This window comes from Desulfuromonadales bacterium, from assembly GCA_035620395.1.
In the GTDB taxonomy this organism is placed as follows: Bacteria; Desulfobacterota; Desulfuromonadia; order Desulfuromonadales; family DASPGW01; genus DASPGW01.
Genome location: DASPGW010000182.1, coordinates 1 through 40,791, shown reverse-complemented (window position 1 = coordinate 40,791; position 40,791 = coordinate 1). Strand labels below are relative to the sequence as shown.

40 protein-coding genes are annotated in these 40,791 nt (G+C 57.7%); 18 read left to right on the top strand and 22 right to left on the bottom strand.

The window, feature by feature from the left end; all coding sequences use genetic code 11:
* Positions 1–652: quinolinate synthase NadA (nadA, locus tag VD811_09830; GenBank protein HXV21269.1), on the bottom strand; the 652-nt coding region annotated here is incomplete at its 3' end.
* 163 nt (positions 653–815) lie between these two features.
* Between nadA and VD811_09825 the strand changes: the two genes are divergently transcribed.
* Positions 816–1,151, top strand: coding sequence for a twin-arginine translocase TatA/TatE family subunit (locus tag VD811_09825; GenBank protein ID HXV21268.1), 336 nt, complete (start codon positions 816–818; stop codon positions 1,149–1,151).
* Complete coding sequence (gene tatC, locus VD811_09820; GenBank protein HXV21267.1) at positions 1,141–1,911, top strand: twin-arginine translocase subunit TatC; 771 nt, start codon at positions 1,141–1,143, stop codon at positions 1,909–1,911. Before VD811_09825 ends, tatC begins: the two co-directional genes overlap by 11 nt.
* A gap of 74 nt (positions 1,912–1,985) precedes the next feature.
* On the opposite strand, the gene VD811_09815 is transcribed toward tatC, so the two are convergent.
* A complete protein-coding gene (locus VD811_09815; protein HXV21266.1) occupies positions 1,986–2,579 on the bottom strand; it encodes a cob(I)yrinic acid a,c-diamide adenosyltransferase in 594 nt (197 codons plus the stop codon).
* A gap of 201 nt (positions 2,580–2,780) precedes the next feature.
* Between VD811_09815 and VD811_09810 the strand changes: the two genes are divergently transcribed.
* The gene (locus VD811_09810; GenBank protein ID HXV21265.1) at positions 2,781–3,716 is read left to right on the top strand and encodes an ABC transporter ATP-binding protein; all 936 of its coding nucleotides are present in this window, start codon (positions 2,781–2,783) and stop codon (positions 3,714–3,716) included.
* Positions 3,713–4,495, top strand: coding sequence for an ABC transporter permease (locus VD811_09805; protein ID HXV21264.1), 783 nt, complete (start codon positions 3,713–3,715; stop codon positions 4,493–4,495). Before VD811_09810 ends, VD811_09805 begins: the two co-directional genes overlap by 4 nt.
* 79 nt (positions 4,496–4,574) lie before the next feature.
* Here VD811_09805 and VD811_09800 read toward each other — a convergent pair whose 3' ends face one another.
* The 3 genes from VD811_09800 to VD811_09790 all read right to left on the bottom strand — a co-directional run bounded on the left by VD811_09800 (position 4,575) and on the right by VD811_09790 (position 6,949).
* Positions 4,575–5,141, bottom strand: a complete 567-nt coding sequence (locus VD811_09800) for a YfaZ family outer membrane protein (protein HXV21263.1) — start codon at positions 5,139–5,141, stop codon at positions 4,575–4,577.
* A 104-nt stretch (positions 5,142–5,245) separates the two neighbouring features.
* Positions 5,246–6,106, bottom strand: a complete 861-nt coding sequence (locus VD811_09795) for an EamA family transporter (GenBank protein ID HXV21262.1) — start codon at positions 6,104–6,106, stop codon at positions 5,246–5,248.
* A 132-nt stretch (positions 6,107–6,238) separates the two neighbouring features.
* Complete coding sequence (locus VD811_09790) at positions 6,239–6,949, bottom strand: GntR family transcriptional regulator (protein HXV21261.1); 711 nt, start codon at positions 6,947–6,949, stop codon at positions 6,239–6,241.
* A 310-nt stretch (positions 6,950–7,259) separates the two neighbouring features.
* Here VD811_09790 and VD811_09785 point away from each other — a divergent pair, with 310 nt between their 5' ends.
* Positions 7,260–8,087, top strand: a complete 828-nt coding sequence (locus tag VD811_09785; protein HXV21260.1) for a sugar phosphate isomerase/epimerase family protein — start codon at positions 7,260–7,262, stop codon at positions 8,085–8,087.
* A gap of 59 nt (positions 8,088–8,146) precedes the next feature.
* On the top strand, positions 8,147–8,899 hold the full coding sequence (locus VD811_09780; protein HXV21259.1) for a FadR/GntR family transcriptional regulator: 753 nt from the start codon (positions 8,147–8,149) through the stop codon (positions 8,897–8,899).
* A gap of 56 nt (positions 8,900–8,955) precedes the next feature.
* Here the strand turns inward: VD811_09780 and VD811_09775 are convergent, their stop codons facing one another.
* From VD811_09775 to rpmH, 16 genes are all read right to left on the bottom strand, one after another.
* Positions 8,956–9,378, bottom strand: a complete 423-nt coding sequence (locus VD811_09775; GenBank protein ID HXV21258.1) for a F0F1 ATP synthase subunit epsilon — start codon at positions 9,376–9,378, stop codon at positions 8,956–8,958.
* 87 nt (positions 9,379–9,465) lie between these two features.
* A complete protein-coding gene (atpD, locus tag VD811_09770) occupies positions 9,466–10,872 on the bottom strand; it encodes a F0F1 ATP synthase subunit beta (protein HXV21257.1) in 1,407 nt (468 codons plus the stop codon).
* 56 nt (positions 10,873–10,928) lie between these two features.
* Positions 10,929–11,795 (bottom strand): ATP synthase F1 subunit gamma, encoded by an 867-nt coding sequence (gene atpG / locus VD811_09765; GenBank protein ID HXV21256.1) that lies wholly within the window; start codon positions 11,793–11,795, stop codon positions 10,929–10,931.
* A 27-nt stretch (positions 11,796–11,822) separates the two neighbouring features.
* Positions 11,823–13,331 (bottom strand): F0F1 ATP synthase subunit alpha, encoded by a 1,509-nt coding sequence (gene atpA / locus VD811_09760; GenBank protein HXV21255.1) that lies wholly within the window; start codon positions 13,329–13,331, stop codon positions 11,823–11,825.
* Positions 13,332–13,340: 9 nt separating this feature from the next.
* On the bottom strand, positions 13,341–13,883 hold the full coding sequence (atpH, locus tag VD811_09755) for an ATP synthase F1 subunit delta (protein HXV21254.1): 543 nt from the start codon (positions 13,881–13,883) through the stop codon (positions 13,341–13,343).
* Positions 13,880–14,464, bottom strand: a complete 585-nt coding sequence (locus VD811_09750; protein ID HXV21253.1) for an ATP synthase F0 subunit B — start codon at positions 14,462–14,464, stop codon at positions 13,880–13,882. The genes atpH and VD811_09750 overlap by 4 nt, the downstream gene beginning before the upstream one ends.
* Positions 14,465–14,487: 23 nt before the next feature.
* Positions 14,488–14,913 carry an ATP synthase F0 subunit B gene (locus tag VD811_09745; protein ID HXV21252.1) on the bottom strand — a complete coding sequence of 142 codons (426 nt, stop codon included), beginning with the start codon at positions 14,911–14,913 and terminating at the stop codon, positions 14,488–14,490.
* A gap of 196 nt (positions 14,914–15,109) precedes the next feature.
* A complete protein-coding gene (locus VD811_09740) occupies positions 15,110–15,508 on the bottom strand; it encodes a polymer-forming cytoskeletal protein (GenBank protein HXV21251.1) in 399 nt (132 codons plus the stop codon).
* A gap of 60 nt (positions 15,509–15,568) precedes the next feature.
* On the bottom strand, positions 15,569–16,423 hold the full coding sequence (locus VD811_09735) for a ParB/RepB/Spo0J family partition protein (GenBank protein HXV21250.1): 855 nt from the start codon (positions 16,421–16,423) through the stop codon (positions 15,569–15,571).
* A 6-nt stretch (positions 16,424–16,429) separates the two neighbouring features.
* The gene (locus VD811_09730) at positions 16,430–17,191 is read right to left on the bottom strand and encodes an AAA family ATPase (GenBank protein HXV21249.1); all 762 of its coding nucleotides are present in this window, start codon (positions 17,189–17,191) and stop codon (positions 16,430–16,432) included.
* A 154-nt stretch (positions 17,192–17,345) separates the two neighbouring features.
* Complete coding sequence (gene rsmG / locus VD811_09725) at positions 17,346–17,999, bottom strand: 16S rRNA (guanine(527)-N(7))-methyltransferase RsmG (GenBank protein ID HXV21248.1); 654 nt, start codon at positions 17,997–17,999, stop codon at positions 17,346–17,348.
* Positions 17,986–19,863 (bottom strand): tRNA uridine-5-carboxymethylaminomethyl(34) synthesis enzyme MnmG, encoded by a 1,878-nt coding sequence (gene mnmG, locus VD811_09720; GenBank protein ID HXV21247.1) that lies wholly within the window; start codon positions 19,861–19,863, stop codon positions 17,986–17,988. The genes rsmG and mnmG overlap by 14 nt, the downstream gene beginning before the upstream one ends.
* 98 nt (positions 19,864–19,961) lie before the next feature.
* Complete coding sequence (gene mnmE / locus VD811_09715) at positions 19,962–21,338, bottom strand: tRNA uridine-5-carboxymethylaminomethyl(34) synthesis GTPase MnmE (GenBank protein ID HXV21246.1); 1,377 nt, start codon at positions 21,336–21,338, stop codon at positions 19,962–19,964.
* A gap of 96 nt (positions 21,339–21,434) precedes the next feature.
* The gene (gene yidC, locus VD811_09710; GenBank protein ID HXV21245.1) at positions 21,435–23,042 is read right to left on the bottom strand and encodes a membrane protein insertase YidC; all 1,608 of its coding nucleotides are present in this window, start codon (positions 23,040–23,042) and stop codon (positions 21,435–21,437) included.
* A 38-nt stretch (positions 23,043–23,080) separates the two neighbouring features.
* Positions 23,081–23,293 carry a membrane protein insertion efficiency factor YidD gene (gene yidD / locus VD811_09705; protein ID HXV21244.1) on the bottom strand — a complete coding sequence of 71 codons (213 nt, stop codon included), beginning with the start codon at positions 23,291–23,293 and terminating at the stop codon, positions 23,081–23,083.
* A gap of 374 nt (positions 23,294–23,667) precedes the next feature.
* A complete protein-coding gene (gene rpmH, locus VD811_09700; protein HXV21243.1) occupies positions 23,668–23,820 on the bottom strand; it encodes a 50S ribosomal protein L34 in 153 nt (50 codons plus the stop codon).
* A gap of 352 nt (positions 23,821–24,172) precedes the next feature.
* On the opposite strand from rpmH, the gene dnaA reads away from it, so the two are divergent.
* From dnaA to nth, 10 genes are all read left to right on the top strand, one after another.
* Positions 24,173–25,531: a chromosomal replication initiator protein DnaA gene (gene dnaA / locus VD811_09695; protein ID HXV21242.1), complete on the top strand. Its 1,359-nt coding sequence runs from the start codon at positions 24,173–24,175 to the stop codon at positions 25,529–25,531.
* 251 nt (positions 25,532–25,782) lie between these two features.
* Entirely contained in the window at positions 25,783–26,901 is a 1,119-nt protein-coding gene (gene dnaN, locus VD811_09690; protein ID HXV21241.1) for a DNA polymerase III subunit beta, read from the top strand.
* Positions 26,902–26,970: 69 nt separating this feature from the next.
* Positions 26,971–28,068, top strand: coding sequence for a DNA replication/repair protein RecF (recF, locus tag VD811_09685; GenBank protein HXV21240.1), 1,098 nt, complete (start codon positions 26,971–26,973; stop codon positions 28,066–28,068).
* A 7-nt stretch (positions 28,069–28,075) separates the two neighbouring features.
* Positions 28,076–30,472 (top strand): DNA topoisomerase (ATP-hydrolyzing) subunit B, encoded by a 2,397-nt coding sequence (gyrB, locus tag VD811_09680; GenBank protein ID HXV21239.1) that lies wholly within the window; start codon positions 28,076–28,078, stop codon positions 30,470–30,472.
* A gap of 98 nt (positions 30,473–30,570) precedes the next feature.
* Complete coding sequence (gyrA, locus tag VD811_09675; GenBank protein ID HXV21238.1) at positions 30,571–33,075, top strand: DNA gyrase subunit A; 2,505 nt, start codon at positions 30,571–30,573, stop codon at positions 33,073–33,075.
* Positions 33,008–33,889 (top strand): tetratricopeptide repeat protein, encoded by an 882-nt coding sequence (locus tag VD811_09670; GenBank protein HXV21237.1) that lies wholly within the window; start codon positions 33,008–33,010, stop codon positions 33,887–33,889. Before gyrA ends, VD811_09670 begins: the two co-directional genes overlap by 68 nt.
* A gap of 14 nt (positions 33,890–33,903) precedes the next feature.
* Complete coding sequence (locus VD811_09665) at positions 33,904–34,905, top strand: NAD(P)H-dependent glycerol-3-phosphate dehydrogenase (protein HXV21236.1); 1,002 nt, start codon at positions 33,904–33,906, stop codon at positions 34,903–34,905.
* Positions 34,906–34,926: 21 nt separating this feature from the next.
* A complete protein-coding gene (locus tag VD811_09660) occupies positions 34,927–35,493 on the top strand; it encodes a peptidylprolyl isomerase (protein ID HXV21235.1) in 567 nt (188 codons plus the stop codon).
* A 73-nt stretch (positions 35,494–35,566) separates the two neighbouring features.
* Positions 35,567–36,289 (top strand): endonuclease/exonuclease/phosphatase family protein, encoded by a 723-nt coding sequence (locus VD811_09655; protein HXV21234.1) that lies wholly within the window; start codon positions 35,567–35,569, stop codon positions 36,287–36,289.
* Positions 36,290–36,410: 121 nt separating this feature from the next.
* Positions 36,411–37,061: an endonuclease III gene (nth, locus tag VD811_09650; GenBank protein ID HXV21233.1), complete on the top strand. Its 651-nt coding sequence runs from the start codon at positions 36,411–36,413 to the stop codon at positions 37,059–37,061.
* Between the two features lie 390 nt (positions 37,062–37,451).
* On the opposite strand, the gene VD811_09645 is transcribed toward nth, so the two are convergent.
* A complete protein-coding gene (locus tag VD811_09645) occupies positions 37,452–39,851 on the bottom strand; it encodes a PBP1A family penicillin-binding protein (protein ID HXV21232.1) in 2,400 nt (799 codons plus the stop codon).
* Positions 39,852–40,012: 161 nt separating this feature from the next.
* Here VD811_09645 and VD811_09640 point away from each other — a divergent pair, with 161 nt between their 5' ends.
* Together VD811_09640 and VD811_09635 are read left to right on the top strand one after the other, a co-directional pair.
* Positions 40,013–40,333 carry a cytochrome C gene (locus VD811_09640; protein ID HXV21231.1) on the top strand — a complete coding sequence of 107 codons (321 nt, stop codon included), beginning with the start codon at positions 40,013–40,015 and terminating at the stop codon, positions 40,331–40,333.
* A 105-nt stretch (positions 40,334–40,438) separates the two neighbouring features.
* Positions 40,439–40,791 (top strand): pyruvate kinase (locus tag VD811_09635; protein HXV21230.1); only part of this gene is annotated, 353 nt, incomplete at its 3' end.

Genomic DNA, 40,791 nt, shown 5'->3' with positions numbered 1-40,791 from the left:
TGGTGGAGCAGATGTGGTGCGCCAGGGCGAGAATCTCCGGCGGACACTCGGGATGGGCCATGAAGAGGGCGTCAGGGTGCTCGGCCAGTGCCCGCTCCACATCGGCGACCAGCAGACGGTCGTGCGTCGGGCAGTATCCTTCCCAGAGATGGCAGGTCTTGTCGGTATGACTGGCGATGTAGCGACCGAGGTTGCGGTCCGGAACCAGGATGACTTCGTCGGCCTCGAGAGAGTTGACCACCCGTACGGCGTTGGCGCTGGTGCAGCAAATGTCGCTCTCAGCCTTGACATCAGCGCTCGAATTGACGTAGGTGACGACCGGTGCCCCGGGATGCTGCGCCTTCATCTGCCGCAGTCCCTCGGGGGTGACCATGTCGGCCATGGGGCAGCCGGCATCGAGGCGCGGCAGCAGAACAAGCTTCTCCGGAGCGAGAATAGCCGCGCTTTCGGCCATGAAATGCACGCCGCAGAAGACGATGACCTCACACGCGGTGCGCGCTGCTTCCTGGGAGAGGCCGAGGGAGTCGCCGGTGATATCGGCAATTTCCTGTATCTCATCGCGCTGGTAGTTGTGAGCCAGCAGCAGGGCGTTGCGCTCCCGGGCCAAGCGGCGGATTTCCTGCTTGATTTCTTCCTCTCTTGCCGTATACATCAGTCCACCCTTTCCAGCTGCGGTTTGCGCTGCATGCTAGTTTAAAACCCCTTACATGTCAAACCTTTATCAGCTCAAGCTGGCCCCTTGACAGGGCGCAGGGAAGAGGGCTATGCTCAGCGCACTTTCAATTTACCCTTTTTCCCGGCAGAGGACAATTTTTATGTTCGGAATCGGAATGCCCGAGCTGCTGCTAATCCTGGCCCTGGCCCTAATCGTCATTGGCCCGAAAAAACTCCCCGATATCGCCAAGGCTCTCGGCCGGGGGCTGGCCGAATTCAAGCGCGCCACCGACGAGATGAAGAGCTCTTTCAACGAGGAAGTGCGCACAACCGAAGCGCGTGACAAGCTGCTCAAGGAAGGGAAGATCCGCGCTCCAGGGGTAGCACCGGTTGCCAACCCCTACGTTGAGGGCACCACCGGCAAGGCGGAGCCAGCCGCGCAGGAGCCGCCAGCCAAGGCCGAAGCTGAGGAGAAGGACCCGTCCCATGCCGGATGAGCAACTTCCCTTCACCACCCATCTCGAAGAACTGCGCAAGCGCCTGATGATCGCCGGCGGCGCGTGGCTGGTTGCTTTTTTTGCCTGCTACGCCTTCGCCGAGCCCCTTTTCCGCTACATTTCCGAGCCGGTACGTGCTGCGCTGCCCGCGGGGAGTTCTCTGGTTTTCATCACCGCTACCGAGCCTTTCTTTACCTACATGAAGATCGCCGCGCTGGCAGCGCTGATCGTTTCGCTACCCGTGATCCTCTGGCAGTTCTGGGCCTTTGTCGCTCCCGGCCTCTACACCCACGAAAAGCGCTTCGCTATCTCCTTTGTGAGTGCCAGTTGCCTCTGTTTCGGCGCCGGATCCTACTTCGGCTTCACTTACATCTTCCCGACCATCTTCGCCATGTTGATCAAATTCGGCATTGGCGCCTCCGACGTCAACGCCATGCTCTCGATGGGCAGCTATCTTTCCCTGGCGGCCCTTATGCTCCTCGCCTTCGGCCTGATCGCCGAGGTCCCCATTGTTATCCTCATCCTCGCCCGCATGGGGGTGATCGACCACCTGTGGCTGAAGCGAAACCGCAAGTACATGGTCATCGTCGCCTTCATCTTCGCCGCCATCGTCACCCCCGGCCCCGACGTCATCTCCCAGGTTTCCCTGGCCATACCCTTTATCCTTCTCTACGAGGTCGGCATCGTCCTGGCACGATTCTTCGGCAAGAAGAAGGCGGAGGAGGAAACAGCCGGGGAAGAGTCTCCAGCTTCCGAGTAACTTCGCTTGCAGTGGACCTCAGAGGCCCGGACGGCGTTACCGTCCGGGCCTCTGTTGCCTTATGCAGAAAAATCCTATCGCTCTGGGTACGGTTGCCAGAGGACGTCGGCGCGGCCGTCGTCGTTGCAGCGGCGCGCCCAGACGAAGAGAAGGTCGGAGAGGCGGTTGAGGTATTTGAGGCAGAGTGGATTGACCGGCGGCGTGCCCTCAGGGCGCCCCGCGGAGTCCGCATCGAGCAGAACCGCCACCTCGCGCTCGGCGCGGCGGGCGACAGTGCGGGCGAGGTGCAGGAAGGCGGCCGCGCGGCTACCTCCAGGCAGGACGAAGCTCGCGGCCGGGGCGAGGCGAGCGGTGCCGGCCTCGATCAGCTCCTCGATACAACGCACCTGCTCATTGCGCAGTCGGGGGGTCTGCTCCTTTCCGGCTCCTCCGAACGGGGTGGAGAGGTCGGCGCCGAGGACGAAGAGGTCGTTCTGGATGCGCGCGAGTTCGGTGTCGATGTCGGCGGACGCTCCCTCGACGCGCACCACCCCGAGCAGGCTGTTAAGTTCGTCGACAGTGCCGCTGGCGGCGACCCGCGGGCTGGTTTTAGGCACCCGCGAGCCATCGGCAAGGCTCGTTATCCCGCTGTCGCCGGTGCCGGTGGTGATGCGGTCGGGTTTGGCCATCTCCTCGACTCCTTCTGCGGACGGCGATCTGTCTATCCGCCGGCTTGTTGACGAAAATATCCCATCCTGCTTGAAGGCAAAAAGTTCGCTTCACCGTCTCCGCTGACGTTCGGACCGTCATCGGGTATGCTTTTAAAAAAGCTCCAGCCCGTCCGTCCGACACCTGAAAACGCTTAGCCGTCCCGGAGTATGGTGCAGCCGATGATTCCGGCCCTTAGCCTGCAGAACCTGTCGAAAGCCTACGATGGCATCCCCGCTGTCCGGAACATCTCCTTCGCCATCGAGCCTGGGGAGATTTTCGGCCTGCTCGGGCCCAATGGGGCCGGCAAGAGCACGACCATCAACATGGTGGCAGGTGTGACCCGCATCGACTGCGGCAGCATCGAGGTCTTCGGCCACGACAACCGGCGCGATTACCGCCTCACCCGCCGTCTCATCGGAGTCATGCACCAGGAGTTGGTCATCGACAATTTCTTCACCATCGATCAGACTCTGCGCTTCCACAGCGGTTACTACGGAGTACCCGACGACCCTGCCTGGCGCCGGCAACTGATCGAACGCCTCGGTCTGGGTCCGCATCTGCACAAGATCATGATCAAGCTCTCGGGCGGCCTGAAACGGCGCTTCATGATTGCCAAGGCGTTGATTCACAGGCCGCCGCTGCTCATCCTCGACGAACCGACCGCCGGGGTCGATGTCGAACTGCGCCACACGCTATGGGACTTTGTGCGTGAAATCAATATACAAGGGACGACCATTCTGCTGACCACCCATTACCTGGAGGAGGCCGAGCAGATGTGCGGGCGCATCGCCATCATGAATCACGGCGACCTGGTCGCCCTGGAGCCGACAGTTGCCCTGCTCGAACGCCTCGGCGGCCGCACCCTGCTGGTCGAGCTGCGCCAGCCCCTGGCGTCGTTGCCGCCAGGGCTGGAGCGCTGCGGAGCCCGCCTTGCCGGCAGCGGCAGCCGCCTGGAGGTCCCGATGAACGGCGGACCGGATGCCGGTGAAGTGCTCGGCCTGCTCTGCAGCCAGGGTATAGCGGTGGCCGATATCGAAACCCGGCGCGCCGGGCTCGAAGAGGTCTTTCTCAAGCTCACCGGCATCGGCCGGCGGGAGAGGGAAGGGGAGCGATGAGCGAGCAGCGCCATTTCACCCCTTGGCTTCCCTTCGTCACCCTGCTGCAGAAGGAGGTGCGCCGCTTCTGGCGGGTTGCCTCACAGACGCTGCTGACGCCGATCATTACCGCCTCGCTCTACCTGTTCGTCTTCGGTGCAACCCTGGGCGAGCGCATCAGCGTCCTGCCCGGCTTCAGCTACGCCCAGTTCGTCATCCCCGGGCTGATCCTGATGGGGGTGATCAACAATGCCTTCGCCAACACCTCCTCATCGCTCTTCATGTCCCGCTACATGGGGAACATTGTCGACCTGTTGGTGACGCCGGTCACTCCGGCCCAGTTCATCCTCGCCTACACCCTCGCGGCGATGACGCGGGGTCTGTTGGTCGGCGTGGCGGTCTGGGTAATCTCGCTCTTTTTCGCCGAACTGCCATGGGTACACCCGCCTGCGGCCATCGGCATGGCCGCCCTGGCGAGCTTCCTCTTCGCTCAGTTCGGCCTGATCGCCGCCATATATGCCAGCAACTTCGATTCCCTCTCGATGTACTCCAACTTCATTCTGCTGCCGCTCATATACCTGGGCGGGGTCTTTTATCCGATTTCCATTCTGCCGCCACTTTGGGCTGGCCTCTCTCACCTTAACCCGCTCTTCTATCTGATCGATGGCTTTCGGCACGCCATTCTCGGCGTCGGCGACCTCCCTCTCACCACCGCCTTCGGCATCGGCGCCCTGCTGGCGCTGGGACTTTTTGGCTGGGCGGCACTGCTGATCGGCAAGGGCTACCGACTTCGCTCCTGAAGGTTCAGCCCGGCGGCAACAAAAAAGGGCGCATTCTTTAACGATTGCGCCCCTTTTCCTTCGTGCCGCCGCAGGCCGATCAGAAGCTGGCTTCGAAACCGATCCGCACCCCCTCGTCGATGGTCCAGTTGCCCCGGTCCTCGAAATCGCTGCGCAGGTTCTGATATTCACCATAGACCCGGACCATGGGCGTGACGGCGTAGCTGAGCCGGACCCCGGTCTCCAGCAGCCGATCGGCATCGAGGCCGGCGAGAATCTGCGGCGCGTAGAAGAGTTTGCCGCTGACTCCGACCCCGCCCAGCACTGGCGGCGCGTAGGCCAGCCGGCCGCCGACCCCCAGGGCCAGCAGATCTTGTCTTTCGTCGGTGCGGCCGCCGTAAAGCTGTCCGCCGATGCCAAGATTGAGGCCCGGAACGTTTCCCGGTTCACCGATGAACATCAGGCCGGCAGAGGCGACCCTGGTCTCCTCGCGGTCATTATAGAGCAGCCGCCCTTCGGCCTGGACCGTGCCGTAGTCGTCCGCGTGCAGCGGATGTGCGAATTGCAACTGGACACTGAAGTCGTTGAGGCCCAGGTCGAGGGATGTCGCCGCGGCCGGGGCAACGAGCAGGCAGGAAAGCAAGAACAGAAAAAGCAACTTTTTCATGGGGACCTCCGGGAATCTGGATAAAGCGCAACATCGGGAACAATCTGCTTGCAACGCCGCACTATGGCACATCCGGGTTCTCGAATCAAGAACTGGCGCCTCACCTAACCGATCGTCAGCAGAGCGACCCCTGCCACCATTAAAAGGGCCGCCGGCGCTCTCTCCCGAAGACCGGTCTCACCCAGACGCAGGTGCCCCCACAGGCCGCTCATGAGTATGCTCGTCCGCTTGACGGCAATTACGTAGGAAACCTGAGTGAGGATAATTGCGTTCATCTGGCAGATCGAACCCAGACCTCCGGCCGTGCCAATGAGGATCAGCCCTTTGAGGCCGTCCGGCAGCAACTTTTTCCCTCGCCGGCGATGGAGCACCAACGGCAGAAGGGCAGCGGCGATGAACAGATTGAGCGCCGCCGCCCACAGCAGAGGTGAGGAATTACGAACGCCAATCTTGTCGAAGTTGGCCGAAACACTCCAGATGAGGGCCACCAGAAGCATCAGGCGTGGTCCGCGCTCCGCCAGCAGAGCCCGCAACGGCGCCAGCAAACCCGCTTTGCTCTCGCCGGCCTTGAGTCGATAGGCGCCGGTGACAATGAGCAAAACCCCGGCAACCCCGCCAAGACCGGGCGCTTCGCCGAGCAGCAGGGGGGAGGTCAGCAACAGAAAAAGCGGAGAAAAGGCGACCATCGGCACAGTCAGCGAGAGGTCCGAGGCCTTGATTGCCTTCATGTAGAGGACGGTGGCCACGACATTCAGCCCGCCGCTGATCAGCAACGCCTGCCAGAATTCCCTGCCGAGTGGCGGTAGGGAGAGGATGAGAAACGGCGGCAGCAGGAAGGGGAGTGCGAAGCAGCGCCAGGACCAGGCGACCAGGTACTCGTCCGCCTGATGAAGATGCTGTTTGCTCAGAATGTCCTTGGCCGATTCAGAAACGGCGGTGAGCATTGCCAGCAGCATCCAGAGCATGACGTTCGGTCCTTTCACTACGAGTCTAGCGGAGGGTGCCGCCCCCGGCAATTGCCGTTCGCCATCCCCTTTTCCCCGAAAAAATAAAGCCCGTCCTTGCGGGACGGGCCAGGAGGACGCGGGGCGGCCTTTTCAGACATCAACCACCCTTTGCAGTATCGATTTTTCCACACGTCTGCCTTCTTCCTGGGCAATGCTCTGGATCAGGACCTGGCCACCGTAGGCGGCAGTCTTGCGCACCAGATTGTCGGCCTTCTCTCCGTCCTTGCCCTTGAAGGCCTCGATGATCTTGCGGTGTTCCTGTACGGAGATCTCCATCCTGCCCGGCAGGGAAAGAGAAGCCATCCGGGGCCTGTTGAACTTCATCATCAGATGGCTGATCAGTTCATAGAGCTTTTCGTTACCAGCGGCTTTTATGAAGAGCTCGTGAAACTCGTTGTGAACGCGAAAGAAGGTCTTGACGTCCCCTTCCCGGGCCAACTGCTCCAGCCTGTCGTTGATCGCCTCCAGGCGTTCGATCTCCTTGTCGCTCAGCCTCTCCGTAGCAATGCGCGCGGCATAACCCTCAAGGATGCTCTTGATGGAATAGAATTCCGCCACGTCACGTTCGGAGAGGGAAGTGACCACAGCACCCTTGCGCGGGATTACGGTCAAATACCCTTCCGATTCGAGCTGTCGGAAAGCTTCCCGGATCGGCGTCCGACTGATGCCGAAGCGTTCGGCAAGTTCCGGTTCCGCCACTTTCTCTCCGGGCTTGAGTGCCCCTTTGAGGATCGCCTCGCGAATCGTCTCCAGGATCTTTTCCCGCAGCGTTTGGTGTCTTTCGATCGGTTTTCTTCTCACTGGGGTCTCCATTGACATGTCTAATGTAGACTGTATACAGTATTTATTGTATACTGTATACATGCAATGTCAAGCCTTTTCTCCTTACGGAAAAGACCCCAACTCATTATATCTCCTTGTCTTTTCCTAGTTTCACCGATATCCTGAGCAGACTCGTGCGGCCGACTGTTTATGAGTCAAAACACATCCATCGTGCATTATTTGGGCGCCCTTTTTGCGGCACCCGCCATCGGCGGCACCTTGCCCGGTCTGCAAAAATCTTTCGCCCCTCCGGCGGAGGAATAGCCAATCCTGAATCCAGGAGATGCCTTTGGTAAACGAGCTCGCCAGTCGATGCAAGCTTCTGCATGTCCATGTGCCGTACCGACAACTCGAGGCCACTGTTCCCTTTTTGCTCGAGCATCGGCTGCAGCCTGAAATCGCCTTCAAGGGTTCAGACCTTGACCAACTGTCTTGGGATTCCTTGCGCCATACCGGCCGCCAGCTGGCGGCTGCCGGCCTCGCCTGCACTGTTCACGCACCGTTCATGGATCTCAACCCCGGAGCCCTGGAGCCTCTGGTTTTCGCGGCAACCCGACACCGTTTTGCACAGAGCATCAATGCGGCCCAGGCTCTTGGAGCCCGACTGCTAGTCTTCCATCCCGGCTATGATTCCTGGAAATATGGTGGCCAGGACCATCTCTGGCTGGAACAGAGTCAGCTTTTCTGGCCCCCCCTGCTTGAGCAGGCCGCGCAAGCCGGCTGCAGGATGGTCCTTGAGAATGTATTCGAGGCCAGAGCCGAAACCCTGGTCACCCTGCTCGACAGCCTAGACTCCCCGCTGTTGGGGCACTGCTTCGACATCGGCCATTGGCACCTTTTCGCCGAAGTTTCTCTGGCCGAGTGGTTTGCCGCTCTCGGCCCACGCCTCTCGCACCTGCATCTGCACGATAACTTTGGCAAGTACGATGAGCACCTTCCGGTGGGAGAAGGGAGGATAGATTTTGCCTCTCTGTTCTCCCTGGTTTCCACTCTGCCGCAGCAGCCGACGATGGCGCTTGAGGCACACAGTCAGGAAGCGCTGTTGCGCTCGATGAGTGGCCTCTGCCCCCATCTTATGCCCGCAGCTAGTGCGGATTTCCCTCCGTCCCCCTCTTGACCTTTACCGCCGTCCATGCTAGAAATTGGCCATACCAATAGCCCATTCGGAGAAATGGCATGACCATAGTATTCAAACCGATTCGCCCCAAGAAAATCTCCGAGGAGATTGTCGAGCAAATCAAGGTCCTCATTTCCAAGGGCCAACTCAAACCCGGTGAGCGTATCCCCTCGGAGCGCGATCTGGCTACGCTGCTTGGGGTCAGCCGTCCGTCCGTCCGTGAAGCAATTATGGTTCTTGAAGCCATGGGGCTGCTCGAATCACGGCAAGGGGGGGGCACCTACGTCCGCTCGCTGACCGAGACCGTTTTGGCCGACCCCCTGACGACCATGGTGGAGAAAGATCCCCTCCTCTTGCAGGCTTTGGTCGAAGTGCGCATGGGTATCGAGAGCTGGGCTGCTTTTCTGGCCGCAAGCCGTGCCACCCAAGAGGAAATTGACACCTTGGCCAAACTGCTCAAGGAAATGGAACGCCAGGCTGCCCGCGGCGGCTGGGATCCCAAGGTGGACGCCCAATTTCATTACACCATCACCACGGCGACCCATAACACTCTGCAACTGCATGTGCTCGACACCATCCGCGGCCTGTTTCACGCCACTATCGAACTGGCCCTGACCGAATTCTACCGGCGCGAAGGCTATCTGGAGGCTCTGCTTGCCCAACACAGGTCGATTTTCGAGGCAATCAGCGACCGCAACCCGGAGCAGGCCCGGCAGGCGATGATGGATCATCTGCAATTCGTGCAAGAGAAGATGCCGCAGATTCTTCAGGAGCGCGAAGCTGAGCGGACATCAGCTGTGCCATCCAAATAAAGAAAGGCGGCCCAGCAGGCCGCCTTTCTTTATTTCTTGAGTGAGCAGTGTATCTACTAGTGCCCGCGCTGCACACGCCGGCCCGCCACCTGGATGCGAATCATGGCACGCTCGACGGCTGCCTGCTGGGCCAGAAAATCCTTGTCCTCCGGCGACAGTTTTCTGAGGGCCTCTTCCGCCCTGCCGAGTGCCGCTTTGGCACGCTCCAGGTCGATCTCGTCAGCCGGCTCGGCGGTCTCTACCAGGACCGTCACCTTGTCCTCCTCCACTTCTACGTAGCCCCAGTTGACAGCCACGTGGAAGGTTTCAGAACCCTGACGATAGCTCAGTTCACCGATCTTCAGCGTGGTCAAGAGCGGCGTATGGCCCGGCAGGATTCCAAACTCCCCGACGGTACCGGGCGCAGTGACTTCATCTACATCCTGAGAAAGGACCTGCTTGTAGGGGGTGACCATGTCCAGTCTGAGTTTTTCTGCCATTTATAACACCTCTGGCTAAGGGCCAAGGGCAAAGGGCTAAAGGTTGTCCTTTTGCCATAGACCCTTTACCTTATGCCGGTTTTTTGATTAGGCCGCCAGCTTCTTGGCCTTCTCCAGTGCCTCGTCGATGGTCCCCACCATATAGAAAGCCTGCTCGGGGATGTCGTCGTACTTGCCTTCGACGATTTCCCGGAAACCGCGGATGGTGTCCTTGAGCTCGACATATTTGCCGGGAGAGCCAGTGAAAACTTCGGCCACGTGGAACGGCTGGGAGAGGAAGCGTTGAATCTTGCGAGCACGGGCGACGACCAGCTTGTCCTCTTCGGAGAGTTCGTCCATGCCGAGAATGGCGATGATGTCCTGCAGGTCTTTGTAACGCTGCAGGACGTACTGCACATCACGGGCGATCTTGTAGTGCTCCTCGCCAACCACCTGAGGATCGAGAATACGGCTGGTGGAGTCGAGGGGGTCGACGGCCGGGTAGATCCCGAGCTCGGCAATCTGCCGCGAAAGAACCGTGGTGGCGTCGAGATGGGCGAAGGCCGTCGCAGGCGCCGGGTCGGTCAGGTCGTCGGCCGGCACGTAGATCGCCTGCACCGAGGTGATCGAGCCCTTGTTGGTGGTAGTGATGCGCTCCTGCAACTCGCCCATTTCGGTAGAGAGGGTCGGCTGGTAACCGACGGCGGAGGGGATGCGGCCGAGTAGAGCCGATACCTCGGAACCTGCCTGGGTGAACCGGAAGATGTTGTCGACGAAGAGGAGCACGTCCTGGCCTTCCTCGTCGCGGAAATATTCCGCAACCGTTAGCGCGGAAAGGGCGACGCGGGCACGGGCGCCCGGCGGCTCATTCATCTGGCCGTAGATAAGAGCGGCCTTATCGAGAACTCCGGAGTCCTTCATCTCATGCCAGAGGTCGTTCCCCTCACGGGTCCGCTCGCCGACTCCGGCAAAGACCGAGAAGCCGCCGTGCTGCTTGGCAATGTTGTGGATCAGTTCCATGATCAGAACCGTCTTGCCGACGCCGGCGCCGCCGAAGAGGCCGATCTTGCCGCCACGGGCGTAGGGGGCGAGGAGGTCGACGACCTTAATGCCGGTTTCAAACGCCTCGACCTTGGTCGACTGCTCGACAAACTCGGGCGTGGGGCGGTGAATTTCCCACTCAAGCTCGGCACCGACCGGACCCATCTCGTCGACCGGCTGGCCGACTACATTGAGAATGCGTCCCAGGGTCTTGCGGCCGACCGGCATGACGATCTGCTTGCCGGTGTCGATGACTTCCTGACCGCGAACCAAGCCGTCGGTGGAGTCCATGGCGATGGCGCGGACCGTGTTCTCCCCAAGGTGCTGGGCAACTTCAACGACCAGGTTACCTTCACCCTCACCCAAGGCGGGATTGGTAATCTTGAGAGCGTGGTAAATCTCTGGGAGCTTACCGGCCTCGAACTCCACATCGACGACGGGCCCGATGACCTGCGTGATCTTTCCTTTATTCATGATGTACCGTTCCTCCTTTTTCCACCCGCTTCAGGTGTAAATCGCTATTTGCTGAATTACTTGATAGATTCGGCGCCGGAAATGATTTCCATCAGCTCTTTCGTGATGGCGGCCTGGCGGGCCCGGTTATACTGCAAGGTCAGCTTGCCGATCATCTCCGAGGCATTCTTGCTCGCGCTGTCCATGGAACTCATCCGCGCGCCGTGTTCCGAGGCCACCGACTCGAGCAGACCGCGGAAGATCTGCACTTCCACATGCTTGGGCAGGATCTGCGCAAGCACCTCACTGCGGCTCGGCTCGTACAGATATTCGGCCACGTGGGCTCCCTCTTCGACCTGTTTGGGGACGATCGGCAAGAGCTTGTCAATGGTCACATCCTGTGAGATGGCACTGCGAAAGGCATTATAGATGAAATAGACTGCATCGTATTTCTCGGCGATGTACCCGTCGACGATCTCCTGCCCAAGCAGCGCGGCCGTGCTGTAGGAAATGCCGCTGGTGATGTTTTCGTAAACCTTGGTGATATTCATGCCCGGACGCGTTCTGAGGTAGTCGCGCCCTTTGCGGCCAACGATCATCAAGTCGTAGCTCTCATAGCCCTCGGCGTTGGCACGGATGAAGCGCTCAGCGGCCTTGGAGACGTTGCCGTTGAAGCCACCACAGAGGCCACGATCGGCGGTCAGCAACAGGACCAACGCCCGCCCCTTGCCGCGCTGCGTGAGCAGCGCGTGCGCACCCGGCTCTTCGCGCAAAGCGAGGCTGGAGAGAACCTCCAGCATCTTGTTGGCGTACGGCCGCGCGGCCACCACGGCATCCTGGGCCCGCCGAAGCTTGGCGGCGGAAACCATTTTCATCGCCTTGGTGATCTGTCGGGTGTTTTTGACCGACCCGATCCGCTTTTTTATATCCTTCAGACTTGGCATCTGTCCAAACCCTCTGCTTGCGTTTGATTAAGCCACGAACTGGCCCTTGAACTCCTCCAGGGCGGACTTGATGCGCCCCTCGAGCTCGGCGTCAATGGCCTTCTTTGCTTTCAGGTCGCCGAGCAGCTGGCCATGCTTGCTCTCCATGAAAGAGAGAAGCTCGGTCTCGAAGCGCTTTACGGCGCTGACGGGATAGGCATCGACATAACCGTTGTTGGCGGCGTAGACGACCAGAACCTGCTTCTCGACCGGCATCGGCTTGTATTGCGGCTGCTTGAGGATCTCCACCAGTCTGGCACCGCGGTTGAGCTGGCGCTGAGTGGCGGCGTCGAGGTCGGAGCCGAACTGGGCGAAGGCAGCCATCTCGCGGTACTGGGCGAGGGCCAGGCGCAGGGTGCCGGCGACCTGCTTCATCGCCTTGATCTGGGCACTGCCGCCGACGCGGGAAACCGAGAGGCCGACGTTAATAGCCGGGCGCACCCCGGAGTAAAAGAGGTCGGTCTCGAGGAAGATCTGCCCGTCGGTGATGGAGATGACGTTGGTCGGGATGTAGGCCGAAACGTCGCCAGCCTGGGTCTCGATGATCGGCAGGGCTGTGAGGCTGCCGGCGCCCATCTCGTCGTTGAGCTTGGCGGCGCGTTCGAGCAGGCGGCTGTGCAGGTAGAAAACGTCGCCGGGGTAGGCCTCGCGTCCGGGCGGACGGCGCAGCAGCAGCGAAAGCTGCCGGTAGGCGACGGCCTGCTTGGAGAGGTCGTCGTAGATGATCAGGGCGTGCTTGCCGCTGTCGCGGAAAAACTCGCCCATGGTGACGCCGGTGTAGGGAGCGATGAACTGCAGCGGAGCGGGGTCCGAGGCGGTCGCAGCGACGACGATGGTGTAGTCCATGGCGCCGAACTGCTTGAGCTTGTCAACCACCTGCGCGACCGTGGAGCGCTTCTGGCCGATCGCGACGTAGATGCAGATGACATTCTGCCCCTTCTGGTTGATGATGGTATCGGTGGCGACGGCGGTTTTGCCGGTCTGGCGGTCGCCGATGATCAGCTCGCGCTGGCCGCGGCCGATGGGGACCATGGCGTCGATCGCTTTGAGGCCGGTCTGCATCGGCTCGTGCACCGACTTGCGGGCGACGATGCCCGGGGCCTTGATCTCGACCTGGCGAAATTCCTTGGAAGCGATCTCCCCCTGGCCGTCGATGGGAATGCCGATTCCGTCGACGACCCGGCCGATCAGCGCCTCACCGACAGGCACCTGGACGATGCGTTCGGTGCGTTTGACGGTGTCGCCTTCCTTGATGTGGTGGGCTTCGCCGAGAATGGCGGCACCAACGTTGTCCTCTTCAAGGTTGAGAACCATCCCCATGATACCGCCCGGGAATTCCAGCAGCTCACCGGCCATCGCCTTGTCCAGGCCATGGATGCGGGCAATGCCGTCGCCGACGGAGATGATGGTGCCCGTTTCGCTGACTTCAACTTCGCGACCGAAATTCTCGATCTGTTTCTTGATGATCGCGCTGATTTCTTCTGCTCTGATTTCCATGAGAACTTGTCACCCCTTCTTTAAGGTATCTTCAATCCGTTTCAGCTGGGTTTTCACACTGCCGTCAAAGACCTTCCCGCCGATCTCGACCTGAACGCCGCCGATCAGGGAAGGATCGAGATCCACCTTCAGCTCGACCTTCTTGCCGCTCTGTTTTTCCAGGCTGGCGCGGATGGTCGCGCACTGACCGGCATCCAATTCGGCCGCCGAGATGATCCGCGCCCGGAGAATGCCCGAAAGCTCATCGGCGAAATGGCGATAGTTTCCTTCGATTTGCGCCAGATACTGGATACGGTCCTTTGCCAGCAGGAGCTCGAGGAAACTTTTCATGCCGCCGGAGAGCTGCATCTTCTCAGTCAGGTCGGCCATAATGGCCGTTTTTTTCTCCGCCGGGAATGTGGGGCTCTCGAGAATGAGCCGCAAGGCGCTTTGTGCGGCAAAGGTGGAACTCACCTGGGCCAACTCATCGCCGTACTGCTCCACCATTTTCTGCTCGGCGCCCAGGTCGACCAGGGCCTTAGCGTACCTCCTGGATATCGCGCTGCTGCTCAATGTAGTTCTCCCACCTTCTGCAGGTATTCACTCACCAGACGTTTCTGGTCGTCACTGGTAAAATTATTCTTCAACAGATCCTCTGCCATGGCAATTGCCATCCGGGCCGCTTCCTGACGGAGCTCGGCGCGGGCCTTGGCGACCTCGTTGGCGGCGGATTTTTCGGCTTCCTTCTTGATCTTCTCGGCCATCTCCCGGGCGTTGGCGAGAGTTCGTTCTCGCTCCATTTCGCCCTCCCGACGAAGTGCGGCCTGAATCTCCTCGATCTCTGCCGCAGCCTTGCTCAACTTGCGGTCGTACTCGGCAAACTTGGCCTCGGCCTCGGCTTTGGCCGCTTCAGCTTCACGCAAAGCCTTCTCGATGGCGTCGCGGCGACCGGCCAGGCCTTGGCGGATCGGCTTTCTAACGAAATAGATCAGGAGGCCCAGGGTGACACCGAAACTCAGACAGCGCCAGATAAAGTCCTTCAACAGAACACCGCTGTCGACATGATGTCCATCGCCTCCGGATGCTGCCAGGGCGACAGTGGCCCAAGCGGCCAGCATCAGGGTCGCGACGGCGATGACGGTCCCTTTTTTCATGGTAATCCCCTTATCGAAACGCATTAAAGGGCCCTCCCCAGAACCTTGGTGGCAACGTGAGCGGCAAGAGCCTCGGTTTCGACCTTGAGCGACATCCGAGCCGCCGCCGCTTCCGCCTGCACCCTTTTTTTGATGGTCTGCAGCTGCTCGCTGCCACTGTGATGGGCTGTTGCCAGCAGTTCGGCCTCCTCCCGGGCGGCGGCGGCACGCAGGGCTGCCTTCTCCTCGTTTCCCTTGAGTTTGGCCTGCTGCAGTTGCTCCTGGTAACGGTTCATCTTCTCGGCAATCTGTGCCTCCAGCTCACGGGCCCGGCTGTGGGCACCGTTAACACTCTCGCGGCGCCGATTCAAAAGGTCGCGCAGAGGCCGGTAAAGGATGATGTTGAGGACCAGCATCAGCACCATGAAGTTGGCCGCTTGCAGTAGTATTGTCCAATCGATCTTAATCACTGCCACACCTCGTTGAAAGCGCTACAAACGTTCCGCAACCTGACTTCCGGATGCGTATACTGTATACATATTTTCCGAAGATTAAAATGTGCCCTTGGCGGCGGGCAAAACAGGGAATTGCTATCACACCCCCCGCCGAATGTCAAGATTCTTTTGTTTTTTTTGGACACACTTTGACCAAACCGTGCCGCCTGATTCACTTCTTGACGGAATGGACTTTCGCCTTCTCTTCCTCACCCGGAGCTGTTACTTCGAGCTTCATGCAGATATTGCTGTTGAGCAGGACCCCCTCTTCAACAACCAGCACGGGAGTTTCAATATTCCCTTCCAGTTGGGCCGGCGCTCGCAGCTCCACCTTTCGCGTCGCCTTGATATTACCTTTGAAGCGGCCACTCAGGATAAGGGTGCCAACGGTGACCTCGGCTTGAAGGTCAGCTGTTTCGCCGACGATTAGCGTATCACGTGAGGTCACCTCGCCACGAAAAGTGCCGTCCAACCGAACTATTTCATCGAACAGCAGTTTCCCCTCAAATTGGCTCCCTGGCCCGAGAAAGGCCTTGATGTCGCTCTTTTCTATCGGCGTTTCTTTACGCATGCCAACCTTGTCCTTCCTCTCAAACATGGAATCGATCACCTCTCAATTTGTCACCAAGTCTCAGGAAATGCCCAGAACGTCCAGGAGCCGATCAAGATCCTGGGGAGAGTAATAGGAAATCTCTATTTTTCCGCCTTTTCCGCGGGCGGAAATCTTGACCTGGGTACCCAGGGCTCTTTTAAGTTCCCCGGCCAGGTGCACCAGTTCGGGGTCGGCCTCGCTTTTACCCTTCATCTTCGGAGCGCTGCGGCCGAAGCTCTTGATCTTTTTAACCAGAGCCTCGGTCTCCCGTACGGACAAACGCTTCTGCACAACCTGCGTCCTGGCCTCGAGAATATCCTCGTCAGTTTCCAGAGCAAGCAGGGCACGGGCGTGGCCCATGGAGAGAAGGGCCGTAACGACATCGTCGCGAACTTTTCCCGGAAGCCGAAGAAGACGCAGGGCATTGGCGACGGTGGAACGGTCCTTGCCAACCCGCTTGGCCACCTCATCCTGGGAGAGGTCGAAGACGTCGATGAGATTGCGGTAAGCTTCGGCCTCCTCGATAGCGTTGAGATCTTCGCGTTGGATGTTTTCGATCAACGCCAGCTCAAGGGCCCAGTCTTCCGAAACATCCTGGATGACCACCGGAACCTCGCGCAGGCCCGCCTTCTGCGAGGCTCGCCAGCGCCGCTCGCCGGCGATGATCTGGTAGTGATCTCCGTGACGGCGGACCACCAAGGGCTGGATGATGCCCTTTTCGCGAATCGAAGCGACCAACTCTGCCATCTTCTCATCGTTGAAGGTCTTCCGCGGCTGGTTGCTGTGCGGCCGCAACTCCTCGATAGGACAGAGAAAATACTTCCGTCCCCCTTCCTGGGTTGCCGAGCTGAGGAGGGCACCGATCCCCTTTCCAAGGGAAGGTCGTTTGCTCATGGTTTGCTACCTTAGGTCGATGATTTCCTTCGCCAGTTCGAGATAGGCCGTTGCCCCGCGCGAACTGATGTCGTAGAGCAGGACGGGGAGTCCGTGACTCGGTGCCTCGGAGAGGCGAACATTACGGGGGATGACCGTGGTAAATACTTGGTCGGTGAAATGCCGGCGAATCTCCTCGCTGACCTGATGCGACAGATTATTGCGGGAATCGAACATGGTCAACAGGATGCCGTGGATCTTCAGTCGCGGGTTGAGCTCTTTCTGGATGAGGCGGATGGTGTTCATCAACTGGCTCAACCCCTCCATGGCGTAGAACTCGCACTGCAGGGGGACCAGCACCGAGTCGGCAGCGGTCAGCGCATTTACGGTAAGCAGGCCCAGGGATGGCGGGCAGTCGATGACAATGAAGTCGTAGTCGTCGCGCAGCGGCTCCAGAACCCCCAGCAGCTTTCGCTCCCGGGAGAAGGCTGTCACCAGTTCGATCTCGGCGCCGATCAGGTCGGTGTTGGAGGGAAGGACGTCCAGATGCTGCAGAGAGGTGTGAACCAGTACGTCCCGAGCCGACTCTTCCCCGAGCAACGCATTGTAGACCGTCCGCTCCTGGGTGCTCTTGTTGAGACCGATGCCGCTGCAGGCATTGGCCTGGGGATCCATGTCGACCAAAAGGGTTCGCTTCTCTGCAGCTGCCAGAGACGCCGCCAGGTTCACTGACGTGGTCGTCTTTCCCACTCCACCCTTTTGATTGGCAACGGCGATGATCTGCGCCATACCTTATCTCCTTGCGTGCTGCTCCGGGGCGAAAAGAGTACCACAAACCCCCTTGCCAGAAAAGGAAAAAGGCGCCGAAACCTCGCTGGTTGAGGGCTCTTGGACATCTGGTGTCGCCGTCTCCCACGCCCCCCAACATCTTGTGCTGGACTGGCTAGCGACGCCGTAAAACCAGCAGGCAGCGCAGCGCCCCCGAGGCTGGCAGTCGCAACTGTCGCAGTTCGGTGCATAACAGTCCGAGCTCCGCCAATTCGCTTTCCGCTTCGGCCAGCTCCCTCTCACCTTCCGCCCCCTTCATCGCCAGGATTCTCCCCCCCGGCTGCAGACAGGGAAGGGCCAGGGCGGCAAAGGCAGGGAGAGAAGCAAAGGCACGCGAAACGACCACATCGAAGCCGCCGGCGTACCCGGGGCGCTTCGGCAGGGATTCGGCCCGGGCATGCAGCGGCTCGAATCCCCGCAGACCGAGCAGGCGGGCGGCGTGGCGCTGGAAGTTGATTTTCTTGGCCACCGAGTCGACAGAGACGATGGATAAGCCGGGTCGGGCGATCTTCAGCGGTAGGCCGGGAAAACCGCCGCCCGAGCCGAGATCAAGCAATCGCTCGTTGCCGGCCAGCAACTGCAGCGGGGTGAGGGAATCGACCAGATGCTTTTCTATTCCCTCGACCGGATCGGTAATGGCGGTCAGATTGTGGGTACGGTTCCAGCGCAGCAACTCATCGAGCAGGCGCAGCAGCTTTTCGTGGGCGCCCAAAGGCACCTCAAGGGAGAGCGGCCGGAGCTGGCGGACGAGATGTTCAAGAGACTCCATCTCGCCTCCGGCGCAACTGGACGGCCAGAATGCCAATAGCGGCCGGCGTCACACCAGGAATCCGGGCGGCCTGGCCGAGGGTAAGAGGCCGCACCTTCTTCAGCTTATCACGCACCTCAATGGAGAAACCACTGACTGCATCGTAATCGAAGGCGGCCGGGATCGCCACCTCCTCGGTCCGGCGAGAGCGTTCTACCTGCTCCAATTGCCGCTCGATATAGCCGGCGTATTTGATGCCGATCTCCAACTGCTCGAGAGCCTCGGGAGGGAGTCCGGAAAGCTCCGGATCGAGAAAAAGGAGCGCATCGATCGTAATTTCCGGACGCCGCAGCAACTCTTCCAGGGATGCCCCATTTTTCAGTTCGTCCAGGCCGAGTTGCGACAACGCCGGCCGGTCCGAGGGCGCCAACCGAACATGGCTTAGGCGCTCTCGTCCCCTCTCCAACAGCTCCATCTTCCTTTCGTACTGCAACCAGCGCGCTTCCGTCGCCAAGCCCAGCCGATAGCCAATGCCGGTAAGTCGCTGATCGGCGTTATCTTCCCGCAGCAGCAGACGATACTCTGCCCTGGAGGTGAACATGCGATAGGGCTCGCTGGTCCCGAGATTGATCAGGTCATCAATCAACACGCCGATATATGCCTGGTCACGACGTAACACCAGAGGCTCATCGCCCCGCACCCGCAGGGCCGCATTGATCCCGGCCAACAGCCCCTGGGCGGCGGCCTCCTCGTAGCCCGAGGTGCCGTTGATCTGCCCGGCATGAAAAAGGCCTTCAACTTCCTTGGTTTCCAGGGTTGGGGTCAACTGGATTGGATCGACGTAGTCATACTCGATGGCGTAGCCGGGACGCATGACCTCCACCTGCTCCAACCCTTCGATCGTCCTCAGGAAAGCCAGTTGAACATCAGGCGGCAGAGAGGTGGAGACACCATTGGGGTAGACCTCCATGCTCGCCAGACCCTCGGGTTCGAGAAATATCTGGTGCTTTTCCTTCTCCGGAAAACGAACCACCTTGTCCTCTATGGAGGGGCAATATCGCGGTCCGACCCCTTCAATGACTCCACTGTAGAGAGGCGAGCGATCCAGGCCGCCACGAATAAATTCGTGTGTCCGACCATTTGTCCAGGTTATATGACAAGGGACCTGTCGCTCCACAATTTCGTCAGTGAGAAAAGAAAAGGGGCGGGGAGGGGTATCTCCGTACTGTGGCTCGAGGCGGCTGAAGTCGATACTGCGCGCATCAAGACGGGCAGGGGTTCCCGTTTTCAGCCTGCCCACCCTAAAACCGAGTGCCCGCAGGTGGTCGGAGAGACCCTCCGAAGGGGGCTCACCCGCCCTGCCGCCCGGATAGTGATGCAGCCCGATATGGATAAGACCGCGCATGAAGGTCCCGGTGGTCAGGACAACCGTCTGCCCGCGAAAAACAATTCCCTCTCTGGTTTCGACACCAGCGACACGGTTTCCCTGCAACAGCAGCCTGGCAACAGCTCCCTGCTTAAGGTCTAGCAGGGGTTGTCCCTCGACGACCCGCTTCATACGTTCCGCGTAGCGGCGGCGGTCAGCCTGGGCACGGGAGGCATGCACCGCTGGCCCCTTCTTTGTATTGAGCATGCGGAACTGGATTCCGGTGGCATCTATATTTCTCGCCATCTCACCACCCAGGGCGTCAATCTCTTTTACCAGGTGCCCCTTGGCCAAACCACCAATGGCCGGATTACACGACATCTGGGCCACCGCGTCGAGACTAAGATTCAACAGCAGCGTCCTGCAACCCATGCGTGCTGCAGCCAAAGCCGCCTCGCAGCCTGCATGCCCGGCTCCAACCACGATTACCTGATATTCTTTCCCATAGGTCGACATCATCTCTCCACGCCTGGCAATCTGCCACGGCCAAACCGCTCAAAACGTCCAAATACCAACAAAATCAGAACATTGACGATTTGTTTCACGTGAAACAGCCCTCACTTGCCTATACAGAAACGAGAGAATATCCGGTCGAGTATGTCGTCGGGGGTGGTTTCGCCGGTAATCTCCCCCAAAGCCTGCAATGCCTCATGCAGGTCGATCGCCAGAAACTCGAGAGAAGTGGTGGCTTGGGCTTCGGAACAAAAATGGCCAAGCGCTCGCCGAGCTCGCAACAGCGCATCTCGATGCCGACGGTCGGAGAGCAGAACGGACTCCTGCCCCTCGCGAGAAGTGGTGGTGGAAAACAAAGCGATGATGCGCTGAGTCAACTCCGACAGGCCCTCTCCCGTACGTGCTGACAGCCGAACTGAAGGGAGCGAAGCGAACGGCTCGGGCAGTGGAACCGCAGGCAGATCCCGCTTGCTGACGACCAGAATAAGACGGGATCCCTTGCACGCCTTTAGTGCCAAAAGATCCTCGTCCCGGATGTTCTCGCTGCCATCGACAACCAGCAGGATCAGGTCGGCCGAGGCGACCTTGCTCTGTGCCCGCCGAACCCCTTCAGCTTCAACCGGATCAACCGTGTCACGAATGCCTGCCGTATCGATCAACCGCAAGGGAAGTCCACCGAGCGACAGTGACTCCTCGATCGTGTCGCGAGTGGTGCCAGGGACATCGGTAACGATCGCACGCGCCTCGCCGAGAAGGGCATTCAACAAAGAACTTTTCCCGACATTCGGACGTCCAAGGATCAGCACCGAAAGGCCCTCCCGCAGGGCCCGCCCCTCATCGAAGGTGGCCAGCAGAAGATCCATCCGGTTCAGCACGTCGCGACCATCTGCCACCAGACGTCTCTGGCCGGGCAGATCTATGTCCTCTTCGGGGAAGTCAATGTGGGCTTCAAGGAAGGCGAGCAAATCGGCCAACTCGCTGCGAAACTGGTGAATTGCATGAGACAGACGCCCGTCCAGTTGGCGCATCGCTACGCTACAGGCAGCCTCCGAACGGGAACGAATAACATCGATGACGGCTTCCGCCTGAGTCAAATCGAGGCGACCATTAAGAAAGGCTCGCAGGGTGAATTCACCGGGTCGGGCTAGCCGCACATCGCCGTTTCCCAGAAAGAGGTCGAGAACGCGCTTCGTTACGACGGGTCCACCGTGGCAATGGATCTCTGCCACATCCTCTCGAGTGAACGAGTGGGGTGCGCGCATGACCACCGCCAGCACCTCATCGATCAATTCACCCGCAAGGCTACAGACATGGCCGTGATACAGGCGATGCGAAGCAAGGGTAGAGGGCCGTCTTGAAGGATGAAAAAAGCGAAGGAGGGCGGGTTCGGCCAGCCTTCCGGAAAGGCGTATGATACCCACCCCTCCCTCGCCGGGAGGGGTGGCCGGGGCAATAATGGTCTGGTGGCAATCGGCAATCATGCTGGATAAAAGTTAGTGTTTGTGCGGTGTTCGTGCACCTGACTCGCCGCAAATTGTCGTTTTGCGCAACAAAGGGCCGAAGCGGTGCTTTTGCGATCAGGCTTTCCGATTGATGAAAAATTGCTGGACAATGGTTAGCACGTTGTTGACCAACCAGTAGATGACCAGACCGGAAGGAAAATTCAAAAAGAGAAAAGTAAAGACGATCGGCATGATCATGAACATCTTTGCTTGCATTGGATCCATGTTCGTGGGGGTCATCTTCTGCTGGATGAACATGGTGGCGCCCATGACGATCGGAGTAATGTAATAGGGATCCTTGGCAGACAGATCGGTGAGCCAGAGCGCAAAAGGGGCGTGCCGTAACTCAATAGCATCCAGAAGAACTTTATATAAAGCGAAAAATACGGGAATCTGCACCAGCATCGGGAGACAGCCCCCCAAAGGGTTAACCCGATTCGTCTTGTAAAGCTCCATGGTCTCACGATTCAGCCGTTCGCGATCATTCTTGTATTTCTCCTTGATCCGCAGCATCTCCGGCTGCAGCTTCTGCATCGCCTTCATCGAGCTGTAGCTTTTCTGGGTCAGCGGCCAGAAGAGTGCCTTGATGATCGCTGTCAGTAAAATAATGGCAACACCATAGTTGCCGATGAAGGAATAGAAAAATTTAAGTACGTATAATAGCGGCCTGGCAATAGGAGCGAAAAAACCAAAATCGACAGCTCGAGCCAGTTGATGATCGACAACCTTGAGGATATCAAGATCCTTGGGCCCAAAATAGAGAAGATAGTCAAGCGAAAAGGTTTCACCGGTGTGCAGGGTGCGAGTTGGGGCGACGAAAACGTTCTCGACAATATCGGCATCTTTCTGCACCAGTACCTTTTGAACCGCCCCTTCCAAAGGAATGGCAGCTTTCAGGAAGTACTTATCCTCGAAAGCACTCCAGACGACGTCCTGCCCGTAGGAGCGGGGCTCTTTGACCAGATCGTCGACCTGATCGGTGTGCAGCTTATCGGCCGCCAGTGTTGCCGGACCGACAAACTCAAGCTGACCACCTTCCTGGGAATCGTCCCATTGATGCACCAGAGACAGGCTCAGGTTGCCGGAGACGGGTAGACTGCTGGCGTTGGTCACCTGCAGACGATAGTCGAAATCGTACTGATCACCCCGGAATGTAAAGATTTTTTCGATCTGCAACCCGCCAGGAGAAACGGAGCGGAACACCACCTGACGAGATTCACCAGCCGCAAGATGTAGAGTACCCTCGGCAACTGAAACGGTATAACGGGCATCAGCAGAAAGAGCGAAACCCTCACTTCCGGTGGTGCGCAAGGTTGCGAAGCGGTCCTGACTGGATGTGACAATCGAAACGAGAGGAGAATCAGGCTTGGGGGAAACCCTGTATTCCTTGAGTTCAAATACCTTGAGCCGTGCGCCGACGGAAGAAAAAACTGCCCTGTACTTTTCAGTCTCAATGATCAGGTCGCGGGCCTCAGCCTGTTCCGTCGATGCAACCGAAAACGACTCCTGATTTACACCCGTCGCAATATTGATCGATGGTGCTGGCAAGACCGGTGCCGGTTCGGTTTGCGCCGAGGAAGGAGGAGATGTAGGCGCGGGCTGCTGAGGAGGAAAAAGAAAGGAATATCCTAACCAAACAGCCAGCATGAGAATGAGAGCTACTACGACATTTTTATTTTCCACCGAAAAACTCCTGTTTGAATGCAATCTTGTAACTGCCCTCAGTGAATGGGATCATGGCCACCCGGGTGCCAGGGATGACAACGGCCAATTCGCCTGAGGCTCATCAATAACCCCCTCCCTATCCCATACTTATCAATAGCCTGGAGTGCATAGGTGGAACAGGAAGGATAAAAACGGCAAGAGGGTGCTTTAAGGGGAGAGAGGAAGTACTGATAAAAGTGAATCGTTATCAAAGCTGCTTTTTTGAACATGATGGACTCAGGGTCGCACGAACGACCTTCGAAATATCCAACTCATCTGCTAATTCCGCGTACGAAAGTTTTCCTGCCCCCTGCCTGGCGACAACTACCAGGTCAACCGGAAAAGGCCATAGGTCATATGAGAGGCGAAAAAATTCTCTCAGAATTCGTTTGACGCGATTACGCGCAACGGCCCCACCAATCTTACGGCTGACAGTCAACCCAAGTCTGGTGGGGCCAGAAGGCCTTTGCATAACAATGACTAGAAAATGAGCGGTGTGATATCTGCGCCCACCTTTCCAGACATGATCGAATTCCTTACGGCAATGGAGCCGGCAAGTGGGCGGAAAGGTCTTCCCGTCCCTGATAGTAACGAGAACGTCCAATTACTTTGTCGGGATGGAAACCGAAAGTTGCTTGCGGCCTTTAGCACGGCGCCGTTTAAGAACTATTTGACCGTTTTTGGTCTGCATACGTTTACGGAAACCATGCGTACGTTTTCTCTTAATTCGGCTCGGCTGGTATGTGCGTTTGCTCATAATAATGACTCCTTAATTATTTTTTAATCCAGCTTATTTTAACTTTCGGCAAAGGGTATCTTTAAACACATTTAGCCCTTCCTGTCAAGATGAAACGAACAACAGGGGTCATTCAGCCAACAAACACAGGGGAAGCAAAGGCTAGAAAATTCTTGCAAATGGTTAGGAGCTCTGTTAGCTTTAAGCGTCCATCAACCCGCTCGGATAGAGTGTCAAAAACGGCAAAACACGCCTTTTTGGATAAGAAAAAACCATTATCCACAACTGTTGGCAAATCTGTGGATAAGTGTTAATTATCCTCCGTTCCTAACCAAAAGAATAACACCTGACGGTACCGTCTATTGATCTATTCATGAATCGACTCTGGCAAGAAACACTTGCTCATCTCGAGCAATCCCTGAATCCCCAGCATTTTTCCACCTGGATCAAGGCTATTCGCTTTGTCAGCGTTGAAAAGGATGTAATACGGCTGGAGGTTCCCAACCGCTTCGTCCGTGACTGGATACGGGACCACTATATACCGATGATCCGGGAAACTGTTTCCCGAATTGGCGCTGTGGCCTATCGAATTCAACTGGAAATCAGGAACAATCTCCAGGAAAAGGAATCCAATATTTCCGAGATTGAAACGACTCGTCATATTCCCCCGGTTGATATTTCACGAGAAAACCAACAGCGTGAATGGAACGGAACGGGAAACATTAATAGCAAGTATGTTTTCGATGAATTTGTTGCTGGTTCATCCAATCAGTTCGCCTATGCAGCAGCAATGGCCGTAGCAAGCAACCCGGCGACAACCTACAATCCTTTATTTATTTACGGTGGGGTTGGACTTGGAAAAACGCATTTGGTGAATGCCATCGGCAATGCCATCATGAAAAAAAATCCCGGGATGCGGGTATGCTACTACACCTCGGAAAAATTCATGAATGAGCTCATCAATTCCTTAAGATATGCAAAGATGGATGAATTTCGCAACAAATTTCGTTCCATGGACGTCCTTCTAATAGATGATGTTCAGTTTATTGCAGGTAAAGAGCGAACCCAGGAAGAATTTTTTCACACGTTCAACGCTCTTTATGAATCGCACAAACAAATAGTTGTTACTTCAGATAAATTTCCAAAGGAAATTCCAGGGTTGGAAGAAAGACTGCGTTCACGTTTTGAATGGGGACTCATCGCCGACATCCAACCGCCAGACGTAGAAACGAAACAGGCTATATTGAAGATGAAAGCAGAACATAACGGAATTGAACTGCCAGAAGAGGTAACCCAGTTTCTGGCCACTTCGGTTAGCAGTAATGTGCGGGAATTGGAAGGTTTTCTCATCCGTATAGGTGCTTATGCCAGCCTGACTTCCACACCGGTAAGTCTGTCTATGGCACGAGAAATTCTCAAAGATATTTTGGTAGAAAAAAACCGGGAAATTACCGTAGAGGAAATCCAGAAAATTGTAGCGAACCACTTCAATATTAAAGTCGCCGACCTTAAATCACCCAAGCGCCTTAAAGCCCTTGTTTTACCACGACAAATTGCCATGTACTTGGCACGGCAACTTACATCATGTTCATATCCAGAGATTGGCGAACGTTTCGGCGGGAAAGACCATTCAACTATTATTCATGCCATAAAAAAAATAGAGAAGCAGTTGGACCAGGATTTTCAATTGAGATCCATTATTAATGGAATAAAAAACGGTTTTCTTCACTAAAAAAATTCAATATAAAACGATTCACCCCCTGTGTGAATAAAACGGTATATGCTGGGGAAAACTAAAAACATTAAAACCTTATCAACAGACATGCCAGTGAAAGCAAGTTTTTTCATACAGGTTTATAAACAGGATAAATAACTATTTTTACAGACAAATTTAAATTTATCCACTAATTCACAGCTATTATTACTATAGACTAAAAGAATTTATAAAATAATAGAAACAGTAGCCTGTTAAAGGAGGGCCTCATGCATTTTACGGTTGAAAAGGAGGTTTTTCTCAAAGGATTGAGTCGCGTCCAGGGGATTGTAGAAAAAAGGAATACCATTCCAATTCTTTCCAATGTCCTCATAGAGGCAAGTGATGGAGAAATTCATTTAACAGCCACAGACCTGGAAGTTGGAATGAAAGCAATTTATCCAGCTGCAGTAAAAACTCCAGGAAAAGTAACTGTATCAGCAAAGAAAATTCATGAAATAATTAAAGAGCTTCCTGAAAAGGAAATTTCATTTATTTCAAAAGAAAATTGCTGGATAGAAATACGTTGTGGAAAAGCTTTTTTTAACATAGTCGGATTGTCTGCTGAAGAATTTCCTTATTTTCCTAAACCTGAAGAAGATAATTTCATTATAATAAAAAGCTCTCTACTTAAAGAGATGATTGAAAAAACTTTTTTTTCCATTTCAACTGACGAAAGCAAATATAATTTAAATGGAATTTATTTTAAAACATTAGAAGAAAGCGGACGAAATTTACTCCGTATGGTGGCAACAGATGGACATCGCCTTGCTACTATTCAAAGAGAAATTAATAATACTCAAATAGAACAACTACAAAAAGGCGTAATATTTCCACGAAAAGGTATTTTCGAACTTAAAAAAATTGCAGATGAAGGGGATAGTGAAATATATCTCGGTTTCATGGATAATAATGCTGTTATTAAAAAAGATCAGACCATTGTCGTTATGCGCCTGGTTGACGGCGAATTTCCGGACTATAATCGAGTCATACCTAAAAGCAATAATTTAACTGTCCAAATAGGTCAAGATACCTTTTTACATGCGCTTCGTCGCATGTCTATACTTTCAAGTGAAAAGTCTCGTGGGGTAAAAATTATTTTAAAAAAAGATTTAATGGAATTATCCTCCTCGAACCCCGATTTGGGTGATGCTCGTGAAGACATGGAAGTTCTCTATGAGGGGGCAGAAATTTCCATCGGTTTCAATGCCCGATATCTTATTGATATTCTTCAAGCCCAGGGTGGTGATCAGGTTCTTCTACAAATAAAGGATAATCTGTCACCAGGACTCATTCGTTCTAAAGGCGATGATGATTTTCTCGCCGTCGTCATGCCCATGCGACTGTAGAAAAATGCCGGATTGGTGATGAAAAAAGCCTTTGTGAAAAGGCTTTTTTCATGATGAGTTCGAATTATCATGCATATTCATAAACTTTTTCTAAATGATTATCGCAACATCGAAAAAGTTGCTATTGATCCGGATCCTGAATTCAATATTTTATGGGGTAATAATGCCCAGGGGAAGACAAACCTCCTTGAAGGCATTTATCTATTGGGAAACCTCCGCAGTTTTCGCAGCAACAAGAGCGAAGAACTAATTCGCCATAACACACCAGGAAGTCGAATTGCGGGAGACTTAATCTGTCAGGGCGTTCGCCGCAGGATTGAACTGTCTATCAGCGTGGCCGGTAAATCAGCCAAAGTAGATGGCAAGGAGGTCAAAAAAGCAGGACTTTTTATGGGCTATTTGCGCCCGGTCCTTTTTTCCCCTGAAGAGGTCGGCCTGATCAAAGGGTACCCTGCCGGCCGTCGAGCTCTCCTTGACCGTGCTATTTATCAGGCAGAGCCGTCTTACCTCGAAAGAGCGCAGCAATACGAGCGCAGTTTGCTTCAACGAAACCGTCTTTTAAAGGAAGGAAGGAGCGAACCGGAAATAGTCCCCTGGACGGAGCAGTTGATTAACACTGGCGCTCGCATTCGGTTTGATCGTCAATGTTACCTTGAGCGTTTGCTGCCCCTACTGCGTGAGACCTACCGAAATATTACCGGCGGACATGAAGATGCCGATCTGCATTATCCGGCTTCCGCGCCTGACGAAGAGAACTTTCGTCAATCCCTGCGGCGTGAACTTGCAAAACAGCGTCAAAGGGAACGAGATATCGGACAAACGTTGGCCGGACCGCATCGGGACGACCCTCTTTTTCTGGTCGAAGGTCGCCCGCTGCGGATGTTTGGTTCACAGGGACAGCAGCGATCCTATATGCTGGCTTTTAAAACCGCCCAAATCATGGATCTGGAGAAACAAATAGGAGAATCACCGGTTTTGCTCTTGGATGACATGACCGGGGAACTTGACCGGCAGCGGCAAGGATTTTTTTTCCGCTTTCTGTTGGAACGTCGCGGGCAGGTCTTCATTACTACGACGGACATTCAGCCTTTGCTGAAAGAAGGTCTCCAGCAGGCCCGTTTTTTTCGGGTCTCGCAGGGAACTGTTCAGGAAGACTCTCGAGAATGAGGAAAATATGACGGAACTGATTGAAAAGGAATACGGAGCAGAAAGCATCAAGGTGCTTGAAGGCCTCTCCGCAGTACGCAAACGGCCCGCCATGTATATCGGGTCCACGGGACCGATGGGACTGCATCATCTGGTCTACGAAGTTGTCGACAATTCCATCGATGAAGCCCTGGCCGGACATTGCGATGCTGTTTCCGTGGTTATTCACGTCGACGGCTCGGTCTCTGTGGAGGACAACGGACGCGGCATTCCGGTAGAGATGCATTCGACACAAAAAAAATCTGCAGCCGAAGTGGTTATGACCGTACTGCACGCTGGCGGCAAGTTCGACAGCGACAGCTACAAGGTCTCCGGTGGCCTGCATGGCGTTGGAATATCCGTTGTCAATGCCCTCTCGGAGCGGCTCGAACTGGAAATTAGACGCGGCGGCCGTGTCTATCGCCAGACCTACCATCGGGGAGTGCCTGTGGCGCCGCTGCAGGAAGAGGGAGAAACGGCCAAACGAGGCACCCATATAACCTTCTGGCCTGATCCTGAAATATTCGAAACCACGGAGTTTTCCTTCGAAACACTCTCTCAGCGTCTGCGCGAGCTGGCCTTCCTCAACGGCGGCGTCCGCATCCATATCCTCGACGAGCGCAGTGAAAAGCGGCACGATTTCCACTACGAAGGGGGAATCGCCTCCTTCGTGGAATATATCAATCGCGCCAAGACCCCTCTACACCCATCCCCAATCTTCTTCAAAGGAGAGAAGGAAGGGGTGGAGATCGAAGTAGCCATCCAGTACAACGACGGCTACGATGAGAAGATCTTCTCCTTCGCCAACAACATCAATACCCACGAGGGCGGCACGCACCTGATCGGTTTCAAGGCGGCGCTGACCCGTACCATGAACACCTACGCTACCGCCAATAATCTGCTCAAGAACATCAAGACGACCATTTCCGGCGACGACCTGCGCGAAGGAATGGCGGCGGTCATCTCGGTGAAGGTTCCCGATCCGCAGTTCGAGGGGCAGACCAAGACCAAACTGGGGAACTCGGAGATCAAGGGGTATGTCGAAACCCTGATGAACGAGAAGCTGGCCAGCTACCTGGAGGAGAACCCCCAGGTAGCGCGCAAGATACTGGAAAAGGGGATCGAAGCGGCCCGCGCCCGGGAGGCGGCGCGCAAGGCCCGTGACCTCACCCGGCGCAAAGGCGCCATGGACGGACTCGCCCTGCCCGGAAAACTGGCCGACTGCCAGGAGAAGGACCCCGCACTCTGCGAAATCTACCTGGTCGAGGGGGACAGCGCCGGCGGCAGCGCCAAGCAGGGGCGGGACCGCCGTACACAGGCGATCCTGCCGCTCAAGGGGAAGATCCTTAACGTCGAGAAGGCGCGCTTCGACAAGATGCTCACTTCCAACGAGATCCGTACCCTGATTACGGCGATGGGGACCAGCATCGGCAAGGAAGATTTCGACATCGCCAAGCTGCGCTACCACCGCATCATCATCATGACCGACGCTGACGTCGACGGCTCGCACATTCGTACCCTGCTGCTCACCTTCTTCTTCCGCCAGATGCCGGAACTGGTGGAGCGCGGCCATCTTTATATCGCCCAGCCCCCACTCTACAAGGCCAAGCGGGGCAAAAAGGAAATCTACCTCAAGGACGAAACGGCGCTCCTCGACTACCTGCTCGATGAAGGGGTCGAGGGGATGAGCGTGCAGATGGAGAAGAGCGGCAAGGTGATGCGCGGGAGACAGATTATCCCGACGCTGCGCAACATCATCGATTTCAATGAGCACTTCGAGAAGATGGTGCACAAGGGGGTAAACAGCGAGGTCCTGCGCATCTTCGTTGACGGAAAGATCCAGAACGGCTTTGCCGATATGGTCGACCTCAACCCCCTGGCGGAAAAGCTCAGAGCAGTCGAGCCGAGGGCGAGCTTCGAGGTGTTGCAGGAGCCGGCCCGTATCCTATTCACCCTGGGGAACATTCGCGCCCGGATCGACCAGGCGACTCTGGAGGCTCTTTCCTCCCACGAATACAACAAGTTGCTGTTGCCGGCCTACCGGAAGGTAGAAGATATCTGTCTGGGAGAGAAGGCCTTCATCGCCAGTGAAGGTAAAGAAGAGGCGACGGTCGCCAACCGCCAGGAGCTGCTGCAGTTCTTTATTGACCGGGCAAAGAAGGGACAATACATTCAGCGCTACAAGGGACTGGGGGAAATGAATCCCGAACAGCTTTGGGAAACGACAATGAATCCGGAGCCGGGAAAACGAGTGCTGCTCCAGGTCAGAATTGAGGATGCCGTCGAGGCCGACGAGATATTTACCATTCTGATGGGGGACCAGGTCGAACCGCGCCGCGAGTTTATCGAAAACAACGCCCTCAACGTGTCGAATCTGGACATCTAAAAAGCGGGCGCGAGGTTAGAGGCACGAGGCACGAGGAAAGACTTTTTTCCTCAAGCCTTTAGCCTATGGCCTCTAGCCTGATTTTCCGGAGGAAAATCGTGCTTAATCAACAGAACAAGATCAGCGTCAACATCGAAGACGAAATGCGCAAGTCCTACATGGACTATGCGATGAGCGTCATCATCGGCCGGGCCCTGCCCGACGTGCGCGACGGCCTCAAGCCCGTGCACCGGCGGGTCCTCTTCGCCATGAGCGAGCTGGGCAACGAGTGGAACAAGCCGTACAAGAAATCGGCCCGCGTGGTCGGTGACGTCATCGGTAAATACCACCCGCATGGCGACACGGCAGCCTACGACACCATCGTGCGCATGGCGCAAAGCTTTTCCCTGCGCTACCCGCTGGTCGATGGTCAGGGAAACTTCGGTTCCGTCGACGGTGATTCGGCCGCCGCCATGCGTTACACCGAAGTGCGCATGTCCCGCCTGGCGCACGAATTGCTGGCCGACATCGACAAGGAAACGGTCGACTTCGGCCCGAACTACGACGACTCGCTGCAGGAGCCGCTGGTGCTCCCCTGCAAGTTCCCCAACCTGCTGGTCAACGGCTCCGAGGGGATCGCTGTCGGCATGGCGACGAAGATTCCGCCTCACAACCTACGCGAGGTCATCGACGGGCTGATCGCCGTGATCGACGACCCGACCCTCGACTATGAAGAGCTGATCAGGAGAATTCCAGGTCCCGATTTCCCGACCGGAGCCTTCATCCTCGGGCGCGAGGGGATCCGCGAGGCCTACCGCAGCGGCCGGGGCATCGTCCAGATGCGGGCCCGTGCCCTGGTGGAAAAGGACCGGCGCACCGGCAAGGAGAGCATCGTCGTCTCGGAAATCCCTTTCCAGGTCAACAAGGCGCGCCTGATCGAGAAGATCGCCGACCTGGTCAAGGAAAAGAAGATCGAGGGGATTGCCGACCTGCGCGACGAGTCGGACCGCGACGGCATGCGCATCGTCGTCGAGCTGAAGAAGGAGGCCATCCCCCAGGTCATACTCAACCAGCTTTACAAGATGACCCAGATGCAGTCCTCCTTCGGGATCATCATGTTGGCCATTGTCGCCGGCCAGCCGCGCGTCCTCACCCTGCGCGAGGTGCTCGACCGCTTCATCGAGCACCGCAAGGAGATCGTCACCCGGCGCTGCATCTTCGACCTGAAGAAGGCCGAGGCAAGAGCCCACATCCTGGAAGGACTCAAGATCGCCCTGGAGAACCTCGACGAGGTCATCCAGATCATCAAGACCAGCGCCAATCCGGCCGAGGCCAAAGAGCGGCTGATGGGACGCTTCGCCTTCTCCGAGCTGCAGGCCCAAGCTATCCTCGACATGCGTCTGCACCGCCTCACCGGCCTGGAGCGGGACAAGATCATCGCCGAGTACAACGACATCCTCGCCCTGATCAAGCGGCTCAAGGAGATTCTGGCGAGCGAGGTGGAGATCCTCAACATCATCAAGACCGAGCTGCTGGAGATCAAGGAGCGCTTCGGCGACGCCCGCCGCACGGAGATCATCGAGAAGACCGGCGAACTCTCTCTGGAGGACCTGATCGTCGAGGAGGACATGGTGGTGACCGTCAGCCACGGCGGCTACATCAAGCGCAATGCCGTCTCCCTCTACCGCGCCCAGCGTCGCGGCGGCAAGGGGAAAACCGGGATGCGGCCGAAGGAGGAGGATTTCGTCGAGAGGCTCTTCATCGCTTCGACCCACTCCTACATCATGGTCTTCACCGACCTCGGCAAGGTCTACTGGCTCAAGGTCCATGAGATTCCGCAGGGCGGACGGGCCTCGCGCGGCAAGGCGATCGTCAATCTGCTGCAGCTCGCCTCCGGCGAAAAGGTAACGACCATTTTACCGGTCAAGGAATTCGTCGACGGCAAGTTCATCATCACCGCCACCCAGCAGGGGACAGTCAAGAAAACCGAATTGATGGCGTACGCCAATCCCCGCGCCGGCGGCATCATCGCCCTGACCATCGACGAGGGAGACCGGTTGATTGCCGCCCGTCTGACCGACGGTTCGACCGACATCCTGCTGGCGAGCCGCAACGGCAAGTCGATCCGCTTCCCGGAAGGGGACGTCCGCAGCATGGGCCGCACGGCCCGCGGCGTCCGGGGTATGCTGCTCGAGGACGACGACCGGGTGATCGGCATGGAGACGGTCACCGATGCCACTGCCGCCACCCTGGTGACGGTCACCGAAAACGGCTACGGCAAGCGCACCGACCTTGATGAATACCGTGTGCAGAGCCGTGGCGGCAAGGGGATCATCACCATCAAGACCTCCGAACGCAACGGCAAGGTGGTCGACATCAAACTGGTCGACGAGGATGATGATCTGATGTTCATCACGGACCGCGGTAAGGTGTTGCGCACAGGAGTTGCCCATCTTTCGGTCATCGGTCGCAACACCCAGGGCGTGCGTCTGATGGTGCTGGAGCCGGGAGAGCGGATCGTGGCGGTGGCCAAACTCGCCGAGAAGGACGAAGAGCATGGAGATTCAGAAGCTGAAGAAGAGGATTTTGCGGGAGGAACTGAAGAGGCGGAGGAAGAATTCTAAGAAACACCGACTTCTGATCCGTGGCGCCCTGCTCATCCTGATTCTGCTCTTCGGCGGACTGATCTACTACATGACACACCTCGGTGAGTTGCTGACGGATGATTTCAGCCAGGCCGAGGCGCTGCTCGAGGAGCAGCGGTACGAGCAGGCGGTCGAGGCTTTCCGCCGGATTTACGAGCATCATCCGAGTTACTCCCAGGCGCCCCAGGCCATCTTTCAGGCGGGGGAGATCCTCAACCTCTATCTGCAGAACTACCACGAGGCGGTGCTGGCCTACCTGCTGGTGGAAAAGGACTATCCGAACACGGAACTATCACGCCGTGCCCAGCGGCAGGTGGCCGATATCTACAAGAACCGGCTGCGCGACTACCCGCGGGCGATCGTCGCCTACCAGAAACTTCTCGACAGCGGAGCAGAAGGCGGTGACCGCATTCAGTACGAAGTCGCGGATACCTACTTTCGCCTGGAAAACTTCGAGCAGGCCCGCATCGAGTTCGAGAGCCTGCTGAAAAACTTCCCTGGCAGTGCCTTGCTGCCCGAAGTTGAATATCGCATCGCCGTCACCTGGTCGCTCGAGGGACACCCCAGGGAGGCCGAGGCTGTTTTCCGCCGGGTTTCCGAGCGGTGGCCGGAGAGTACCTACGCCCTCGAGGCGCGCTATGGCCTGGCCACCTCGCTGGAAGAGCGGGAAGAGCTGAGCGAGGCACTGAGGGTGCTCGAATCACTGACGGGGGCTTATCCCAATACCGAAGCAGTGGCGAAGAAGATCGAACAGGTCCAGGAGCGCATGCGCAAGAAGAAAAAAGCCATCTAGACGGGAACTCTGCCATGAAAATTGGAGTCATCGGTGCTGGCAGCTGGGGGTCGACTCTTGCCGACCTGCTGGCCAGAAAAGGGTTTGACGTAACCCTCTGGGCCTATGAAAAGGAACTGGTCGCGCGGATGGCTGAAACCCGCGAAAACGACCTCTATCTGCCCGGATTTACCCTGGCGCCCGGCCTGACCTTTACCGCCGACCTCAGGGAGGCCGTCGCCAGCCGCGAACTGCTGGTGCTGGTGCCCCCCTCGCAGGTCATGCGGAGTGTGATGAAGCAGGCGGCGGCAGACATCGAGCCTGGCGCGCTGCTTGTGTCCGCCGCCAAGGGGATCGAGAACGATACTCTGCTGCCGATGTCCGAAGTTCTTCTTGAGGTCCTGCCGATTGAGATTGCCGAGGGACTGGCCTTTCTCTCGGGACCATCCTTTGCCCGGGAAGTGGCCGCCGGCATGCCGACCGCCGTGGTCGCGGCTGCCAGCCGGGTGGATGTTGCCCGCAGGGTTCAGGAGGTCTTCAGTACCGAGACCTTCCGTGTCTATACCAACGACGACGTCATCGGCGTTGAACTCGGCGGCGCCCTGAAAAACGTCATTGCCGTGGCGGCCGGGGTTTCCGATGGCCTGGGTTTCGGCTACAATACCCGGGCGGCCCTCATTACCCGGGGCTTGGCGGAGATGACCCGCCTCGGCACGGCGATGGGAGCCAACCCGGCAACTTTTGCCGGCCTGGCCGGAATGGGAGACCTGGTGTTGACCTGCACCGGCGACCTTTCCCGAAATCGAACCGTGGGGATGGAGCTGGGACGGGGCAGAAAACTCGAAGAGATTCTGGGCGGGATGAAGATGGTGGCCGAGGGTGTCAAAACGACCCTTTCCGCCTACCAGTTGACCCGCAAGCTGGGGGTGGAGGCACCGATCATTGAACAGATGTATCTTATTCTCTACGCGGGAAAAGAGGCCCGCCAGGCGGTGGCCGACCTGATGCTGCGGGAACTCAAACCTGAAGGGGCCTGAACGGGAAAAGGAGAAAATATCATGTTGCGAAGCGCTTTCTGCGGACTAGTGTTGTTGTTGCTGGCCGGACCAGCTTTTGCCAAAGAGTACGTGGTGCTCCAGACCACCCGTGGCGATATCAAGCTCGAACTTTACGATGACAAGGCTCCGGTAACGGTAAAAAATTTCCTGGACTATGTGGATGCAGGCTATTTCGAGGGCACGATCTTTCACCGGGTCATCAAGGATTTCATGATCCAGGGGGGTGGTTTTTCTGCAGAAGGGGTGCAAAAAAAGACCCGTCCGCCCATAAAGAACGAAGCCGACAACGGACTGAAAAACGATCGCGGGACGATTGCCATGGCGCGAACGAACGTGGTTGACAGTGCCACCAGCCAGTTTTTCATCAATCTCAAGGATAATGGTTTTCTCAACCACCAGAGCAAAGCCCCCTCTGCGTATGGTTATGCCGTCTTCGGCAGAGTCGTTGAGGGCATGGATGTGGTCGATAAGATTGCTGCCGGTCCTACGCATAGGCGAGACGCGCTTTTTCAGGACTTTCCGGTGGAGCCGGTCCTCATCAAAGGGGCCAAGAGGCTCAAGGAGTAGCTCTCGGCCGCGAAGGCTGCGGCCGTGGAACGGGTGAACTGTCGAGGGCAGTCTTGAAGCAGGAGGGGGTGTTGTGACTACCATCCGCATCATGACCTACAATATCCACGGTTGCCGAGGCGGCGACGACAATGTCGACCCCGACCGCATTCTCCAGGTCATCGGCGAAGCGGCACCCGATATCGTTGCCCTGCAGGAAATCGAATCCGCCTCTGGTCAGGAGTACCTCGCCTACCTGGCCGAACGCCTCGGCATGCGGCGCTATGACCATGCCGATTGCAGCAACGCGTTTCTCTCCTATTATCCACTGCGGGGCATCTGCGCCTTCGATCTTCATGGCGGTTGCTGTCTGCGGGCCGATCTGGATGTTGCCGGCAAGCGGGTGCACCTGATCAATCTGCGCCTCGATGCGGCTGGCCGCCATGGCCAGATGGCCAGGCTCCTCGGCCCGGACATCCTCGGCAACCGCAGTCTGGCCTGCCCCGTGCTGGTTCTGGGCGATTTCGCCGACATGGGGGGAGGCCCGGGCGGCACTTATCTCTCCGGCCGTCTGCGCAAGGCCCGGGGACCGCTCTGGAGTGCCACCTTTCCGGCCCGCTGGCCGCTGGTGACAAGAGACCGGGCCTACCTCTGCGGTGATCTGCGAGTGGTCGATGCAATGATTCCGCGCGGGACACTCGCCCGTAACGCTTCTTCCCACCTGCCTCTCGTCCTGACGGTGCAGATTTGCGATCCCCGCACCTACCTCAAACTTGAAAAACTCAGCCACAGCCGGATGGAAATCGCCCCGGGGTAAGGGGGGGGCTGGCTATCATGCCTGTGGATAAGACTGTGGAAACAGTTGATGGATTGGTGACCCTGCAGGGATTGCCGGAGTCAAACCGCGCGTGCAGCAACGGAGCGAGTGAGAGGGGCGCATGACGCAGATGAAGCCGAGACAAGAGGCCGGCCGGGTTCTTGCCATCCTGGAGCAGGTCCATGCTGACGCCTGCATTGCCTTGAACTTCACCAGCCCCCTGGAACTGCTGGTGGCGACCATCCTCTCGGCGCAGTGCACCGATGTGCGGGTGAACCTGGTCACCAGGGATCTGTTTCGCAAATATCCCCATGCCAGGGCTTATGCCGAGGCCGACCTCGACCAACTGGAGCAGGACATCCGCTCTACGGGTTTCTTCCGGAACAAGGCAAAAAGCCTGATTGGCTGCGCATCGGCCCTCATTGAACGTCACGGAGGCGAGGTGCCGCAGACCATGGAGGAGCTGACAGCACTTCCCGGCGTCGGGCGCAAGACCGCCAATGTAGTGCTTGGCAACGCCTTTGGCGTCCCGGGTATGGTGGTCGACACCCATGTCGGGCGTGTCGCGACCCGACTGGGCTGGACCCGGGAAAGAGATCCCGGGAAGATCGAGCGTGATCTCTGCCGGCTGCTGCCGAAAGAGAAGTGGACCTGGGCCAGCCACGTTCTCATTTTTCACGGCCGGCGTATCTGCAAGGCCCCGGTTCCCCTCTGCTCCACATGCCCGGTGTTCGAGCTCTGCCCGCGGATCGGGGTAAACAAGTCGAAATGAGGAGAGCACCCTGGGGGCCGTCGAGGCTGCCCTGTCCCTTGAAACTGCGCAAATCCACACTCCACACCGCCCATCCTTCGCGGAATTTTCACGCGTCGGCACGTGGAAACCTGTACTCACCGGGTTATACTGTTAACCATCGAAGGCCTGTTGTGGCAGGCGGGCCGGAGAAACCTTCTTCCTTTCGTTTCTTTCTCACGTTTGCGGATCAAAGCCGGTACCGGGGACGCCTCCTCCCTGTACCGGTTTTGCCGTTCAAGGATCGCGACCAGCCAAGGGATTGCTTTACAGCAGTGGCGGACGGTCCTTGGCCTGCTTGCCGACCTTCGGACATCAAAAAGGCCACATCCTGATGGGTGTGGCCTTTTCAGCGGTCCGATGAATTGAAAATCAGTAATTGTCTTCGCTGTCGAGGCGGAAGAAGTCCCGGGCCTTGGGCCGTTTGGCGTCGAGCGCGTAACGGGTTGGGGCGGTACCGCTGGCGAAGGCCTCGATGTAGGCCTGAGTGCTGTCTCCCGGGGCGAGCAACCCGGTTTCCCTGTCGATGGGGCGGAATTCGACGCCGTCGGGAACCGGAAAATCGAGAGGCTCCATCCCCTTGACCGCCTCCTGCATGAAGGCGAGCCACCCGGGCAGGGCGGCGCGGGAGCCGGTTTCACCCCTCCCCAGGGACCGCTCCTGATCATAGCCGATCCACGAAACCGCCACCAGTTGCGGCACGAAGCCGGCGAACCAGGCGTCCTTCATATCGTTGGTGGTCCCGGTTTTGCCGGCGACCGGCCGACCGAGTGCCTGAGCGCGGGCACCGGTCCCGTTGCGTACGACGCTCTCCATGAGGTTGGTGACCAGATAGGCAGTTTCAGGCGAGATCACCCGTTCTGCCGTCTGCGGAATGAGACGTTGTCCCTGCTTCGGTCCCTCCGGGAAGTCGACAGGATCGACCGACTCGAGGATGCGGCCGTCTCGGTCGGCAATCCGGGTGATGTAGGCAGGACTCACCCGGACGCCGCTGCTGGCAAATACGTTATAGGCGGTGGCCAACTCGATGGGGGTCAGGGCGGAGGAGCCGAGAGCCATGGTCAGGTCACGAGCCATGGGAGAGGTGATGCCGAGTTTCCTGGCGTAGCTGGCGGCATAGCTGACGCCGATATCCTCAAGCATCTTGATGGTGATGATGTTCATCGAGTGGGTCAGAGCGGAACGCACCGAAACAGCACCGTAGAACTTCTCATCGTAGTTCTTCGGTTTCCATTCGGTTAATTCCCCGCTCTCCAGCCGATCCTTGTAGATTATCGGGGTGTCGAGAATGACAGAGGCCGGAGTGTAACCCTTGTCAAGGGCCGCGGCATAGATGAGCGGTTTGATCGCGGAGCCCGGCAGCCGGCGAGCCTGGAGTGCCCGATTGAACTGGCTGCGGGCGAAATCGTAGCCGCCGACCATGGCCTTGACATGGCCGCTGCCGGGCTCCAGGGCAACCAGGGCGCCCTCCGTCAGCGGGGTCTGGTCGAGGGAAAGCAGCAGCGAGCCGTCGGCGCGCCGCTTCTCGACGCGCACTTCGAGCAGTGAGCCGATCGGCAGGCGGGCTTTGCCCGGGGTCTTGTCGCGACTGACGACCCGCAATGGGCCGGCCCAACTGGTAGACTCCAAGGGAATCTCGCCACCGCTGCGGCCAATGCGTACCTGCAGAAACTTGCCAGTGCCGCCGCTGAGAACGGCCTTGAGCAGCTCCCCGGGAACCGGAGGCCGTTTTTCAAGGGCGATCGCCTGCTCGGCGAGGAACTCGCGCTCTTCCCCCTCGGAAAGGACTTTCTGCGGGCCGCGGTATCCCTGCCGCTTGTCGTGCTCATGCAGGTTCTGCCGAACCGCGCGCTCTGCCGCTTCCTGCATCGCCACGTCCATGGTGGTGTGGACCTGCAGGCCGCCGGTATTGAGCGCTTCATCGCCGTAGGTCTGCTCCAGGTAACGGCGCACCTGTTCGGCAAAGTAGGCAGCGCCGGCGACGTGCCGGTTGACCCGCGGGTGGATGGTGAGTTCCCTGGCGAAGGCCGCCTGGGCAGTGGCTTCGGTGATGTAGCCCTCATGCACCATGCGGCCGAGCACGTACTTCTGCCGCTCCTTGGCCCGGGCGAGGTGCTCATAGGGCGAGTAGCGGCTAGGCGCCTGGGGGAGACCGGCGAGCATGGCCATCTCGGCCAGGGTGAGTGCCTCGACGTCCTTGTCGAAGTAGTTTTCACTGGCCGCCTGGACGCCGTAGGCGCCGTGGCCGAGGAAAATCTGATTCAGGTAGAGGTAGAGGATATCGTCCTTGGAGAGCTTCTGCTCCATGCGCCAGGCGAGGATGGCCTCCTTGAACTTGCGGGAAAATTTTTTCTCGGGCGTCAGCAGCAGGCTTTTGGCGACCTGCTGGGTAATCGTGCTCCCTCCCTGAACGATGCCGCCGGCCAGCAGGTTCTTGATGGCGGCCCGTAGAATGGAGACGAAGTCGACCCCCTGGTGCTGGAAGAAATTGGCATCCTCGGCGGCGACGAAGGCCTGAATGAGCTGCTTTGGCATGCGTGAGACGGGAACAACGATCCGCCGTTCCTTGTAAAACTCCGCGATGACCGTGCCGTCGTCGCCGAAGACACGGGTGATGACAGGGGGGCGGTAGTCGGCCAGAGTGTCGACCCGGGGAAGGGAGTTGGAAACATACAGGTAGGCACCGAGCAGGGCCAGTACTCCGGCGAGAAAGCAGCCGGCCAGCCCGAGCAGGGCGAGGCGCCAGTATTTGCCTGGATTCATGCGAAACATAAGGATAAACGCTCCATTCGGCGGCAAAAAACTATACATAGCACAGCCGGCAGGCAGGCGGCAACCGTTTTGCCATTTGCGGTGTTTTGCCGTTTGCCACCCCCGAGGGGTATGTTATAGTTTCGCCAAATATTCAAGAAGAAAGGAAAGCAGGGGCTCTCATGAAGAAAATGCTCGCGCCGGTTCTTTTTACCGCGTTCCTTGTCGGCTGCGCCATGTTCGGTTCGTGGAAGGCCATTCCGCCTCCCGGGGGGTGTGACCAGTGCCATACCAAGCAGATCAGCGCCGATTGGAAGGTGGCCTATTCGCCGGCCATGCTGACCGACGAAACCGGCAAGAACCCGTGGCAGAGGCCGGAGTCGGTGCTGCCGCCACAAGCTTCGCCCATCGAGCAGAAGAAGGTGACGGAGGAACGCTGCTTTCGTTGCCACAAGGGCCCGGACAAGGCGCACACCGAGTACAAGGGCCGTTACCACCATTGATCCGGACGGCCGCGACCCGCGGTACCCCAGGCCCTTCCCGTGCGGGGAGGGTCTTTTTCAGTTCCGGCAGCTAAACCATCCGGGACCGGCAAGGGAGGAGATGCCATGTTCCGCCGCACCAAGATTGTCGCCACCGTCGGCCCGGCCAGCGAGTCGGAGGCCATGCTGCTTGCCCTCATGGAGGCCGGCGCGGACGTCTTCCGCCTGAACTTTTCGCATGGGGACCAGGCGTCCAAGGTGGTGCTGATCCAGCGCATCCGTGAGCTGTCGCGCCGGCGGCAAAGGGCGGTGGCGATCCTCGGTGATCTGCAGGGACCTAAAATCCGCACCGGCCTGATGGAAGGCGGGGCGCTGGAGCTCGTGACGGGGGAAGATGTTACGATTACCACCCGGGAGGTGCGGGGTGCCGACCGGCTCATCCCGACGACATTCCGGGAACTCCCCCGCGATGTTCGCGG

Bases quoted from the DNA above. Each gene is read 5' to 3' on its own strand.
- VD811_09825 (HXV21268.1), top strand. From the start codon at position 816: ATGTTCGGAATCGGAATGCCCGAGCTGCTGCTAATCCTGGCCCTGGCC.
- tatC (HXV21267.1), top strand. From the start codon at position 1,141: ATGCCGGATGAGCAACTTCCCTTCACCACCCATCTCGAAGAACTGCGC.
- VD811_09815 (HXV21266.1), bottom strand. From the start codon at position 2,579: ATGGCCAAACCCGACCGCATCACCACCGGCACCGGCGACAGCGGGATA.
- VD811_09810 (HXV21265.1), top strand. From the start codon at position 2,781: ATGATTCCGGCCCTTAGCCTGCAGAACCTGTCGAAAGCCTACGATGGC.
- VD811_09805 (HXV21264.1), top strand. From the start codon at position 3,713: ATGAGCGAGCAGCGCCATTTCACCCCTTGGCTTCCCTTCGTCACCCTG.
- VD811_09800 (HXV21263.1), bottom strand. From the start codon at position 5,141: ATGAAAAAGTTGCTTTTTCTGTTCTTGCTTTCCTGCCTGCTCGTTGCC.
- VD811_09795 (HXV21262.1), bottom strand. From the start codon at position 6,106: ATGCTCTGGATGCTGCTGGCAATGCTCACCGCCGTTTCTGAATCGGCC.
- VD811_09780 (HXV21259.1), top strand. From the start codon at position 8,147: ATGACCATAGTATTCAAACCGATTCGCCCCAAGAAAATCTCCGAGGAG.
- VD811_09775 (HXV21258.1), bottom strand. From the start codon at position 9,378: ATGGCAGAAAAACTCAGACTGGACATGGTCACCCCCTACAAGCAGGTC.
- atpD (HXV21257.1), bottom strand. From the start codon at position 10,872: ATGAATAAAGGAAAGATCACGCAGGTCATCGGGCCCGTCGTCGATGTG.
- atpG (HXV21256.1), bottom strand. From the start codon at position 11,795: ATGCCAAGTCTGAAGGATATAAAAAAGCGGATCGGGTCGGTCAAAAAC.
- atpA (HXV21255.1), bottom strand. From the start codon at position 13,331: ATGGAAATCAGAGCAGAAGAAATCAGCGCGATCATCAAGAAACAGATC.
- VD811_09750 (HXV21253.1), bottom strand. From the start codon at position 14,464: ATGAAAAAAGGGACCGTCATCGCCGTCGCGACCCTGATGCTGGCCGCT.
- VD811_09740 (HXV21251.1), bottom strand. From the start codon at position 15,508: ATGCGTAAAGAAACGCCGATAGAAAAGAGCGACATCAAGGCCTTTCTC.
- VD811_09735 (HXV21250.1), bottom strand. From the start codon at position 16,423: ATGAGCAAACGACCTTCCCTTGGAAAGGGGATCGGTGCCCTCCTCAGC.
- VD811_09730 (HXV21249.1), bottom strand. From the start codon at position 17,191: ATGGCGCAGATCATCGCCGTTGCCAATCAAAAGGGTGGAGTGGGAAAG.
- rsmG (HXV21248.1), bottom strand. From the start codon at position 17,999: ATGGAGTCTCTTGAACATCTCGTCCGCCAGCTCCGGCCGCTCTCCCTT.
- mnmG (HXV21247.1), bottom strand. From the start codon at position 19,863: ATGATGTCGACCTATGGGAAAGAATATCAGGTAATCGTGGTTGGAGCC.
- mnmE (HXV21246.1), bottom strand. From the start codon at position 21,338: ATGATTGCCGATTGCCACCAGACCATTATTGCCCCGGCCACCCCTCCC.
- yidD (HXV21244.1), bottom strand. From the start codon at position 23,293: ATGTTCAAAAAAGCAGCTTTGATAACGATTCACTTTTATCAGTACTTC.
- rpmH (HXV21243.1), bottom strand. From the start codon at position 23,820: ATGAGCAAACGCACATACCAGCCGAGCCGAATTAAGAGAAAACGTACG.
- dnaA (HXV21242.1), top strand. From the start codon at position 24,173: ATGAATCGACTCTGGCAAGAAACACTTGCTCATCTCGAGCAATCCCTG.
- dnaN (HXV21241.1), top strand. From the start codon at position 25,783: ATGCATTTTACGGTTGAAAAGGAGGTTTTTCTCAAAGGATTGAGTCGC.
- recF (HXV21240.1), top strand. From the start codon at position 26,971: ATGCATATTCATAAACTTTTTCTAAATGATTATCGCAACATCGAAAAA.
- gyrB (HXV21239.1), top strand. From the start codon at position 28,076: ATGACGGAACTGATTGAAAAGGAATACGGAGCAGAAAGCATCAAGGTG.
- VD811_09670 (HXV21237.1), top strand. From the start codon at position 33,008: ATGGAGATTCAGAAGCTGAAGAAGAGGATTTTGCGGGAGGAACTGAAG.
- VD811_09665 (HXV21236.1), top strand. From the start codon at position 33,904: ATGAAAATTGGAGTCATCGGTGCTGGCAGCTGGGGGTCGACTCTTGCC.
- VD811_09660 (HXV21235.1), top strand. From the start codon at position 34,927: ATGTTGCGAAGCGCTTTCTGCGGACTAGTGTTGTTGTTGCTGGCCGGA.
- nth (HXV21233.1), top strand. From the start codon at position 36,411: ATGACGCAGATGAAGCCGAGACAAGAGGCCGGCCGGGTTCTTGCCATC.
- VD811_09645 (HXV21232.1), bottom strand. From the start codon at position 39,851: ATGTTTCGCATGAATCCAGGCAAATACTGGCGCCTCGCCCTGCTCGGG.
- VD811_09640 (HXV21231.1), top strand. From the start codon at position 40,013: ATGAAGAAAATGCTCGCGCCGGTTCTTTTTACCGCGTTCCTTGTCGGC.